Raw genomic sequence first — 57,671 nt, 5'->3', positions numbered from 1 at the left:
CGACGCTGCCACAGGCTACACGGTTCGCGGATGATACCGGCCCGGAGAGAGGTGGATAGCGCATAGACTACTCCAGAGTAGACTTTCTAGGCGAGTTCAAGCATTGACTCGGTGTATAGTCGGCGCGTTCCGTCTGCTGTTTCAACCGTCTCGATGTAGATCTCGGCGCACACTCGCCGGTTCAGCGGGAGTGGCATATCGAGTGTAAGGGTCGTCAGTGGACCTGTCTTCATGAAAGCCACTGATGAGCGGAAGGGTCAATAATTCACCGGGGTACACACCTGTGTACCCTCGTGAAACAGCGAGCCGTCGTGCGATTTCTATATTTTTATAAATGACTATTATATGGTAATTTTGTAACGCTGACTTTCCAACCTTGTACGCAATATACGTAACTCAGAAGCGGTGTGTGCGGTTTTCGTCGGCGTGATCTGCGGCTGTGAGAAGTGACCGGCCGAGAGTCCGCGCGCGCTCTGGTGGAACATTCACGATGAATTCTTTGTCACCGCTTGTACTCGTCAGCACGACGCCCACGTGTTTTCCAGCCACGGTGACAGTATGACTTCGCCACTCTCCCATGGCGTGGAGAGCACCTGATGTGTAATGAAGGGTCAACTCACCGGTCTCATACTGTGTTGTATAACTACCAGATGTACGTCTCTCAGGTTATGCCAGTGAATGCCCCAGCGTGTCGGTGATCGTAGCTGAGTCGAGGCCACAGCGGTCACATGTGAGAATGGCCCCTGGTTTCCAGCTGAGTTCGTGCTCGCCCTCGGCACACGCGTCCTTTGCGATGACGTCGCGGCTCGTCTCAAGTATTCCACTGTCCATAGTACCCTATTCGCCGCTGTCGTCGTGAGTCCGTCGGCGGGTATTGGCTACTCCGCCTGTACACCATCGTGTCCGCTGTCTCTCCTTGAATTTGCATGTCAGTATATGGAGATGTATCCGGTGGACAGTCAGATGCGTGTGGTGGGGTGTGAGAAGGTGGTTAGAACGTATAGTATTCGGGGCGCATGTTCTACAGTCCTATAGGGCAGTAATACTTTTGCTGTCATTGCCCGTTATGACTGGTGGAGAATACTTATGACGACATATACAACGGACGAGAAACTGAGTTTCGACGAGATCGCGGAGAACTTAGGCCCGCATCGCAAGCGGCTCCTCGAGGTGTTCGACGGCGCCGACACTGACGAGACAATCGATTCATCGGAACTACGCAAGCAGAGTGGCGTCCCGAAGGGGAGCGTCAAACATCACCTGGAGACGCTCGCTCGCTGGGGGCTAATTCGCGAGACAGGAGAGCGCGTCCACATTCCGCACGGCGGGTCGAAGGCCCGCGTCTGGGTACTCACTGATCGCGGGTTGACGTTCGTCGACGAGTGTCTCGACTATGTCGGTCGCCCTGGTATCGCGGGTGAACTCGATGAGTTGAGCGCTCGCGTCGAGGACCTCGAAGCTGAGAACGAGGAACTAAAATCGTTCTTAGCGAAGTTGGCGGTCCACGTCGGCCTCCTTGATGCCGACGAGACAGACCACTGCTTCAACTGATCAGTTGATCAGACGGTCCAGGTCGTCCGTCAGTTCGGCCTCGGTGATGTCGACCTCGCTGCCGTGGTCGCCCAGCCTGGATGTCTCGTCAGCCGCGCCCAGATCATGATACAGTTCGAGTGGGCCACCGTCTTCGGGGACGATGACAATGTTCCAGTCGTCCCCGGGCGTCGGCATGCTGTCGCCGAATTCGTGTTCTGGAATCACCGGTTTTCGGATCGTTCGCAAGTTAGCACCATCCTCGCCGTGAGAAGCATACGCCGATGCGTCAGTGAAGATGCTCTCAGCGTCCGCAAAGCGTGCGTGCTCGTCGCCGTTCCCTTCGCGGAGGACGTACTCGCCCGTGTCGTCCTCGCGCACCCACACGCTCTCTCGGCTCCCTCGGCGGAGTACACGCTCACCACCGACGCAGAGGTAGCGCGAAGAGTGATAATAGCGCGTCTCTCCCGTCTCGGGATGATCAGCGCGCGCGAAAGGCGGGTCGGCCGCAAGTGCGTCCCAGATATCGGCGGCGAGATCGCGCCGGCAGAGGAAGATGCATTTCTTTTCCGCGCGGTAGGCGTCCGCGAGGTTCAGGATCGTCTGGCCTTTCTTCGTACTCCCGGTCGATTTCTCCGCCTCGACGGACGCCTCACGACCTCCTGTTAGGTGGGCGGCGACTGGGTGCGATTCGCTGAACTCGTCGAGCGCTGTCCGAATGTCGACCGCATCTGCGTCCTCGGAAATGTCGAGGAGCGGTGTCGGGTCGACAATCCCGTCGGGCTGTGCTCCCGCATCGTCGTCCTGAGCGACGACTCGGACGTCGAGGCCTCTGCGCGTGAGTTCGGGGTAGGCGTCTCGCATCAGTTGGGCGTGCAGTGCGTCGCCAGACGAACGTCCCCGCCCGACGTCGAAGATATCAACCTGGGCGTCGGATGTCGCTCTCACTTCAAACTCACCGTGTCGCTCGCGTCGTTCAATCTGGTCAGCGGGAAGGCGCTGGATGATCTGCCGATAGAGTTCGCCAGGCGTCTCCAGGTCGACTGTCTCGCGGCCAGTCTCGGCGATTGCGGCGCGAATCTCATCCTCGCACGCAGAAAGGGCGACGAACTCCCCGGGGTCACCATCGTCGATACTGGCGTCGTATACAGCCTTCACGACAGCGGGAGCGACGTCATCGTCGAAGTCGACCGTCTCGCCCTGGTCGCTGTGGCCGTATCTAATACCGCTTAGGATCTCATCCGCCGTCGGAGGAACCGCACCATAGCGCTCTCGGAGATTCTTCTCGACGCGGTCGAACGCTTCGTTCTCGGAGCGCAGGGGCGGGTAGGGAGCGAACGTGAACAGCTTCATCGGGTCCGAGAACTCTGTGCCGCCGTTGATCGGGAGTGCTGCCCACGCACGATAGAAGCCCATCTCCGTGACGTCGGTCGCGTCGAGGTTCCGGTACCGATCCATGAACGGACGGACCTGGTCGGCACTCAGCGACTTGAGCAACAGCGCTGTGTTACAGAGGTTTTTGATGTCGTCGAGAACGCCTACTTCGTCGAGTTGGTCCGGGAACTGGCACCCGAGCGTGACGGAGAGATTCATCGACCGGGCGCGCCGGAGCATGTCCTCGACGTTCAAATTCTCCGAGAGCACCTTCTCTGACTCGTCGAAGAACGCGAAGTAGGGGACTTTCTCCTCGCCGTCGAACGACCGGTTCTGCACGCCCGTCCAGAGTGGGTTCATCGTGCCGAGCGTCACCATCTTCTTGATGTCGTCGTTGGCGACTGGCGTCCGGACGATGATGATTTTATTCTGGGCGGTCAGCTCGGCGAAGTCGACGGTTGACTCGCGAGCGGTGATGATCTGCCGGACGATGCCGTTCTCGACCCACGACTTCATCCGCGAGATGAGTGGGCGGATCTCCTTTTCTTCCATCTGGGCGAGTTCCTCAAGCCACTCTTTCAAAAACGGGTCGTCGACCTGCTCGGCGAAGTTTTCCCGGCGCTCCTGGTTCAAGAGCACGAAGTACATGTCGATGATGGTGTACTTCTCCGCGGGGTCGTCGCACTCGTAGTTGTGCCAGAGCATCGCCCGGCCTAACGACTCAAGATTCGCGCGCATCGTCGGGCCGAAGCCGTATTTCTCGTCGTTGTCGAAAATGGCGTGTAGCGTCTGAATGCGGTCGTCGATGGCGCGCTCTGCTTGCATTTCAGAGTCGCATTCGGGGACGTCGAGATAGTTGATCCCGATTGAGTGGTCGAAGCGGTCGCTCCCGGGCTCGATCCAGACGACGTCGTCCAGCCGGTGCTCTGGGAAGAGCCGAATCAGGTCCTTCGAATCGTCGCCCTTGGGGTCGAAGAAGACGAAGCCATAGCCACGCCAGGCAAGTTGGAGCATCATCGAGAGCATCAAGACGGACTTCCCCGCGCCGGTCGTCCCCGACACGAACAGATGCTGAAACATCCGGACGAAGTCGAGCGTCACGTCGCGGAAGCGTCCTGAGCGCGTAACGACGTATCCTAACTCGACCGGTGCCTTCGCCCGTGTGTCCTCGAGGAGCCCTCGGATCTTTGGACCGGCATAGTACGCTTCTGAGCCGTCGGCTGTCCGCTCGATGACTTTGGTGACGATGTCGCCTTCGATGACTTCGTCGTCGGGATTGATGCGGTAGGGCTCGCCCTGTGGCGTGCTCTCTTCGGGTAGTTCATCGTCGTCTGGCTGGGTATCCGCCTCGCCGAAAAACGTTCCAAACATGGCGTTAGTCGAACTGTATCTTCGATTCGATGGCCGACGGGACATCGCTCCCGGGCTTCGAGAGTTTCCAGTCGATCCATTCCCCGCCGACGGCTTCAGTCGGTAGGTGGCAGAGCGCCCCGAGTTCGTCGTCGGTGAGGACTTGGCGATCGCCACGGAGTGCACGGAGTGCGCGATGCTGCCGGGCGACACTTCGCCAGGCGGCCGCTTCAAGCGCCAGTTTCAGACGCCGTTTCCCGACCGGATCCGGATCGAACGATTGGTAGGTGTCCATGTTCCGGTACTCGCCGAAACTGTCGACGATCTTCTCGGCGCGCTCTGCCGCTTGGCGCTTCGAGGGGGCGGCCGAGAAGACGCGGATGCGTGTTTCGAACGCGGCCTTCCCCGCCTGGCTTTCGATGTCCTTCGCTGCCCTCCGGCCTCTATCAGTCTTGACGACGCGGGGTTCGACCTCACCGACGAGTTCGCCCTGGCGGAAGGAGTGCGCCAAGTCGTCGCCTGTCGAACTCATGAGCTTGCCCATCAGCCCACGTCGGTACCAACGCTTCCCGACGGGCTTGAACGCGATTTGGACGAACGACCGGTCGGACTCTTCCCCGCCGATTGCTCGGAGGAGTTGGCGATATGGGTCCTTCGAGAGGGCGTTCTTCGTCTCTAAGTGCTTCAACGGGAGGGCACAGTCTTCTTCGAGGCCGAGCGTCGCTCCAGCGAGGTAGTCGCCAGGTTCGAAGGCAGGAAGCGGTCCCCCCTCAAAGAGTTCAACGGACGAGCCGGGGTAAATTTGTGCGACGTGGTTTCGCAGTTCTTGAGGATCCTCGACCATCATGATGAGATCGATCTGGTCGGGGCCGGACCACAGTTCGAGCGAGGACGTCGTCGGCGTCTGCATCGACCACAGTCCACGGACAAACTCGGCACCGTCGAGAATGCCGTCAGTCTCCTTGTAGGGGCGTATCCTGACGAGTTGACCCTGGGGGTCAGGCGTGTCAAGATGGTCGTCAGTGAGTTCGACCGTCGGGTATTGGCGGCTAATCAGTCCCATCGTCATTTCCTCCCGTCGTTGTCGCGCAGCGTGTTGGTCACCGTTCGAATCGTCATCGCCGCGAGTGGGAGTGCGACGATGCTGCGCGTCAGTCGGTCCCAGATGCGCATCTGCAACCTCGTGTCGTGTTGAATGTGATGCTGCACGAACGTCAGCGCGAGCAGTGGCGAGGGCAGCAGTAAGAGCACGCCCCCCGTGTCGGGCATCCACGACGGGACGCCTGCGACGAGTGCCACCAGTCCGAACAGCGTCGCGACGCGTAGCCCGCCTGTCCAGAGTACTCGATCGGGATACCAGATCGTTCGCGAGTCATCAGATTTTCGCGCACGTTCGATTCCGAACGCTGCTGTCGCGCTCCCTGACGCCCAGAGCGCCGCTCCGATGAACCAGAGCGTGTCAGTGTCCGTTGCGGTGAGGGATGCGCCCACGAGCGCGAGAGCGCCCGCTGCACCGACGTGAATCCACGAGCGTTTCCACCCGTCGCGCGCACCCGACGGGTCGACGTCGTCTTGCTTGCGCAGGAACTCGACGTACAGCACTGCGACACCGGATGCTGCGACCCACGAGAGCATCGACAGCGTCTCGGCGTCTGTGAAGCCTGCGACAAGCCCGTTCACTATCGCCTGTGCGAGACTCGGGGCGATGAGCGACAGACTGCCGAGTGCGACGAGTGATAACGCGAGTACGACGGCCGTCGCGAGTGCGATGCGCATCGTGAACAGCGGAAGTACGGGGTCGTTCAGTGCGTCCGTGATGATGTCTCGACGCGATGGTTCGTCTCGGTCGTTGCGTCGCTTTGCGTACACGCGTCGGCGACAGTCAGCAGACCCGTACTTGCGGGCGCATTCGGTGCAGCGCGCGAAGTGGTGCTCTCGCGACCAGTCGTTCGGCCAGAGTCGGTCAGATGTTAGAAAACGGTCGCCGAGGCCGAAATCCGCTTGTCTGTCGCAGACTTCGCAGAACGAGTTGTTCACCGCGACGGTCGTGTGAATCCCGTCGACATAGTCATATTTCGACGGTGGTTGGCCTGCCATCTCTCGTTCGTGTTCCCAGTACTCGACGTCACGCGCGATGTCGAGTCCGCGTAGTTTGTGATACGCGTCTCGATGCGTGTACTCGGACGTCGCTTCGATCTGTTCGTAGAGTAGCGTCATCGGTCGGCACCTCCGTCGGCGACTGCTTCGTGTGTCTCGCCCACGTCTGCGTCTGCATCTGAATTCATGTTCGCGTCAGCATGCAGCTGCTCGTGCATCTCGTCGGGGCGCATGTCGTCGTCGATGAGCGCTGCTTCTTCAGGGAGGGCTGTGACCTTCGCGGGGAATTTACCGACGTCTTCGACCTCGAGGAGTGCGTGTGAGAACCCGCGATCTTTCGTGCCGGGGAGTGCATTTCTGACGAAGTCCGCCTCCCGCGATGTCAACCTGAGTTTGTCGGCGTCCGCTGGCGAGAGATTCGGCAATCGGAAGATCACTTTGAGTGCGCAGAGATTCGCGATTGTTTCTGCCATCGGGTGGATGAAGAAGTCCTGCGCCTCTTGCGTAATAAAGTGTATCGAGAGATTGTAGTGCCGCGAGTGGCGAACGCGCGTTTCGAGCCAGTCGAGTTGTCCGACTTTCTCGCTGTCGGCGCTCTCCTTCGACGAGCCGAACATGTAATGGCATTCGTCGATCGCGACGATGACGTTCCCGTCGTACTCTTTCGAGCGCTCGTACACCTCGTTGAGCACGAGTTGTAGCATCAGAGACGTTCCCTGTCGGCCTTCGCCCTGCTGCATGTCGATGTAAATGATGTCGCTGTCGAAGTCGACGCCGTCGCCTTCACCCGAGAGATTCGCGAACTCCCCGCCCAAGAACGAGTGCATCGACGAGCGCATCTCTGCGGCGGCGTTCTCCCAGAGTTCGAGTTCGCGGTCTGTCGGCGGGGCTGTCGACGACGAGTGTCGCATGAACGGCCCCGCATCGTCCGCGACTTCGCCCAGGATCGAGTGCACGTCGATCGGCGTCGGACTCGGGTTCCCGTGCGTCGACGGGTCGTCAGGCATGATACCGTTCCGTCGATACGCTTCGCGAATGGCCCGGTCCATGACGTTACGCTCGATCTTGCTCATCCCCGCATTCCCGCCGCCGATCGTTCGGAAGAACGCGTCGAAGAAGCCCATCACCGACTCGAATCGGTTTTCGAACGGGTCGAAGTCGTCGGGGGTGTTCGCGAGCACGTCCGGTGGCGTTGCATTGATTTTGAGCGGGTTCAGCCCGCGCTTGCCGCCGATGACGACCCGTTCTGCCCCGAGTGTCGTCGCGAGTTCGTCGAACCCGTTGAGTGGGTCGATGAGCACCATTTTCGTGTCGGGGGCTTTCGCCGCGTGACGAAGCATGAAGAGCTTCGACCCGAATGACTTCCCCGCGCCGATTTCGCCCGCTGTGAGCACGTTGTACCCGTTCGGGCAGTCGAATCGATCGACGATGAGCGGCGCATCAGTCGTCGCGTGATACCCGATGAGAATGCCCTGTTTCTCGATTATCGTCCCCGCGCTGAACGGGAAGAGCGCTCCCACTGCACCCGAGAGCATCGGTTCTTTCGCGTTCACGGCGTCTTTCGCGATAGGCGAAACGCTCACCATCGCGTCGCCCTGTCGATAGTCGACCGTCTTCGCGGTCATCTGGCGCTTCTGCAGTTCGTTCTTCAACTCGCGAGTAAGCGAATCGACGGCGCGTTTCGTGTCGCCCCGAACGAGCAGATAGCACGAGACGTTGAGCACGCTCGTCTTTCCTTCCCGAAGGTCGCTCAGCACGTGCCGGTGCTCTTTGAGTCGTCGGAGTGTGTCGTCGATCGACGGGTCGTTGTTCTTCTGCTTTTGGCGCTTCGTCGTCTGCAGCTCGCGTACCGCTTCGTCGAACTTTGAAACCGCACGTTCGGCGCAAATCGGCGCAGCGTGCAGTGCGAAGTCGACGTCAGCACTCGGGTGTGTCGTGACGAGTTCGAGTAGGCCGGGCTTTGCCGCTTCGGGCCAGTTCGCGATGAACAGCACTTTCGCCCACCGTTCGCCCGAGCGTATCGCGTCCGATTCGAACTTGATACTCGATGGCGCAAGCGTCCGCGCGTGGTGCGTGACTGACTCGTACTCTTCGCTGACGGGTTCGTCGTCGGTGTCGCTCGACGAGACGAACGGCGTTTTCTCTTTGATAGTGTCGACCGCGTTCGTGATTGTGTCTCGATTGATGCTCATGTCGCTCACACCTCTCCTGCTGCCTCTTGCTGCGCTGCGTAGCACTGGTCTCTGTCGCCGCGATGCAGTGTGACGACGGGCGTATACGAGATGCGCCCCGTGTCGTCGCCTTTCGTGTACGCCGTGCGTTCGCCCGACCAGCACTCTTCAATCGCGTCAGCGAGTTCTTCGGCGTCGAGCACTTCGGCCCGACACCCGTCGAGTGACGAGATGAGTTGGATGATGTCGTTGATGCGGTTCGTGAGAATGCGCAGCTGCTCTGCTTCGATTTCCTCATTGCTCATATCGTAGTTCGCAAGCCCGATGATTTCGAGCGCACGACCGACGAACGGGATGTCGACGTTCGCAAGCTTCGACCGAGTACCCGTATCGCCGAGGCGTGCTTCGGTCGTCCCGACGGGGACGAGCACGTAATACTCGCGCAGACTCGTGCCCCGGCGAGCGAACTCGCCGGGGAGACGGCTTTTGTAGACCTTGATGATGCGCTTCAGTCGCGGGTTGCGCTTCACGTCTGGGTCATCGAGCCGCGAGCGATACGGCGCGGTTATCTCGTCGGGATCGATCGGCCGCCCCGACGAGTGGATTTGAAACGGGAACTCGATACCGTTGAGCCCGCGTTCGAAGTCGCGGGCCATATCGTCCCAGTCAGCATCGCTCGCGAGTGCCATGTTCGCGGGGTCGACTTTGACCCCCGCAACGAGGTGCCAGTCGCGCCGCTTCATCGCCCCGTCGTCGGGGTACAGTTTCGTCACGTTCACCAGTTCTGCCGGACTGTTGTCGTCGTCAGCGAGTGTCATGTGTTTGTCTCCAAATTTGAACTTCAGAATCGAGAGTGTCCACTTCAAGGGCGTACTGTGCGACGGCGCGAGAAACATGAACAGCAGCGTCGCCCCGACCAGCACCAGCGTGATGGCTGCCCAGATGATGACGCCCCGCGTCGAGTTCGCGAAGCGGATGACGACCGCCGAGAGCAGCGCTGCTGGCAGAAAGAGCGCGAAGTCAGAGAGGCCGTAGTTCGGCACGAACTCCGCGCCGATGTACTCGTCTTCGGGGCCGATCGATTTTAAGATCATTCGGCGAAGCTTCGTGTAGTTGTGAGCCGCCTGTTGCTGCGAGTGGGTCTGCTCACGCCCGCGCTCGGTCGATGTAGATGCTGAGTCGTTGCTCATCGTTATCTGGTTCCTCCGACGACGTCACGGCTCTCGCGGTGACTCGCCTGATGTTGCTGCGTTACTGCTTGTTCTCGACGCGCCGCGTCTTCGACGTCGTAAAACTGTCCGTCGTCGCCCCCGCGCGCGATGATTTCTTGGTCTTCGTACTCACGCGCGTCAGAGACACGCGTGTAGATCGATTTCTCACAGAAGAGCGAGTCGTAATCCGTGCCGTGTTTTCCCGCGATTGTGTCGAACTCACCAGCGCTGTTCACACGCCCGAGTTGGTAATTCTGCTCGGGGAGTGACGACATCGAGTCAACGTGCGTGACGTCGTCGATCGGCGACCCCGTGGCCGACCCAAAGGTCGTACCGGTGTTCGTGTTCGAACTCGTACTCGTATTCGAACTCGCATCTGCACTTGCACCTGTACTCGTCTCACCCGCGAGTCCGATCGGACTCGACGCAGTCGCCGTCGAAGCAGTACCCGCCCCGAGTGCTCCCGGCGACGATGCACTGGCCGAACCCGCTCCGACAGCCCCGCCGTACCCGCCGTACCCGTTCCCGCGTGAGAACGGCGAACCGTCGACGGGATCGACACTCCCAGACCCTGCTGTGACGTCACCCATCGACGAGCGGTCACCCGTCGTGCTCGCAGCAGTACTCGACGCGCCCGCAGCGCCGCGAGACGCGAGTCGAGAGCCGACAGCGCCGAGCGTGAGTGCGCTCATACCGATCGACATCGGCGAGAACGGCGCGAACAGCGCGAGCGGGAGAAGGATCGCGACGTACCACATGACGAGCACGAGTACGATGTATAGATCGAAGCCAAACATCGAGTACTGGCCCATCGATCCCCGTATCGCGTTGAGCATCGGATAGCCGAAGCCCAGTACGATCGCAGTCGGGACGGGCATCATCGCGCTCGCGGGGAGATACCCCTGCAGGGTCTGTCCGAGCTTCGCAAAGGGCTTGAAGGCCCAGAAGTCGGGGATGCTGAGCGCGAGAAACATCGGGTACGCTGGTAGGAACACGAACGGCGCGAGATACGACAGCCCCCACCAGATGATGATGAGCACCGCGAGGATCGCGACGCCGCAGTACAGCAGTAGCGCAGTGATACCAATCCCGACCGCTTGTGCAGCAATCGCTTCGAAACTCGGAAGGATTTCTTCACCCGAGGGCGCTGCCCACGCTGCGACGCCGTTCATGAGCACGAGCATGACTGCGCCGTAGCTCCACGAGAGCAGGATCTCGACGAACGCGAAGGCCGACTCGTGCAACTTCTCGCGTGCACGAGCGCCCGTCATAATCCACGGCGGCATGACGTAGCCGAACGTGAGGAACATCGCGAACAAACCGGCGATTACGAGTGCAATCGCTGTCGCGCTGAGCCACAACTGATAGCCCGTTCGAAACGGTTCGTTCGTGGGCGCGTTGATGACTTCGGGCGACCCGTTCGCCATCGGGATGGGGCGACTGACCATGACCGTGATGACTTCTTCAGCCGCGTTCTGCATGCCGTCGAGCAGCTGCCCCGCGGTCGCGTTGAGCACGCCGCCCGTTGCGTCGATCCCACCGTGACAAATCGCGCCGTCCATCGAGTACGGCGACCCGCAAACCTCCCGCTTCATCTGGTCGGTCGACGAGTTCCCGTCGTCGTAATTCCCCGGCCCCGACGGCCCCGCGCCCGTCCCGTTCGGGCTCTGATTTTGATTGCCGGGCATGACGATGACCGTGCCGTTCTCGGGTGCACGTATCGTTCCCGACCTGTTCGTCGTGTTCGAGTCCGACACGTTAGACGTGGGGACAGCGTCTGTCGTCTCGTTCGAGTCACCGTCGTCTCCCGGCTCGTCTGTCGTCTCATCGTCGTCATCATCGCCAGCACTCTGGGCGACGACGTCTGTCGCGATGAGCGCGGGCGCGAGCGCGCCGAACGTGACGAGCACGACAGCGAGGATAACGGCACATGTGTGTACGCGCCCCCTCGAAACCTGCTTAGTTGTCGTCGTGTGGCTCATGAGAAGATGAAGAAGTAGTGTCGTCTCGACCCTGTCAGAACGGGAAGAGATTAACGCACGATGCCAGATCCCAGCCAATTGCCCCAACGACTTCTTCGACGAGGTACGCAACGATGGGCGCGCCAGCGAGCGCTGCGAGTGCACCGTTGCGCCAGTCTTTCATCCGGCCACGCTTTTCGGGATTCTTGTAGATGCCACTCGCAGCGTGGGCGACAACTCCAGCGAGGAACCCGCCGATCATGACTGTCTCGACGATGAGCGGGCCGCTTGCGTTGAGTGCGTCGCCGATCGGTGTGCCGCACACACCACCCGTCTGCATGACGACCGGCCCGGACTGTTGGGCGAGCGCGTTCCCCACAACAACACTGTAAAACAGTGCTTGCGCGACAAACACATTGAATATCGCGCGCACGCGAGTGTTACCCGGCCGTAACCGGCCAACTGTCCCTTTCACTCGTGTCGACGCCGTTTCTTCCATGGCGCTTGGTGGTTGAGCCATATCTATCTCGTCTGACCGCATTAACAAATACGTTATGGATATTTATATAAGCCAATATTGTTAAAGGCGCGCCAGAAAACCCTGACAAATATGATAGACGATGTTAAGTGGACAAATGTGCCACGAGCGCTCCTCACCGACCGCGAAAAAGACGTCATTCGCGACGACGAAAGCGTCGATCCCGCGACGAGGTCGACGCTACTCGGCAGAATCGAACAGAAAATCTACGCCATGAAAGAAGATACCCAGCTGCTCCGGACGCATCGCCCCGACCTCGCCACCCAACTCGAAGAACACGTCTGTTCTGAGGTCCCCCGCGATCAACTTGCACGCCACGACCAACAGATCCAAGACCTCCAAGAGACCGTCGAGGACCTCAAAGAGCGTCTGGACGATCAGTCCGATTAACACCTGATTCGTTTCTTCGGCACTTGTGACGGTCGATCCCCGCACGATGTCGTGCGTTGGCCGTCTACCTCAACGAAGGCGCGCCGATCCTCCGGTATTCACGTATCGTGCTAAACCAACCGAACGGCTACGACGCGACCGTGCTCACGCCGACGGACGGCGCTCGAATCGAAAACGTCGATATCGACCTGCACGCCGAGACGGGCGGGCTCGTCGTGAGCGGATCGAACACCACCGTCGACGGCCTGCACGTCCGCACGCACGGCTTCGACGGCTCAAATCGTGGTTTTTCCGTCTGTGACGGGGAGAAGCGGCTGCGCAAGGAGACCTATCTGTATATTTTAGATAACGATACGTGGTTCATTGGGGCAAGCGCGACGTCCACTGTCGAGGAACAGTGGTGAGTCCGAGCGTTTCGAAGTCACTATCGAATGAGAAGATATCGTTGATGTCGTACTCGGACGCAAGGCACGCGGTCAGGTGGTCGACGAGAGAGATTCGTTGGTCGTCATAGCTGTGGAACTGCCGGCACGCGACCGAGAAGATGTGCTCGCCTACAGGGAGGATCGTGAATGAGCGCGAGCCACGAATCGCTGAGAGTGCTTCAGAGATCTCCGCGTGCGAAAGGCCTTGCCGCAACATCAACCCCACCAGTTCCGTGAGGATGTAGCGGCTTGTGAAGAGCCGGCCGAACGGTGCGTCCCCCGTTTGGATCTCGCGGAATACTCGCCGTGCACTCTCGTGATAGTGGTCGTTCTCGACGAACCGCGCATAGAACGCACTTGTATCGATGAACAGCGGGCGGTGAGAAGTGGACCCCATCGCGCCACACCGCCGGATTAGCGCTCATACAGTAACTCATCGACCCGCTCGGAGGCGTCGGTCGGCCCGTCGGTTGTATAGGTATCAGCGGAGAAAAACGGGTCCGAGGGATCAACGTCGTGGGCGACCGTCTCCTCGACGAGCCACCACACGACCGCACGCCCCCCAACCTTTCGCCGGTCGATCGCGCCCTCGTCGTGCAGCTGCATGAGTTTCTGCCGCGCCGCTTCCGTCGTACAATCGAGTGCCTCCGCGATATCTCTCGTTGTCACGAACGGGGCGTCATGCTCGCGGATTACGTCCAAGACACGGTCAGGGGTGATTTTCTCGACCCACTGTCCGTGCTCGTTCCGTTCTCGGCTCATATTTGGATGTACGAGATAGGGGAAGTTAAGCGTATGGCTACGAGACAAGAGGGATACCTTTATTACTGATTGCCTCGTAGCAATAGGTGAGAAGGACCAGTCACTCAGGGCGTAAGAACGCCCGGGTGCGGACACACCCGGACTGGCCTTCTCAAGGGAACCTGGAAGACCATGAGTGAAAATACAGCCCAGAAGCATGAAAGTACTGAACCGCGCGCTGACCGACTCACCGGCCCCCGCGTTGGCACCGACCGCGTCGGCACGCCGGACCACGAATACTACCGCTGTGAGCGCTGCAGCATGGAAGCGATCGACCGCGCGTTTCTCACCGACGACTGCACTGTAAGGAGTACTGAAACGGCGCACCCGATCGACGCCGATTCACGGGACAACTACTTGGGATGCGGGTTACTTGTCCGAAATAGATAATTCTTCAGAAGACGATAGTCTAGGTGGCAGAGGAGATAACACACCACCTCGTATCCTATGCTCCAGCCTCCTCTGTCGCCACTAGAAGTCATCCGACGACCTCGGCGAGACACTCATCACGAGTGGAACGCTGACAGCGTCAGCGTCGTCCGCTCCGCTAAGTACTCTGCAATTTCGTCACGACGCCAGCCAAGCGGCGAACAGACACTTTCTGCCGCTCGAAGCAACTGCTCAACATAAAACTCCACATCATACCCCTCTGGTAATTCATGCGCAAGCGCAACGCGGTCGCGGGAGCGCTTCGAATCATCAATGACAACGTAGGAGACGTCTTGGCCAGGCTGCGGATCTAATCCCACGTCGTCGGCCCGTTCAAGCGCTGCAACCGTCCGCGTGTACTGCTGATACTCTTCCACGTGCTTCGACGCTCGATTGTCGATCGCAAGCTTCTGCGGATCAACCTGACCATCACGAAGTTCAGCTAAACGCCGATCCAATCGATCACATACCGCTTCTGGCGACCGATACTGATCCAACGTCTCGATCAACTCCCGCTGGACATCTGCAATCCATGCCGGTGTCGAACGTTGTCGGCACTCGATCCCCCGATATTTATACTCCGAATCTTCGCTGCCTGTCCCTGCAACCTTTCCGAAGTACTTGGTGAGCGCGCCTTGCTCGCTATCGCGCAGCGGGACGAACGCTACCCACTCGAACGCTGTCTCATACTCAAGCCGAATACCCACACGGTCAGTAATCGCACTAGCTAGCTCCTCCAATGGCGTTTGCTCTTCATCGTTGATTGCGGTCACCCATAGACTATCGACGATCCCGTGAACCAAACGCCATCCATTCGCCTCGAATACCTCCTTTGCGTCGAGAAGGATCTCCCTGGCGTAGGCGTTGATCGCTTCGTGGCACTCAATCCGACCGAACTTCGCGTTCGAAAAGCCTTGATACCCAAAGCAGCTCACCAAGATCCACTTGATTGCATCTGACCGGGCTTGCAGGGTTGTGGCCCACTCAGAATCATCTGTCTCACGGATCTCTTGCTTGAACGCGTCGCGGGCATCGATCAGCGGCTGGAGCACGTCAACGAGATACCCCCGCTCATCGCAAATTGAGTAGCCGAGCCCGGGGACATCCTCACGGTCTGCATGGCACTCACAGCGGATCGTTTCGGAGCTGATGTTGAACTCGCAGATGATGTTCGGATACAAGCTTGAAAAGTCGAGCTCGTGAACGTCTTCGTGAAAGCCCACCTCCGGCGAGAAGGTGAATCCGCCCCGATCGGCGTCATCGAGCGTTGTGAGTGGTTTGAAGAACTCGTGACGCCAGGAGTTCCATGGGACGAGTACATCCCGCTCACGAGCTTCGCGGATCTGGATTGCCGTGAGCACGTTGCCGATCGACGCCCACGCGACTTCTTGCACTGGTTTGCCTGAGCGTCGGACCATGTCAAGACAGCCGTCCAACCCCGACTGAGCGAAGAAGAACGTATTCGATTTGTCGACGATCGCCCGACCGGGGATGTTGTATCGCGCGGGCGAGTGGCCGACGTTCCCGTAGCTTTCGTAGGTCGATTTCGAGGCTAACTGTTGCCAGCCGGGTAGGCGTCCGAATTGGAGATCCATCTCATGTGCATCGGCGGTCTCGTACAGAGTCGGAATGAGTTCACTCGACGAGAGGACCAGCACGTCCGGATCTGCTCGTTCAATTCGATGCTGAACAGCGTGCAGGATGGCTGTCGGTGAGCCGCTTACTGTCTCATCGTCGATCGTGAGTTCCGTGATCGGAGGGTTCGCTAATTCAACGGACTCGACCTCGATCGAGAGTGTCGATGGAGTCTGTGCTGGAGTCGGATCGAGATCGTTCTCAAGGCAATAGCGGAATTCGCGCGAGAAGTCGACATTGAAGCACTTGTACTCGCCCGGTCGTCCGAGCTTGCGAATCTGGTGTGCAATCGGAAGTACTGCATCTAGGTCGGCGACTTCGATTGTGAGTACATCTTCGTGGTCGTGGCGGAATCCCCGTCGCCACTGTTCGATGCAGAGCGAATTAACTCGTGGAGAAGATGTGAGTCGAGCACGGAGAGCAGCGAGTCCATCCTCACCCTGGCCATCGTATACTGCGTACAGCGTCGGCGTGTAGTCGGTTACATGTCTGTATTCAGGACCGTCTGAGGTAAGCGACCACTCGTACACATCGTCGAGGTAGTCGATTTTGTAGACCATCGCTCACTCCTCCTCGCAACTGTCTGTTGCTTCGAGCTGTTCGAGTCGTCTTTCAAGGGTATCGAGTCGACGTTCGTGAGCGAGCGCGATCGACATCATCGCTGGATAGAACGGATTCGTGTGGTTCAGATAGCCACTGGCGTCTGCGTGTGCTCGGATGTACTCGAATAGCTGGTCGAATCGCTGTTGGTCTTCGCGACGAAGCCCGCGTCGGTAAGCTGCCCACTCGTGTTCAAGGGAGCGAATGGTGTCTCGGTACGTCGGGTTAGTTCGACCCATTCGCGATCACCCCCGGCGTCTGCGGTCCAGTCTGGGCCGTTTCGTACAACGGTTGTCTCGCTTGGAGGATACGCTCCCAGAATGCAAGCGTTGTCTGGAGGTGACCGCCGCTAACCGGATAGACGAGCGTTTCGAACGAGTCCGCGACGAACCGTGGGCCAAATTGCGTTTGTTCGCATTCGATGATCTCGGTGGCTGCTGTCTCAATCGGTTCCGAGAACTCGTCTTTTTGACTCCGCGTGACGAGCACCGGCAGGTTATACTTGCGAGCGACTCCTGCGAGACTAGCGAGCACCCGCACGAGCATGTCGGTCCCCTCGGTGGCTCGCAGTGAGTCATCTCTGTACATGCCATCCAGTGCTGGCAGGACGAGCAGTGATGTATCAGTATTGACCGTCTCGGCGAGAGCCTCCGCTAAGGCGGTGTGTTGGAACGGTGTAAAGGCGCGCGCGACCTGAATCCGCTCACACACGCGGCGATCTGGAGCGAGTTGGGCGAGAGGGTTGGTATGGGCATGGCTGTGGGTATCCACCCAGTAAGCTCGACCACTGTTGAGCGAGGCGTGATCGACTACAAGTGTGTGTAATGGCCCAAGTGAGTATGATTCGGCTTTGAGGAGTTGAAGACCAGGTTCGAGTGCCGGTAACTCGGGGATCGGTGGGTGATCAGTCGTCGATTCCATGGTCGGACCACAACGGAGTGTAGAATAAGCCTCAGCGTGTCAGTTCCAATACTTCCGAAATCCGTCTCAGCGATGGGACTTTGTCGCCCAGTCGGGCGATTTTTTGCTCTTTCACTCGGTTTCCGAAATGGGTTTCCGAAAGCCGCTACACGGAGTCGCGACGCAACGGATCTTTGGTAAGTTTGTCCTCTCGACTGTTTGGGAGCGCATTTCAGAAGCGACTACCGGGCGGGAACAAACAAAGAGGTTGTAGATGACTTTAGATCCTGTACAACTATTTTTGAGCCTCAAATCTCTTTTCACAGCTAGAACGAGAAGACACAAAGAGGTTGATCGAGAGAATCCCTCCTCTTTATCCCTTTTCCGAGACGTAGTTATGGGCCCCATCAGCGACGCGATACTCGTGAATGTGGGGATCACACCTCGAAAACGAAGGACAAGTATCCTGACAATCTACCTTGTCCAGATGTCGCAAAAGAGATTACGGTGCATTCCCAGTTAACACCCGTAAACAGGCATGTGAGAATAATTGGCCATGAATCCGACGGTAGAATCGTCCACCTTGGCGGTTTTCGACCATCGTCCCTACCGCCGCTTTCCTACATGGAGAAGCACCTGACGTCCAAGTCGACCAAACGTTTGTACTTGGATTGCTATCGCCTCATGCCATCACCGAAAGGGATTCTTCGACTTCAGTAACACATTTCGAGCCGCTCGACGTATTGGTTAGTTCATCCGATGAGTACGATCGACGGGAAGTAGATTTAGCTCAACAGAGTGTATTAGTTATCAAATTTACTAGTAGGTGAAGTGTCAGACGAGGGAGACTGTGTGGCAAATGGATTCCGACTTTGGAAGACATACAAGACAAGTATTCCTATAAGAGCCCCAATTCGGACTGAGAGACTGGGGAAAACAATCCCGAGTGTGCCTAGGGCTAAGAAGAGAGCCCGAATCAGGAGCGTGAACGGCAGATTCATTCCTATGGATCCTGTGTTCAACCCGTGTACGACACCGAGAGCACCCATGAGGGCAATGGCAGCCGAAACAAGGGTTTCAAAGGTGAATCCGCCGACGACGAGCTCTGGATTATAGATAAATGCAATCGGAAGTATGAATAATACTGCCGATATTTTCAATGCCTCAACACACGTCTTCCAAAAGTTTGACTCCGCTATTCCTGTGGCAACCACTACCGCAATGGCGATTGGGGGTGTAAGGCCAGAAAGAATCGCGGAGTAAAACACAAAATAGTGTGCAGCCATTTCGGGAACGAGGAATTGGCTAATGAGAGTAGGCGCGATGAGGAAGGCTACAACGATGTATGCAGCGACAGTCGGCATCCCAAGTCCGAGTAGAATACAGACACCCATCGCCAGAATAACGGTAAGCGTCATATTCCCGCCCGCAAGGTCAATCACTATGAGTGACAGTATCCCAGGCAGCCCAGTCTGGGTGAGAATATCGACAATTCCGTTTACTGAGGCAACAATGATAACGATTGGTGCGAGTGTGACTGCGCCATACTTTAATCCCGCTATCGTCTGGCTAACGATCTCTCGGCTCTGGCTAGGGATTTCATCGACGTCTTCGAAAGCCTGTTTAACGAGGGGAAAGCCGAACCCAGTAAGGATCATTGTTACGACTGTCCACAAACCTGCAGACATAGCCGACCACTGCAAAACGCCAAGTGTATACACCAGCACAATGAACGGAATGACGAATCGAACAGACTGAACTAAAAGCTCCTGTTTGGATTTCGTCTCGTCAAGATAGTCACCCATATTGATGTCTACGACCCCGTCAATCTGTTGCATTGTAGTGTAGTGGACAGCGATGACTACAGAAATATAGAAAATCATTGCAGGGATGATCCCTGCGATTGCGACTGTCAGATAAGTCGTTCCCAAGATTGACGCCATCACGAATGCTGCGGCACCCATCACAGGTGGCATGATCTGTCCGCCCGAGGAGGCGACCGATTCGATCCCCCCTGCGGTGTCAGATCTCATTCCATGCTCCTTCATCAGTGGAATAGTGAACGATCCGGTGATTGCAGTGTTAGCCGCTTGACTCCCGGTAATTGATCCAATGATGATACTTGCAGTGACGGCTGATTGCCCGACACCAGATTTGATGTACCTTACGGAACGCAGCGCGATACGCAAAATGAGATCGAAGGCACCGTAGCCACGCATCAGACCAGCATACAACAAAAACAAGGCCACTTCTGATGCCATAATACGGTGGATCGATCCAAAGAAGCCTTCAACATCAAGTACGAGGATTAAGAGGAGTCTGTTAAGACTGAACCCCCCGTGGCGCAGGATTCCAGGGAAATAGTTCCCGGCATATCCATATATGATTGCGAGTACAACAACACTGACAAAAATGGCGCCATACGATTTGTATGTTAAATATAATATTGAATAAACAAGTATGGCTGCAAGAACGTATTCATACTGAAACGCGAAGCCCACTCGAGTATAAATCAGCGCCTCATAATGTATCAACATGTATACCGTCGCAATAACACCACCGATCCCAGCAATGATTAATAATCCAAGAGAAATAAAATTGTTCTCTTCAAGAGCTTCTTCTGTCTCACTAAGAACAGCTATTAGGATCATAAATCCCATGAATAAAATTCCGTATCTCGCCTGGGGCATTCCTTGGGTATATGCGAACCAAAGAGTCACCCCCCAAGAAAGTGTAGCCAATATAACTAAACCGCTAGTTATATTATTTTTAACGATTTTATCGTTTTGTGTCATCATTAGATCATTACTGAAATACTGTGTTTCTTTAGTACTATCATCTATATTCTGATTTGTCTACGATTAGTTTAGCATTCATGTTCCCAGGCGCTCGAGAAGTCTCGATCGACTACTCTCCGCGTTTCCATGAATCATTCCAAGCGTTATTCTCCTTGAGGAAGTCTGCTGCGCCAGGGTGAACTGGAGTATTTGTGTGATAATACTCAGTTAAACTTTTAGGATCAGAGTGATCCATATAATTTGAGTCCGATTCTCGTGCTTCCTTCCAATGCTTATGGGTAGTTTGTAAGACTTCTTTAACCGCTTTGGCTGGAACGTCCGGTGAGAAATATGTATTATAGTCGTCTGTCCAAGCTTGATATTGATCCATTCCAATATCCTGCTTATACCCATAGGGTTCTACTTCAGCGAATCCTGCCTCTGAGTTTTTAATGGCAGTGACGTAATCATCACTCATTTTCAACGCGTGGACGCTTGCTCGGGAGTCGACCTCCACCATCCAACTGGGGAGACTCCGGCCATTAGTTCCGTACGCAAAGAACACATCAATGCGACCCTCGTCTATCTGGGAGGCCACGTCTTCGGCAGACACATCTACCGTATTTTTTATATCTCCTAAACCAGCTTCTTCCATTATGTTGACGCAGAGTGTTCTGAGACCCCAGCCAGGTGGGCCCACCCAAATGTTTAGATCCTTTTCCACCGCTTCTTCGATTGAGTTAACATTCACTCCCTCTACTGCTAACCAATGCATGTGAAGGGACAAGTATGAAAAACCAAGATATGGGAAGTTCTCAACAGCTTGTCCGCTGAATGGCTCTCCCTTGTCGACAGCCTGCTTGAAAATGAAATTCCCCGCAGTGTAGCCGTCTAATTCATCGTTATCGTATGCACGAATGCTTTCCGGATCACCACCAGGTGCCGTGACGCTGAAATTCACTGAGTCGCTATGATTCGATAAAGACCGCTGAAGCGCTTGCATGGAGGCGTACGACGCGGAGCCGTCCGAAGAAGCACCAATAGTGAGCATTGAAGTGCCTCCATTACCTCCGCTGCCCCCGAGGCAGCCACCTAATCCGGTGATTCCGAGACCGATACCTGCTTTCAGAATATGACGACGTGGTATCCCCTGTGTGGATGGATGGATGGAATTGTCTGTCATTCTCTCACATAGGTAGAACTAACGAATTGCATAATAAACTTACCGATTATTTTGATGAGGTGTATTATAAAATATTTGATGTGTATCTTTAACGATTGTTCTATTTCATACCACACCGGGAACGTATTTTATCTTGGTTCCTCATACAAGTGTGACTATTGCAATAGCATACGTGAACGTCAATTCAATTATCGGTAGTTGTGTGTCGGCCCAGAGGAACAGCAGCCCGGATCTCGATTTGTTCACATCACGGCGTTCGACGGTGTACGCATAACGTGGGATCGTCGCAATGAGCCAACCGCTGGCCTCGAATGCTAATGTAGCGGTGTTGCGAGACGGGTAGGGGTAATGGCCGCGCTGCACGGCCCGTATCACGATAGGATGCAAACCCGAGATTCTTAACGCACCAAAGACTGTCCGTGTGGGAAACCCCGGCCTAAACAGTAGGTGCCGAATCTCGAGACGGATGCGATCGGTTGCCCACCGTGAAGAATAAGAAGTCGCGATCACCGACGTTTTCTCACCAGCTAAACTCACTGTAGAAGCGGTGAGCCGTCCTCGAAACCAAGCGAACGGAACCTTGCCAGTAGACAGCGGCGTGCTGACCCAGGCCGAGTGGTCTGCGCAACCTTTGTATGGCTATTGGAAGCAGGATCAAACCACGACCATTGGAATCAATCGAATTTACGCTCTTTGGGATGTCATTCGCCCGAGCGAGTGTTCAAAGTTACGCTAACTACTCAGCCTGGGTCAGCCGTCGACCGCACTGCTATCCATATGGAAGCGACAGTATGAACAGCCGAAACAAGCCGTCGAGACCGCTGGTCGATCGGTCAACACTCGCTACTCAACGAATGTGAGACACACCAAAATCCACAGAGTGTACAACGCCACGGCAAAGAGAAACTCGAACAGCCGGACAGCGAACGTCGTCGCCGACGTTCGCGGCAGGAATTCACCGATCTTCCGATAGGACGTCTCTATTCCCCAGCGATGTCGATACGCTTCCGCAAGCGGCTCATCATCCTCGACAGAGACCAGAACAAGTCGTCGTCCCGCGTGTGGTGCGGGACGACGAGGGTCACCGGAACCGTCCCGGGCGGTGGATTCTAACTGAGTGGCGTCTAGTGGAAAAAGGAATAATATCACAGTAGGCAAATTTGTTGTCGACGTAACATAGTCACATGCTATGGAATGCCAGGGTCGAACCACGGAGCGACAAAACGGATACGCGGGGACAGGATACGTATTCCACTGACAGAACCCGATTGCCAGATCTGCCGAGATATAGTCCCTTCAACTCCGCCGTTGAAACAATTCTAGATCTACTGCTTCTTGCGATGTCGACGCACTCCGCGCGGTTTGATACACGTCAAGCAGATCGAGCAGCCGCTGATCCCGCTCTTCGATGAGTGTCTCGAGGTCAGCGTCATTCCAGTTGTAGACACCGCAACCGGATTTTACACCAAACCGGCCTTCTTCGACAAGGGCGGAAAGAATGTCTGGCGGTGAGGTACCACGATCGATGTCCGGGAGAAGTTCTTTCAGGACGGTATGGTGGATATCGAGGCCAGAATAATCGGCCTTCTCGAGCGCACCAAGCACTGGGAGTCGAAACCCGAAAGTGCCCTTGACTGCGCGATCGATATCTTCCGGGCTGGCAACCCCTTCTTCAAGTAGTGTCCACACCTCCCGGGCCATCGCTGACTGAATGCGGTTTGCGATAAACCCCGGTACGTCTCGTTTGACGATGACAGGGTCCTTCCCGATCTTCTGGAGGAATTGGCAGGAAATGTCGACGGTTTCGTCGGCGGTGTGGGTGCCGTAGACGACTTCAACAACAGGGACGATGTGAGCAGGATGAAACCAATGCATCCCGCAGAAGCGCTCGGGGGAACTGATCGATCCGACGAGGTCGTCAAGTGGAAGTGACGACGTGTTCGTCGCCAGCACGGCATCGTCAAGCGCATAACGATCGATCCGTTCGAACGCAGCAAGTTTCGTCTCTCTAATCTCAGGTACCGCCTCAATGATTAGTTCTGCATCCTCGACAGCCCCCTCGATCGAGGTGACGTATTCAATGCGAGCGATAATCTCGTTCGCGTCAGTCGCTTCATATACATTACTAGCTGCGATGGTCTCTGCTACCATCTTGATCTTTTCGCGCGCCGCTCGAAGCGATGTCTCGTCGACGTCGAACAGCGTCACTGAACAGCCTCCGGCGGCTGCGGCGACAGCAATGCTGTGTCCCATCGTGCCGGCACCGATCGTTGCAAGCTTGGAGGTGGGGTGGTTCCCACCAACGGAAGATCTTCGATCCATGTGCAAATGGTCGCCTACCGGTCCAATAATGTTTTGTGAGCGTACATCAGTATCACTCTAGATGAGTTACCAAAATTACCTTGAGGGCGGAAAGCTGATCCTGACGGTGCCGACGACAGGTGGGGTACATGGGAAAGAAGCAAATCCGAACCTACCGGAGTCGCCTGAAGAGATCGCCGAGACAGCCCGCGAGTGCGAACGAATTGGGGCATCGATTATTCACCTCCACGGCCGTGACGAGCGGGGTGAGCGCGACGCCAGTCGGCTTCAAGAGATTAACGACCTAGTCCGAGAACGCTGCGACGACATCATTATTCAGAATACGACGGGTGGGACGGGGTTGCCCCTTGAAGAACGGGCAAAAGGCATCCGAACCGACCCGTTACCAGAAATGGCGTCGCTCGACATGGGACCGATGAACCGATATCAGCATCTCACCTCCGAGAACACTCGCCATATGATTGATACGTTAGCGTCAGAAATGCAAAAAAAAGGAATTAAACCGGAGATGGAGGTATTCAATAATGGCCACCTTAACGAGGTCTACCGCCTGATCGACAAGGGATTGCTCGACAAACCCTATTACATCAACATCATCTTCGGCCCCGGAACGCTGACGCCGGCGACGCCGGAGAATATGATAAATATGATCAACAATCTCCCAGAGAACTCAATTTTCAACGTTCTATCAATCGGACCCCATCAGCTGCCACTGACGACGATGGGTATTATCATGGGCGGACACATCCGTGTAGGTATGGAAGACAATCTGTACTACCGTCGCAGCGAACCCGCCAAAAGTAACGCGCAGTTGGTCGCGCGAGCTGTTCGGATCGCGGACGAACTTGAGCGGGATCTTGCGACACCTGCAGAGACACGTGAAGTCCTTGGTTTATCGGGAGTGTAAGCCGCTCACGTCGATCGCGACGATGTCTTCAAATGACAGTAATCCCTCCGGGACTTTCTGGGACAACGAAACAGACGTTATTACTCGAGACCAATTTTGTCACGGTAAAACTCACAATCACGAGTATGAGAGAGCTCGTGACGGTCGTTGCAGACATCTGCACGCATCGGAGAGACGAACTCATCAATGACTTCACAGTACGCGCGCTCGGTGTCGAATTCTAAGCTACCGTCTGAGTTACGGTACGAAAGGTACGGGCAAGTCACACACTTCACATAGAAATATGACCATGAATAAGTTTGGGATGTGAGCGCCGACGGAAGCACCAACCCACTAACGCGATTGGCCGAATTACTGATCTTTTTCCACTCGATTGTGATACGTAGAGTATGGCTGAGATACTGTTTCTCAATGACGAGGAGAGTGCTGGTCTCCTAACGCCAGCGGAGTACCATAGCTTAATTTTGAGGAACCGTCGACTGACAGCAACTACACTCCCCGAGTCGAGGTTGTATTTTGAATTTCGTGGCAGAGCACGCCTACTTAGCCATAGAACTGGTGGGTCAATATTTCTATGCGATTGCTCACGGCGACGGAGGTCGAGTCTCCGGTTGATTCCCTAGAACGGTGGTGATCTCACCGCCCTTTCGGACGCGACGATTGTTACCGTGAGATACCGATTCGATCAGTTGAGGCCTCGCGGATTTTCGGTCCGAGGTCATCTCGCGGTCTAGCCACAAATAAACTATGAGTCTGAAAAAACCGCACCCGTCTTGTAGAGGCGATCAATCTCGTTCTCAGAGTACGAAAGCGACTTGAGGATTTCGGCGGTGTGTTCACCGATTTTCGGCGGTCGCAAAGAGAATTCACCATTGTGGATCCCTGAACTGAACCGGAACGGTAGCGCCGGGGCCTTCACTGGTTCTTCCAGTTCGGGGTTATATGAGTCGATGAGTAGCGACCGCTCTTCGACGTGGGGATCGTCCTCAACAAGATTCTGGACGGTCTGGACCGCGCCTGCGGGGATCCGTGCGTCGAGTAGGTGTTGTTCCAGTTCCTTTGGACCAAACTGTGCAAATTCCGCGGTGAGCTCGTCACGAAGCGTTTTTCGATGTTCGATGCGGTCTTCGATCGTTTCAAACCGTTCGTCCTCAAGCAGATCCTGTCGACCTAGGAAAGTGCAGAGGCGCTCGTACATTTCCTCCGACAGAGTTGCGACATACGTGAAACCAGTATCCACTTGGAAGACGCCGTTTGGTGCGCTTCCAATGCCCTGTTCCCCGGCGCGTACCGGCAGGTTCCCTGTTCGGTCGTAGTTCGTAATCCAGTACGACATCCAGGCGACCGCCACATCGAAAAGCGAGATGTCGATGTGTGTACCCTCCCCTGTTCGATCCCGCTGACGAACGGCAGCCATGATTGCGAAGGCTGCGTTTGCGCCGGTTCCGCAGTCGATGAGGCTCGCGCGGATACGGACTGGTGGACGATCCCGGTAGCCGGTGATCGACATTAAGCCCGAGACTGCCTGAATACAGGGATCGTATCCCGGGTGTGTTCGATACGGCCCGCTTCGGCCGAAACCCGACAATGAACAGTAGACGGCGTTCCTGTTCTGTATTGAGACTGCGTCGTAGTCAAGATCGTACTTCGCGAGGACTCCGGGGCGAAAACTCTCAACGATCACGTCCGCCTCGTCCATGAGCTCAGTGACGATCGACAGCCCCCCGTCGGTTTTGATGTCGACACAGAGGCTGAGCTTTCCATGATTGAAGGGTACAGACATGTCTCCGCCCATCAAGTTCCGAAAATTGTCGCCTTCCGGAGGCTCGACCTTGATTACGGTAGCTCCCATCTCCGCGAGTAGTTGTGTGCAGACTGGGCCGGCGACCGATTGAGTGAGATCGACGACGGTGAGATCATCTAACGGCTTCATACGGAGGTAGATCAAGGGGATTGGAAAAATAGTTTCGGGAGCAGATGTCATGACACAGAAGCTGTCTCTCCCACTCGCACTGAGGATGTCGGGACGGAAAGTAGATACGATTTCGCTTTTACAGAGATTCGAGGAGAAAGCCCACGACTGTAGTCGTGGGAGACTATCACTTCCGTTACTCGTTCATTAGGACGCTCGACTGAGGTTCATATGGATCAGTCGGGACCTCAACGAGTGTTGGTCCATCGCGTCCGATGGCTTCGGCGACTGTCTCGGTGATTTCGGTGGGGTTTTCTGCGCGCATAGAACCCATGCCAACTCCTTCGGCGATAGTTGTGTACGATACTGGTGCGTCATCCCACCCGTACTCGCCTTTGTCCATTTGGTAATCCCGACCTGCTTCTTCGCTGATGATGGCGTAGTCGCTATTGTTAAGAACGACGACAGTTACGTCAATCGTCTCGCTGACCAGCGTGTGGAGTTCGTGGAGACACATTAGTAACCCACCGTCGCCAGTGATCGTCACGACGTCTTGATCTGGGTTGGCTAGTTTTGCGCCGATTGCTGACGGGAGACCTGATCCCATTGTTGCCCACGACCCTGGAGCGACATAATCGAGAGGTTTGTACGTCGGAAACGTGAGAAGCGCCCACAGTCGGAACCCGCCTACGTCAATGGAGACGATTGAGTCGCGTGGTATCCCTTCACGAAGAGCGTCGAGTGCAACAACGGAAGTCACTGGCGTTTCGGTGACCTCCCGTACGCGGGCAAGGCGATCGTTAATCGCCTCGCGAGTCTCTCTAGCGCGCTCCACACCGTCTCCGGCAGCGATTGTACGACTTGCCAATGCGTCGTTGAGTTCATTGAGCGTACGGGCTGCGTCAGCGACGATTCCTATTTTGGGTTCATAGCCCATCCCGATATCGTTGACGCCAAGCGTGATGTGAACGAGGTTGTCGGGGACGTCGACTGACCAATTCTGCATAGTGAGCGCATCGAAGTCAGTGCCGGCCCCGAGTGCAGCATCGGCATCGGCGATGAGTTCGTTTAGGGCCGTCCCTGTTCCACCACAAAGTACGCCAGCCGCGAGGTCGTGATCGTCAGGGAAAACGGCCTTCCCTTTGTACGTGAGTACGACTGGCGCCTCTAGGCGCTCAGCGACAGTTTTCAATTCGTCGCTAGCGTCGGACGCACGGATGCCACCGCCGGCGATAATAATCGGTGCAGACGCTTCTGCGAGAAGGTCTGCAGCATGCTCAACTAGCTCCTCCGGAACATCACCGAACGACTGGAGTTTGACCTCGCCCTGTTTGGCAATCGAAACATCCATAGTAAGGAAGTTCTTTGGAATGCCGATTCGAACGGGGCCTTTCGGAGGTGTCATAGCGATATCGATTGCCTGCTGAAGTGCCACGACAGTGCTCTGTGGGGTTTCGACGGTGATGTTCTTCTTAACAACATTATTGTATGTGTCTGGTGGTGTCTCATGGATACCGTCCCCACCGCGGATCTCAGGCTCAGTTTCGATGGCGATGTGCAGCAGTGGTGTACAGTCGTTCAGCGAATTTTTCAATCCGTTCATCGCATTCATGTCTCCCGGCCCGGGAATAACCACCGTAGCAGAGAGCCGACCACTCGTCTCCGCGTAACCCCATGCTTGGTGCGAGACCGCTGTTTCGTGGCGAGCCATGACGAACTCTATATCATCACGTACGCTGATACTCTCGTTTAGCGGGAGTGATTGTTTGCCGGGAATACCGAATAGGGTGTCGATTCCGTTTTCTGTGAGACAATCAATAATGGCCTCATTGACTTTCATAGACATGGTGCGAGTGTAGAGAGCGTAAATCTTTAGAATAAGGAAGATACGAAGCTATCGTAGTTCTTGTCAATGGGAATCCTTATCTTGAGGATACACGGCACATCACATACTCCTGATCAGCTATGGCGATAGTTAGCACTATGATTGAGGCAGTCAGAGGAGGAATCTCCAATGGTGATAAGCTCTACCTTGCGGGCTTTACCCATCTTATTCCGTTTGCTGCAGGCCATGAGATCATCAGACAGGAGCTGCGTGGCCTGGATTTAGTCAGATCGACGCCCGACCTGATTTACGATCAGTTGATCGCTGCGGGGTGCGCTAGCAAAGTAACGTTTTCATGAGCCGGAAATCCCGGAATCGGAAGCCTCCCAGCGTTTCGTCGTGCCACCGAGGAGGGGATCCCTACCGACATCGAACTTGAAGAATACACGCACTTTGGAATGATCGCCGCACTCCACGCTGGTGCAGCAAATCTCCCGTTCGCTCCACTACGGGGATTCTTTGGTTCGGATCTTCCCAAGCACAACGAGAACATTGCACAGATTAAGATCCCATTCGGTGATGACTATGTGTACGGCGTTGCGCCAATCAAACCGGACGTGGCAGTCGTCCGTGCACAGCGTGCCGACGAAGATGGGAACGCTCATCTCTGCGGGATCTAAGGAGAACAGAAAATTGCGGCCCTCGCTGCCGACACGGTAATCCTCACTGTCGAAGAACTGTGTTCGGAAAAGACGATCCGGAGTGGTCCCAACCGAACAATGATCACGAGCGATGATGTCGACTACGTGGTCAAAGACCCGTATGGTTCACACCCATCTTATGCGCAGGGGTACTATGATCGGGATAATTAACATTTTTAATTACTATCTGCAGGCCAACCGACTTGACGTAGGTTTTCTGGGTGGTGCATAAATAGACAAACACGGGAATATCAACTCGATGGTCATTGACGATTACGGTGATCTGATCATCCGCTCTCCCGGTAGCGGCGGTGCATGTGAAATCGCGTGTCACGTGGATCAGACGCTGGTCATTACACCTCACTCGGCGCGTCGGTTTCGAAGAGGTTGACTTCGTTACCAGCCCCGGGCTTATCAACGGCCGTAAGGGGCGTCAGGAGCTTGGACTGGACGGTGGCCCCGAAGCGATTATCACCGACAATGCCATCTGCAGGCTCAACAAACCGGCGAGATGTATGTTGACTCATTGCACCCGGATGTAACACGCGAAAAAACACGTGAGAAAACTGGCTGGGATATTGCGTTCGCAGACAACCTGAAGATGACCCCATCCCCCACTGAGGCGGAACTCCGACTCATCCGAAAAGAGCTTGATTCTGATGGGAGGCACACCGGAAGGAGCCAATAAACGATACGCAGATCGAACGCTGGGACACTATCGTGGGTCTGTTGACAACGCTGTAGTTGTTGGCTCTAGATCGTGTTCTCTCAGACGGATCTATTTAGTAACTCCTGAGAAAGCACTAGTATGCCTGCAGCACTCGTTACAGGAGCATCCCGTGGCATCGGCAGAGCGATTGCGCTTCAATTCGCCCGAGATGGCTACGATATTGCGGTGAACTACCGCAGTCGCAGGACGGCAGCCACCGACGTGGTCGAAACAATTGAAGCTGAAACCAGCCAATTTGGCCACGCGGTACAAGGAGACATTGGTGATTTGGCATCTATCAGAGCGTGTATCGAAGAAATAGCCGACACGTTCGGCGGCATTGATCACATTGTGAATAACGCTGGGATCAACCAACACTGCTACACACCTGATCTCTCGCCTGAGGAATTCATCCATCTGCTGAACGTCAACGTCAACGGGGCGTTCACGGTGACAAAAATTGCTCTCCCCTACCTTGAACAGTCGTGCGTCCCGGAAGGGCCGTCGGTCATTAACCTCTCTTCGCGGCTCGCCCATACTGGTGCGGATTACGAACCACACTACGCAGCCTCGAAAGCTGGAATCATCGGGCTCACAAAGAGTCACGCACTTGAGTTCAGTCCAGACATACGAGTAAACGCGATCGCGCCAGGGTTCATTGAGACAGACATGACCGATAAAACGGCCTCAGAGGACGAAAAGCAAGCACGACGTGAGACGATTCCGGTCAGCCGTCTGGGGAAACCAGAAGACATTGGTCAGGCAGCAGCGTATCTGCGCGATGCATCCTTCGTCACTGGTGAGACACTGAATGTAAATGGCGGACAGACGATGTGGTGAAGCGCCTCGGAGTCAAGTGGTTCGAGACGCGAAGCGTCTCGTCATCACAAGAGAGCTCGCTCTCTCGAACGACCCCGAAGCTTCCTGCTTTTGCGACGGAACGTGCACCGTGAGGCACAGTGGTTCTCGTCTCCACAGGCGTGGATTCGGCGTCTCCCTTACCTACTTGGGAGCGACGGTGGATACGGTTGTGACCCGGCTTGTTTTCGCCGGTCAAACCACGTCCGATGGGTGAGACCGTCACACCACTTCGTTCAGTGTGTTGTGACCTACCAGGTCGGTTAGTGTCGACTTCATCCCCGAGATCAAACCTCGGGGTACTCGCCTTGATTTTCTGTAAATCGACGGTTCACGATTCTGAGATAGACTCATATAGCGCTCGTCGGTCGATCTTGTCGCTATTGGTTTTTGGAAGTTCCTCTCTGAAGACGTACCGTCGCGGTCGTTTGAACGACTCAAGAGCATCGGACTCGATGAAGAATCGGTCCAGGTCGACTTCTGAGGGCTCTTTGGTGGCGGAAACGACGAACGCGGTGACAATCTCGCCCCACTCATCGTCCGGAACACCGACTACCGCTCCGGTTATCACGTCAGGGTGGGTGTGGAGCACATCCTCTACCTCTGCTGGATAAATATTCTCACCACCGCTAACAATCATGTCGTCTTTTCGGTCGACGAAGTAGAGGAAGCCGTCCTCATCACGCCGTCCCAAGTCTCCAGTTCGGAACCAACCGTCGACGGTCGCATCGGCGGTCGCCTTCGAATCACGCCAGTACCTGAGCATGCAAGTGGGCGTCTTCACAAGAAGCTCGCCTATCTCGCCGGTCTCAACGACGGCATTTGGAACGGAGTTCTCCGGGTCGACGACACGGACGACTGCGTTCGGGGCAGCATGTCCAATACTGCCAAGCTTCTCGTCGTGAAACTCTGGGAAGATGAGCGTCCCAAAGACGATTTCCGTCGAACCGTACGCGTTCACGAACTCACAGTCGGGGATATACTCACGGGAGTGTTTTGCGACTGAAGCAGGCATCGCCGATCCAGAGTACTGGATCATCCGAACATGTGAAATGTCACGTTCACCGATGGATGAATCGTCAACCAGAGCCCGCACATGGGTCGGTACCCCCCACATAGTTGTAATCTCCTCAGACTCTATGCGTTCAAGCGTTGTCGCTGGATCGAATCCGTGCTGAATGACGTTGCACGCACCCACGTTTATCGCCGGGAGGGCGTTACAGAGCAGCGGGCCGACGTGGTAAAGCGGACCCAGCGCGATGTTAACGTCCGTCGGGCGAAGTCGGTTATAGGGAATCGAGACGAGTGATGAGGTTACGACAGTACGGTGCGAGTGCAGGACACCTTTCGGCATGCCGGTCGTCCCCGAGGTGTACAGGAGCATCGCCGAATCCGACTCGTCAACAGTAACTTGGGGCAAATCGCCGCCTGTGGCCGCGAGTTCCTCATATGTGTGGGTCAGTAATTCGTCATCAAATCCGATGCCGATGAGGCGATCAGGAAGGACGTCTGTCGCAAGTGAACGTACTGCCTGCAGACAATCCTCGTCAAAGACGAGGCCTACCGATTCAGCGTGCTGAAGGATATACGCGAGTCGCTTCGGTGGAATGCGATAACTGAGTGGGTTGAAAACCACACCAGCGTGAGCCGAGGCGAACAGCAGTTCGAGAAATTCTATCGAATCCGTCAGTAGAACCGAGAGGTGGTCGCCAGGTTCAAAACCGAGACTGGCCAATCCCGTTGCGATTCGTCTCGCACGCTCATCCAACGTCGCGAACGTGACTGTCTCGTCGACTATCGGATCTCGGAGTGCAGGGCGGCCTGGAAATCGTGCCGCCGTCTGTGTCAGCACGTCGTCGGCGGTTAGGTGTGTCACATACGGGTATTGTAGCATACGATTATAACGCTGCTGACCCATCCGGGTGGGGTCGCAGGAAATATCCGAGAGATATACGAGATCCACGTTCACGAGGAAGTCGTCCCTCGAAGTTATATAGAGCGGTACCAACAGACGAATACTGATTAGAAATACCATGTCAGTAACTTTTGAACTCCCGGAGTCCCACCGGACGCACCAAGAAGCGGTGCGACAGTTTTGTGAGGAAGAGGTTGAACCCCATGTCGACGCTTACGAGAAGGAAGGAACGTTCCCAATAGAGGTAGTCAATCGCGTCGCTGAAGCAGGGTTCCACGGTGTCCAGTACAGTACTGACTACGACGGCCTCGGACTGGACTACCTATCCTATGCAATCACGATCGAGGAGATCTCGCGCAGTTGGAAGCTGCTTGCCGGTACGGCCTCTATTGCCGGGAGCCTCGTTGGCTATCCGATCAACGAATTCGGTGCCGAGTGGCAACGCGAGGAGTGGCTGAAGAAGATATGCTCGGGGACGTGGATCCCTGCACTCGCGCTGACCGAACCAAATGCTGGGAGCGATGCTGCCTCGCTCGAGACGACGGCGAATCGAGATGGCGATGAATACGTACTTGACGGGCAGAAGGTCTGGACAACGAATGGGAGTATCGCCGATTTCCTGGTCGTTGCCGCTAGAACAGGTGAAGGAGAAGATCATAACGGCGTCAGTCTCCTTGGTATTCCGAACCCACAGTCGCGAGATGGGATCACATTTGTACGTGAGATCCCCTGTATGGAAGGCGATACCGCGATCGAGACCGAACTCCGCTTCGATCGGGTTCACATCCCAGCCGAGAACGTCATCGGGGATAGAGGACGGGGATTCCGGTACGTGATGGAGGGGCTCGACATCGGGCGGATCGGCACAGCTGCGCAAGGCGTCGGGGTGGCACAGGCGGCGTTTGACGCGAGTAGACAGTTCGCCGATACACGCGAACAGTTCGGACAGCCAATTCGTGAGTTCCAAGGGATCTCGTTCAAGCTCGCCGATATGGCAACCGAAATCGAGGCATCGCGATTACTCACCTACTCGGCAGCGGCCAAGCGCGACCGAGGGGCTCGCGTAACCACGGAGGCAGCAATGGCGAAGACAAAGGCGACGGACGTCGCAATGGACGTTGCGACCGAAGCTGTTCAGATCCACGGTTCGCGTGGCTACTCGAAGGAGTATCCTGTCGAGAGACACATGCGCGTTGCAAAGGGAATGCAGATCTATGAGGGAACAAACGAGATAAACCGTCTCGTGATCGCAAACCGGCTATATGAATGAGTAGCCGCATAAACAGTTATTAGCTAACCAAGTAGACGTCCGCTTGTGTCCCACCTGATCGACCTGACAGCGAAAATCACCGAAGAGATGGCGAACCACCCTAACCACGGACGTAGTCCGTTGTTTCTTTCGGGGACCCGAATGAACCATGAACAAGCTGAGGACACATGGCGTGGAAAGGGAGTTGACGACCTCTCTCTTGTCAACGGATTCGTCTACATTGCAGAGCACAACGGAACTCATATTGATGCCCCCTTCCACCTGCATCCAGACGGAAAGTCGATCGACGATATCGCCCTTGAGGAGTGCTTCGGGCCCGCAGTCTGGCTCGATGTCTCAACTGCCGGTCCGTGCGGCGGAATTGGTCCTGACCTACTCGAGCGTGCCGCGGCAAATGCAGACGTAAAGGTTCAGCCTGGTGATGCTGTCCTGCTGTACACAGGGTGGGACGACTACCTTCCAGACGATGAAGTAACGTACCTGGAGAATCATCCAGGTCTCTCGGCAATGGGAGCGCAGTGGATCCACGAACGTGACGTAAGCGTCGTTGGAATCGATTGCGGAAATGTCGATATAGCTGGCGACGTCTCGATGCCTGCTCACCGCGTATTGCTTAGAGATGGTGCACCTGACTCGTACACCCTCATTGTCGAAAATCTCAGAAACATTAACTCGATTCCGTCTCATCGCTTCATATTCAACGCGGCACCGCTTCCGCTCAGCGGGGCGACCGCGAGCCCGATTCGTGCATTTGCTATAATTAATTGAGAATTCTCCAACCTCAGTACCGTAGCTATGTTCGTGACAACCGTCGGCGAGTTCTGATCGTTTACGAGTAGTAAGAACAGGGTTTCTTCAGGACAGACGCCTCCAGTCGGTTCAAATTCCAGTTCACTAGAGGCACGTTGTATCGCTGATAGTGACGCTTCACTTCTCTGGGATCCGAATCGCTAAAAGGACCATCGTACCTGCGACTGCGGCCAGCACCACAAATGCCTCGTCGAAAAAGCCGCGATCGGCGGCGCCTCCAAAGAAGACCGGACTCAGTGCACCAATCATGAAGGCAATGGTCCGCAAGATGCCAAATCCTGTTCCCCGCACGTCGTCTGGGAGTGTTTCCAACAGGTATGGTTCTGTGATCGTCGCGAAGCCGAGTAAGGTACTTACAAACACTGTGATTATGACCAGAGCCCAGAAGCCGTCGAATAGTGGAAGACTGATAAACGCTATCACTGGCCCGCTCGCGACAATCATAAGTGAGTGTCGGATTCCAATCCGGTCATACGCACCTCCGGATAAGGGTTTGATGAGGATTCCCAGCGCGAAGAACAGACCGAACATGATGCCCGCAACGGTCGTTGAGAGCCCCTTTACCTCGACAAGATACGTCGGATAGAAGCTCGTGAATGCCTGCCAGATACAGAGTCCGAGAATCAATACGCTGGTCGGGTAAACTACTGCTGGCTGACGCAATACTAAACTCATATAGCGAGCACCCTCGAATGAGAGGGTATCTGCGCTATCTTTAGACATCGATGGCTGATGTGGAACGATCCGCCAGAGTACGACCGCCATCAACAGAAATAGCGGGATCGTGAAGGCAAATCCAAGTTGCCAGATGAAACTCGCTGCGATCAACCCGGCAAGCGGAGGGAGAACCGACTGACCGGCATCCTGAGATGCTGCCGTCACCCCGTTTGCGGTACCAATATTATCCGGATACAGTTGCGGGATGATGGTATATCGGGCGACCGCGTAGAGCGCCGCTCCGAAGCCGAATAACGCGGTTGCGGCGAAAAGAACTCCCGGAGAACTAGCGCTAACGACGAGCGTCAGTGTTACCGCGGACATCAGCATACTCAGCGTCAGGATAAGCTGTTCGCCAATCCGATCAGCGAGCATGCCGCTAGGAAGCTGACCGATTGCATATGCGAGAAATAGCACGGTTAACAGAAACCCGGAGGTCGTCAGATCGAGGTCATAGGTGGTTCGTAGGTGTGGGAGCAGCACCGGATAGATCATCCGGACACCCATCGAAAGGAACCACCCTCCAGCGAGCGTAACGAGGACCTTTCCGCGTCCGTCACTCATGAGGTTGCGTATCCTATTACTGCGAACGGACTCAACTCGTAGGCCACTTCGAGGCACAATTGTTCTGCCTCGAAGAGCGATCGGCTGACAATCTCATTGTAACAGTTTCAGTGAACATCAGAAAGACCCCAGGGACAGATAGCCTTGATTCCGTACCTGCCGTTAGGCGGGCTTGAGAGACAAAGCGATCCGAATATACCTTTGTCAAGGCTCGTGTGGTGAATTTTCAAGTGAGTAAGTCGTCTCATTTGCACGCTCAGTAAATGATCTTCCCGCCGGAGACGTTGAGTGCCTGTCCTGTAATTCGGTCTGTCGCGTCGGAGCAGAGGTACGAGACGGTTTTAGCGATATCATCCGGTTCGACGAACGAACAGACGAGCGACTCCTGTTGTTTTTCATCGACGATTTCATCGCGTGACTGCTCAGAGTTAGCTGCTCGCCTGTCGATAACGTCGTCAATTCGTGGTCCGTTCACGGGACCTGGGCAGATCGCGTTCGCGGTGACACCGTGTGGCCCACCCTCGGCTGCTATCGTCCGAGTGAGTCCCAACATCCCAGCTTTCGAGCTTGCATACGGGCTCCGCATCGGGACCGCACGCTTCCCCGAGGATGAGGAAATGTTGATCACACGACCGTAGCCGCGCGATTTCATCTCACCAATTACCTCACGAACACAGAGGAAGGCCCCACTAAGGTTGATTGAGAGGGTAGTATCCCACTCATCAAGGGAAACGTCTTCGATCGGTGCCGTTGGACCTGCGATACCAGCATTGTTTATGAAGATGTCAATTGGGCCAACAGTGGCTCTCGCATCTGCAATCGCACCGGTAACGCTCTCTGAATCAGTAAGGTCGAGGTAGGTTTCGATTGCCGCTCCGCCGGCGTCTTCGATCTCCTTGACGGTCCTTTCCCGTTTAGAGGCGTCAAGGTCGCCGACAACTACAGTGATGTCATGGCTTGCCAGTTCGATGCTGATCAATCGCCCGATACCACGGCTGCCGCCTGTCACGAACGCGGTTTCACCCTGAATCTTCATGTACATCTGCTCAGAGATGGGCCCTCCCTATCTTTCTTGTGAGAGCAATAAGACGGTTTCTCAATGTTTCACCTATACCGTGGTTATTGTTAACTCCCCGTATTAAACTATGGAAAGGGGAGTAGCAGACAGAGTATTCGCCATGGGCGTTCGAACATTCCATCCACGGCTGTGACGTGGACTATGGTAGTCAACGCGTTCTACCCGTGTGAGCTTGACGAGTACTCTCATTCGATCAGCCGTCGATTCTGTTCGCGACGAAAAAAGGATAGTCCTCAAGTCGGCCTCGATCGAATCCACTCACGTACTCGAATGACTCAATTCTGAATCGGTTACCAATTCTGAGATCCTGGTAGGGTTCGTCAATCGGCGTGAGTAACCGCGGCTCATCGTCTAATTCAATAACACCTACAATGAGTCCGTCGTCAAACTCAGGGGCAGTTACGTGCTGTCGAGTGAACGAAAACAAGGTTCCCTTTCCGGTCGACTCCTGCCACTCGACAGCTAGTGATTGGCAGTAGGGGCAGACAGGTCCCGGAGGAAAGAATCGGGAGGTGCACTCCTCACAGCGGTGAATCAATACCTTTCCGTCAACTAGCGCTTCCCAAAACGGATCGGTATATGCCGTTTCCCGCATGAGTCAGGCCTCCGTACTGAAGATAGTCGCGGTCGCGCCGTTAACGTGTCCGTGCTCTGCAGTCGTCATGACGTTTTGAGCGTTCAAAATTTGCGTTGAAGCGATTCCGCGAAGCTGGCGTACAGCTTCAACATGGTTAATGAGCGGTGTGACCAAAGGTGGATGGCCTCGACCTAAGCATCCCCCAGACGGACTAATTGGGAACTTACCATCGGGGGCAGTTTCTCCCTCAAGACACGCTTGAACACCCTGCCCTTCCTCGGCGAGTCCGAGTTCTTCCGTAATGATTGCCTCAATGTGAGGAAACGGAGCGTACGGCTCGTAGACGTCGAATTCGTCGAGTTCGAGCTCGGCTTCTCCACTGGCTTGTTGCGCGGCGGCTCTGACAGCTGGCAGTTCGGTCACGGAAATATCACGACTCATGAGTAGGTGGCTCGGAGCGTGGTGAGAACCAATTCCACTGATTTCCACGGCCCCGTGCGCGGTCTCTGCGATAGAGTCGTTCGTCAATACTAACGCAGCAGCACCGTCACAGGGTGCTGGACACTCAAGGAGTCTGATCGGGTCGGCGATCAGCCGAGAACCGAGAACATCGCCACGTGTAACTTGCGTGTCGAACACGGCGTATGGATTTTCGCGAGCATTATTGCGGTTTTTGACGGCAATCTCGGCAATGTCTTCTCTATTAAGGCCATACTCGTAAACGTAGCGTTAGAGACTTTGTGCGTAGACTCCTGGGATCGACATTCCGATCGGTGATTGAAATTCCACGTCAAAGACACGGAGAATATACTGGAAGTATGATCCACTCGTCTCAATCAGTGAGTTTCGTTCTGTGGCGAGGACGACAGCCGTGTTGACGGCGCCTGTACGGATATCGGTTACCGCGGAGTGGAGCGCGCGTGCCCCACTCGTCCCACCAGTCGAAATCTCCATCGATTGATGTAAGTCAAGCCCAAGATGGTGTATCAGATACGTCGAAAAGAACTTCTGTGGCATCCATGCCCGAGGCGTTGGCATATAAATTCCATCAAGGTCAGAGGGTGATAACGATGCGTCTGCTAGTGCCTCAAGAAGGACATTGACTGCTAAATCCCGTGCTGGAATGTCGTATGTACCGTTTGGTATTTGGCCGATCCCTATGACATGCGGAGTATGTGTCTCAGTCATGATGGTGGTTACCTTGCTGCATCCGAAGAGATACATCTACGGATCCCGGAAATGCCGGAGAAAGAACTATGGTGGTTTTTATACTAGGAGAGTAATATGAAAAATAACCAATGGCATCCTGGTTATGGGCTCGTGATGTGAGATTTACGGCCGTGATACCGATGCGGGTATGATAGATATTCAATAAGTCAATATATTTAAAATTTGGGTAGTTGCTTAGTAAATCACGCGAATTCGAGCCAGTCATTTCTCATTAGTGAATTATAAATATGAGAACACACCACAATACCCTATGATAGATCAAGAGAATTCAGATGTGCCTGCACGGATAAAGAGCCTCAGCACGACGTTCAAGCTTATCGAAACACTAGAAGACCTTGGAGAGGCACAGCTGACTGAAATCGCTGACCACAGCGACATCGCGAAAAGTACAGCTCATAAACATCTAAATACAATGGTTGATCATGATTACATTGTCAAAGAAGAGTCCAAATATCGACTCGGATTTCGGTTTCTCGACATTGGAGGGCACGTTCGCTCTCAATTTCCTGGTGTGAACATCATAAAACCGAAGCTCCAAGAATTGGCTGAAAAGACGAACGAAGTTACTCAGTTTATGACCGAAGAAAGCGGGTTAGCGGTCGTCCTTTACCGTGAATCAGGCCGACATGGTGTCCCCTCGCGAACGCGTACTGGAACCCGGATGTATCTCCATCAAACAGCTTCTGGAAAGGCTATTCTCTCCCAACTCCCACCTAAGCGAGTAAATGAAATCATTGATCGTCACGGCCTACCAGCGGCGAACGATATGACGATCACAGATCGTGATACCCTGTTCGAAGAGCTGGAGGAAATTCGTGATCGTGGATATAGCTTCAGTTTAGGGGAGAGTACAAAGGGGCTGTTTGCAGTGAGTGCTCCAATGAAAGCTCCCGATGACACTGTGATAGGTGCCTGCACGGTGTCGGGACCGAGCCACCGGATGCGTGGTAAGCCAATAAAGGAGGAAATGCCTCACCTTATACTCAGCGTAGTTAACGAAATCGAGCTAACTATTGCCCATTCGTAAAATTTCTCCATAGTGAACGCTCGTGTGAATTTCCCTCAGCGCACATTTGTATCAGGGAATAGTATTATTACATTACTACGTTTGTAATCAAAGACTTCATGCTCGGTTAACCCTTTCTATAATCAAAGCTGGCGTTGAGCATTGTCTGCACTCGGTCCCTCAATCTTATACGCTGTATCGTTATCGTCGTCTGTCCCATCATCTTCCTAAAGTAATCGATGCGGGCGACGACGTTGTACTCGTGCATCGATACGGACGTGATACAATCGAATCTCGGTACGTGTTCAAGTTGAATCTGATGAATCGGTATTTATCTTCCTTGTCATAGACAATTTCCATTTCAAATAAACTGCGGTATTTGTAACGATCAGTGACGTAGATGGTGAAGAAAGAAAGCGCCTCAATAGAGAGAATTTCGTGCTCACTCCCGTTCCATATTGGAATGAAATGTGGATTGCACAAGTTGAAGGGCCGTGTTTAGTTACTTGACTTCGCACGTTATGTAGCCTGAGCCCGTAGAGAGAGGGTGAAACGCGATGCTTCCGATCACGTCGTTCTTATCGTGTATTGAGCCAATCGACCAGTGGAGTGTTTCCCAACGAGGCAGAAACACCACGCCAAGACCTCCGTGACAGGTCTTGTTGCCGCCACCAACAAGACCGTTCAGGGCATCTCGAACCACGTTCTTCCGGTCAACAGCGAACGCGCACTCAACAAGTTCTTCACCGAGTACGACTGGGACGAAGACCGACTCAACAGAGAACGACTCGAACTCCTCCAGCAGGCCGACGATACCAGATGGACCAGTGACGGTGTCGTCGATAATGACGACACCTTCACGCACAAAGTCGGCGAACACATCCCTAACGCCGGGAAATTCTACGATTACACCGTCCCAGGATACATCTGGGGCCAGAACATTATCTACGCGCTCTACGCCGACGACAAAACCACCTACTCACTCACCTTCCGTCTCTACGGAAAAGACGCACATCGACGCGTTGGGCTAGCTATCGAACTCGTCGACGAGCTCATCGAGATAGATGTCCGCGCGGACACCTATCTCTTCGACACGAGCTATTGTTCCGAGGAATTCGTCACGCATCTCGAAACCTACGGGAAAGAGTGGGTTTCAGCGGTCAAAAGCCACGCACTCGTGAGCTACGGCGGTGACCGGCTCCGTGTCAATGCGCTCGGCAAGCGTATCGACACAGTCCCGCGGTCGACGGCGAAACCTACCACATCTGGACGCAGAAGCGCGATGTTAGCCGTCTCGGCGTGGTGACGTTGCTGATCACCGAGGAGGAATCGAGCGAGAAAGACGAAGCGAGCGTGAAGTACATCGTCTCGAACAAGATCGCTGCGCCAGCGAGCCATCTCATCACGTTGTCCGCGATGAGATGGCGAGTGGAGACGTTCTTCAGGGACACAAAGCAGGATCTTGGTTTGGGAGACTGCGAGCTCCGGCACGCCGCAGGTACCAGTCGGCACTGGCACCTGCTGATGTTGGCCTACAGCCTCCTGAAGCTCGGTGCTGCAGAGAGAGCTGTTGGAACGATTCTCGTACGTGCGAGTTCACTTCGCAACGATGTCAAGCGTTCGTTCCGCGAAAGCGTTCAAAACCTTCTCTCTTGGGCACTCAACAGCCCCGACCGCAGCACCGACGAGTTAATGCGCAAGATCAAGGGAATGTTCGTCTAACGTGCGAAGTCAAGTAACTAGACAGTGCCTGAGAGGGCATCTTCCCTGATTCGCTAGATAGTATATTGGTGACAGCCGACAGGGTAGTTCGACAAAATCGAAGTTGTAGGGACGTACGACCGTTCTCTTACTTTTCTCTCAGTTCGTGGGTCAGTCACGGCAATCGGCTCTCATCCTCAACAGTTGGTCGGACGATGACGAATTACGCGTCGGAGACCGGCATACTGAACAAATCACCGAACAGTTCGGTATCCTCGAAACGTCTTCTTGTCGGTACAGAATTTCGGGAATGGCATGGTTTATTACCACGCTGGATAGAAAACCATACATGCGATTCGTGTGTTTCGACCAGGACCGCCTGGGACTGCTCACAGAAGACGGCATCGTAGACGTGACTGACCGCCTCGGTATTGACGCTGAGGACCCTCTCGTGGAGTACATCCAAGGCGACTACGACGCCAATGAATATGCCGACGCCGACCCGGACTTCCGGCGTGAGGACGTCACTGTCGAGTCGCCGGTGAAGCGCCCTGTCAAGGTCGTCGCCGCGCCCCTGAACTATGAGAAGCACATTGAGGAGGCCATCGCTGACAAAGACATCACCACCGACGAGTGGTTCTCCATCAAGGACAAGGGCTACTTCCTGAAGGCACCGTCGAGCGTCGTCGGACCGGACCACGGTATCGAACTCCCCTTCGACGACCGTCGAGTCGACCACGAAGTCGAACTTGCGTTCGTAATTGGCGAGGACGTGAAGGACGTCAGCGTCGACGAAGCGTGGGACAGTATCTTCGGGTACACTATCCTGCTGGATATCTCTGTCCGCGGCGACCAAGACCGCTCGAACCGCAAGTCGTACGATACCTTCACTGTCATTGGCCCCTCGGTCGTCACACCCGACGAGATAGACAATCCGCAAAACCTCGACATGCGACTTGACCTCAACGGCGAGGTGCGGCAAGACGCGAACACCAGCGATATGGTGTACACCTGCGCCGACGTGGTGCAGTACGCCTCCATCGGGGCGACTCTTGAAGCCGGTGACGTCGTTACCACGGGGACGCCCGAGGGTGTCAGCGAACTGAACGACGGTGACATCGTGGACGCCGAAATCGAGTCCGTCGGTTCGATGACTGTCGACGTCACCCAGCGCGATGTCTCCTTCGCTGATGTGAACGTCGAAAAGGGCGGCCAGTAGCGGTCGCGTCGGGACGTTTCCTCGACTTAACACGATCCGGAGTGGGGCGGGAGACTGTGGAAGTACGCTCTCCAACGACGGATGATCTGCGAGGATTGTCGCGAACTCGTCTCGTCCGACGAACTCTTCGAGGTATCGTCGGTCTGTTCCGTGAACGGGCAGCGGCAAGACGTGACAAGGCATATGATGGTCACCAGCGTCGTATCCATGGGAACTGAACAGGGCAGCGATGTGTTCTCCTTCAGGACCCGTCACAGACCATGATGACGATACCACTCGCGATCGACACGGATGTCGAACAGGCGGAGGGACAGGCCGAGTCGATACTCGAACTGCCACTCGTGAGAGACGACATGCGACTCGTTCTCTTTCACGTCTTCCGGGCCGACGACGAGGGGGCCGACGCGCGGAAGCTCAACTCGGTTGCAGCGGCCCTCGAACGCCTCGAAGCAGCGGGGTTCGATGTCGAAGTTGAACAGTCGAGTGGTGACGCGGTTCAGGAGATACTCGATGAGGCAGCGCGAGTCGACGCCGACGTCGTTAGCCTCGCCGGGCGGAAGCGGTCGCCGACGGGCAAAGCACTGTTCGGAAGTGTCTCACAGGATGTCGTTCTGAAGTCGGACCAACCGGTTCTGTACGAAACGACCGACGACTGAAAGCTGCCGGCGGTTCTTTCGGATGAGAGTCCGGGTCTCTGGATCCCACTAACGGCGGGTCGTATCGGATTAGATAAGTCCGACTGCCGCCGCCCCGTGAGTCAGGATCGCGGCGACAGGCACCAGGAGGACGGTGCGCATGACCAGGAGGAGGAAGAGGTCGCGGAACCGCATCGGGATGTCGTCGAACATGTCGACCATCATCGGCGCTGGCGCGGAGAAGAAAATCGCCTGTGCACTCGTTACGACGAGGACGAACACCTGCGTGACCAGATCGGCTTCGACGACGAACGTGCCACCGATGAAGAACTCCGCCCCGCCGAGAATGATGCCGATGGTAGCCATATGTGGATCTGGGATACCGAGCAAGGACATGACGGGGACGAACGGTTCGGCGATGTACTGGAAGAGGGGCGTGTACGCTTCAAGGAGGAGGACGACCATCGACATCGTCAGTACGGACCCGACCACCGTCCCGGCGAGCTTCAACCCGTCAACGAATCCGGTGAACGAGGCTCCGAGTATCGATTCTCCCTCCTCAGCCGCGGCCACACCCTCGTTGAAGGCGAACCGGAGGTAGTCGCCGACGGTCCCGGTGAACTGCGGTTCCGGATCGGGGTCCGCGATGTACTCCTCGGGCACCGTCGAGAGCGGCGGAATCCGAACGAGGACCGCCGCGACGACGAGCGTCGAGACGATGTATAGGAGGACGATGACGGGGAAGACGTGGAGAAGGCCGAGAATCGCCGCGACCGCCCCGACAGTCCCGAGGTTTGCGGTCGCGAAACAGGTACAGATTACGAACACCTCGCGCTTGTTGTATCCTCCGCGGTCGAAGACGTTTCGGGTGAGATAGTAACCGATGCTGAACGACCCGAGCCATGATGCCGCGCTGTCGAGGGCCGACCGGCCGGGGAGATTGAACACGGGCCGCATGAGCGGTTGCGCCAACGTCCCAATGAACTGAAGACCACCGAGTTCGGCGAGCAGATTGACGAAGATGGCACCGATGGGAATCACGAGTGCGACTGTAATGACGAGCGCACCCCAAGCGATGTTGACGATAGAGTCGGCCAGCATCCACGCCGGACCGATGTCGAGCAAAATCGCGAACGCGAAGAAGACGGCGGCGAGTCGGAACACCACGAATACCGTCGCCGTTCGCCAGTACTCTAATTCGAGCAATGCTTCCGTCCGATCGCTGAGGACCGGTGCTCCGCGGTAGTGAACTTCCGCGACAGTTGTGAGAACACCGCCACTGATGATGGTACCCAGAGCAAACAGTTCGACGGCGGCCGTCGACGCGTTTTGGATGAGCGTCATGATGACGTCGAGGGGAATTGTCGTCTGCCCCTCCCATTGGATGGGAAACAGAAAGACGAACCCTCCAGTTAGAAACGCGACAACAAACCGAATTTTCGGTCTCCACCCGTTCTGCCTGAAGTCCACGTCAGAGATGGATTTCTCCTCGGCTGTCACCGAAGAGTCGGATATGTGCTCTTCGTTCTCCCACGTCTGGCTACCGAACATAGATCGTGAGAGATCGTGATCCTACATAAAACTTCTCAATATAATAATTATAACCTATGTCGATTAGACACTACGCCGGTGACGGGACCCGAAAGCACCAATTCACACCCCGTCGAGGAGACTTCCCGCCCCATTGACCTGGGTGCTGAGACCGAGTTGGTCGAGGATCTCGTAGGTCGTCGCCGTCGCCGCCGAAAACACCGGGAGTCCGAACCTATCCTCGGCGGCCTGGATTGAGGCCAACGACGGCATCTGGACACACGACGAGAGGACCAACGCGTCCGAGTTGTTGGTCTCGAGGCCGTCAGCGATGTCGAGGAGGTTTCGCTGGTCGAGTCGAGCGACTTCAAGGTTGTCGGGGCATTCGAGCGTCTCGTAGTCGACGACGTCGACACCGCTGCTCTCGAAGTAATCGATCACCGTTTGCGTGAGTTCCTCGATGTATGGAGCGATGAGCGTAACTCTCTCCGCATCTAGACGGTCCATCGCTCGGACGAGGGCTCCGGCACTCGTCACGATTGGTGCCTCGGCGTCGTTCTCGACGGTCCGTTCATGAAGTTTCGCCTCGCTCTCCTCGTGGTAGCCGGCCCCCTGTGCCATGATCCCAATGAGACACGCGTACGCCAAAACGTCGCAGTGAGCGTCCGACAGTAAGGTAGCGCTCCGCTCGGACTGGTCGTCCATGTTTTCGAGTTCCTCCTGTGTGACGCTCTGCATGCGCATGCGACTTGAGTGGAACGTGAACTGCTCGCCGAAATGGTCGGGTCGGTCGTTCAACATCGTGGGAATCTCCGTCTCCATGGTCACGTTCGAGCTAGGTACTATCAGTCCTACGCGGAAGGTGTCGGTCATTGCCTCTGTCAGAGAAGGGTCTATCACCCACTTAGGCGTTTCTCAGCATCGCTGATACGACCGATAAGCGAGCAGTCGCTCGAACCGGTTCGTGATCCGTTCGTTCTAGAATCCTGGAGATAGACTATTCGCAAAGTAAATTATTTATAGCAGAGGATCACATGTGGGTTCATGGGTTCGCCTATTAGCCGCATAAATTCGCAAGCGGAGGTTCCGGATCAAGCGTACGAAGACAGAATCATTGACCTCGACTTCCACGTCAATCCGATGGAGGACGAACTTCTGTCGTACGTAGAAGACGACGTTGTCCGAGACAAGTTGTCGACTGAGTTCGGTCCGACGCCCGTCATGGGCAAGTGGGACGCGGCGTACGCGATCAAAGAGGGCAACGAAGGCCTGTTCACACAGGGGCGTGCAGAGTACGCCGAGGACGTCCGTGAAGCCTGCGAGAAGTTCGCCATCGACGATCCCATCGTCAACGCAGGGATTAACAACCTGCCGCTTCAGCACCATCCACTTTTGAAAAACGGTGTCGTGCAGGCGGCGAACGACTACATGCTCGACAACTTCGCCGACGAAGGGATATACACGGCGATGCTCGTCCCGAAATGGGACCCAGAGTACGCCGTCGAGGAGATCGAACGGGTCGCGGCGGAAGACAACGTTGTTGCGGCCTATTCGTGGTTTGGGCCAAAGACTCCGTGGGGGAGCGAGCAGTTTGATCCGGTATTCGAAGCGCTGGTCGAGAACGACTTTCCCCTTTTCCTGCATGGGTCGCTTGCCTACTGGCCGCAGCACTCGTACATCGGTGACGAGATGCTGACGTGGACTGAGGTTCTTGGCTTCGACTGGCCGATCCACGCGATGGTGAACGTCGTCAATATGATCATGCGGGGTGTGTTCGATCGGTTCCCGGAACTGAACGTGGTGGTCCAAGAAGGCGGGCACTGGTGGGTCCCGTTTGTTCGGTACCGGATGGACGAGTTCTACGAGATGCACCCCGACGACGTGAAGATCACGCCCCGGAAGCACGCGACTGGCGATAAGTACCTCAAGCGCCGTCCCAGCGAGTACCTTCGCGACAACGTTTATCTGACGACGCAACCGCTTGCACTCCCACGCGGGTCCGGTCAGGCGAGAGACCTTCTCGACCTGAGCATGGCGGACGACATGTTCACCTACTCGAGCGACTGGCCGCACCAGACGTTGGACCCGCCGACGTGGTTCTACACGTCGCGAGCGTTTGACGATGAACTTCGTCAGTCCATCCTGCACGAGAACGCCGAGGAGATACTCAGGCTCTGATCACCGATGAGCGTAGACCCAGAAATCGAAGACGAGTACACAAGAGTTGTATCGGTCGAAGACGTCCCTCGAGGACGAGGCATCGCGGTCGACGTCAACGGCATCGAGATCGCTGTGTTCAACGTGGAGGGCGAGTTCCACGCCCTGTCGAACCGCTGTCCGCACCAAGGCGCGCCGTTGTATAAGGCTGGCGAAGAGAAGATTAACGCAGAGCACACGTGGACGGAGACGCGCGGCGGCGTTAATGAGGGCGATCTGACCGTGAGTTGTCCTTGGCATCTCTGGGAACTCGACATCAAGTCGGGTGAACACGAGGTGTCCGGGAAGTGTATCGGCACGTTCGACGTCGAAGTGACAGACGGCGACGTGTTCGTCCGAGTCTGATCGCACGGTTACTGACCGACGGAGTCGAAGCGGCTGTTCACCCTTTTTTGCAACGACAACTCCCTGCGAACTGCGTCTCGATGTGCCGCATCTTCAAGAATCATATCTCGATCAGTTCTACATTGGCTCAAATCGATTCACCACTCTCTCTGGATTTCGATATTCCCGGAATATCTCCTAACCGTCGGGAAGGTCAAGATGGCACTTTTTCCCGAGGACGCCGTGTAAGACGGTCCCTGAAACGCTTCGATGATATCGAAGTTCGATTCGATGAATTCAGACCCTCAGACGGACCGTCTCACATTTTTCGATGACGGTCGGTGTTCGGTTGGCGGACGCTTCGTCTATTAACAACTAACCCATGCGTGACAACTATAATATCGTAAAGCCTAGGACGAGGCGGAGACTTGGATCCGACCCGGACCACTGGTTCGTGGGCGTGGCACACTGTAACACAACACTTATACGAGAAATCCTCATCAATTACCGCATGATCAACGAAAAATTGCCGAATCGACCCATCAAAACGGCGGTCAAAGTGTTCGAGCTGATCGACGTAATTCAAGGGTTAGATGAGGCGACGTTCACGAATGTATCGAAAGAGGTCGACATGGCCGAGAGCACGCTCCATGACTATCTGACGACGCTTGTCCACATCGGCTATCTCTCGCGGAAGGACCGAAAGTACACCCTCTCGCTTCAGTTTCTCGACCACGGTATCGCCGCCAGGGAGTGTATTTCGGTATACTCGAAATCACGGTCGACACTCAAAGGGATGGCCAAGGAGAGTGGCGCCGCAGTGTGGTTAATGGTCGAAGAAAAAGGAAAGGCGGTCTATTTGGCACAGGAGTTGGGCGAGAACTCCATCGAGACGCATGAACGGATCGGAAAACACGAATACATGCATTGTCTCGCGTCAGGAAAGGTGATGTTGGCCTTCTCGTCGGAGGAGCACGTCGATGAAGTCGTCGATGAGCACGGTCTCCCACCAAAGACTCCCGAGTCGATTTCGACCGTCGAAGAACTCAAAGCAGAGCTCTCGGAGATCCAAGAAAAGGGATACGCAGTAAACCACAACGAGGCAGCGGAAGGAACGTCGGCAGTGGCAGCACCCATCATCGTCGAAGACCACGTCGCCGGCGCAGTTGCGATCTCTGCCCCCGTCACGCGCGTCGAGAACGAGACGTTCCGGAAACGGCTGATCGAACTGGTCTCGACCGGGTCGAACGAGATCGAACTCAAGATGACGTACGAGTAACACACCCCTATTGAGAAATTAATTCTTCCGATCCTGTCTAGCTAAGCTAGTTTGAGGAGTGAGTAGGTCGTGAAGTTGAGTTGGGCTCATGCTCGCAGACCTGTCCAGCGAAAGCTACGAGGCGGATTTAGAAGAATCTTGGGAGAACGAGCGGAGGGCGGACACCCTGTAATGGTCAAGACAACCTCTGAAAGTCAAGAAACTTTCCGGCCCACTTTTTTGCATATCTGACGCGCCGTGTCCCTTATTCAAACTGCTCTGCTCTATAGGATCGCTAGACTGTGGTGTGGCGACTCCGTAACCTCGGTAGAAAGCGAAGCAACAGATTGGTTTGTGTTCGGAAATCCGCCGCTCCACACGTGTTACGGTTACCACTGGTAAAATAGTTGTCAAGAATCCAGGCAAACCCGCCGACCCCGTCGGGGGAGCCGGGTTCGCCGAGTGGCGATGCTCACACTTAATGCACTGAGAATCGAGCTTGGGGAAGTCCTACCGCCAGACAATCGACCTGCTCAGCGAAATGCCGGGCGGTCTCAAAGATTGGTCTCACGCGGCTACCTCACTACACGGTGCTCCGCGATTGTTTCGAGAAAATTTCGACGAAGACGTGGTGTGCGTTTCCCCGCGCATCGGCGGAGAAACGCACTGGCCACGCCGCTATCGATTCAACTGGTTTCGACCGCGACCACCCGTCGCGGTACTACGCCTACAGAGCGCACTCCCTCGTCCGGTCATTGAAAGCCACCGCTCTCGTGGACGTTGAAACGCTGTACGTCACCGACGTCCACTGCACGACGACAAAGAAACATGACGCGAAGATTGGCCCACAAGTCGCCCGCCGAAATGCAGGCGACCTGCTCTCACTGGCTGCTGACCGGGGCTACGACGGGAACCCGGTTCGCGACGAACTCCACGGCTGCGGAGTTCGTCCGCCCACCAAGCATCGTATCTACTCCTCGCTTGATCTCGCGCACACCGTACGGATGAGTTCGACGCAATACAACCGTCGCTGGATGGTCGAAACCGTCTTCTCAAGGCTCAAGCGCGCGCTCGGCGCCACCGTGTGTGCGCGAAGCTGGCACGGAACTCCGCGAAATGGTTCTCAAATGCACCGTCTACAACCTCCGTCGGAGCGTGAGATAACGGTGAACTCAAGCGCCGTCTACCGATCCTACAGAGCACTAAAAACATCACCGACGAATTTAGTCCTACTGAGAGAGCATTGGAGGTCACAAAAGCCGATCTTTCATTACATTACTATGATTGTAATGGTTTGGCAGTCAACGACACAATCGCCTACGAATACAGTTGGTTGAGCCTGATCTCGTTCGCTGCGCTCATAACCAGATTCGGCAACTCCTCATCAAATCGTTCACCACGGAGTCGGTGTGCAGGACCTCCAACGCTGATTGCTCCAAGAACTTCGCCATCGATTACGATTGCGGAACTAACCGCTCTTGTCTGCTCTAACTGCTCACTATAGTTTTGTGCATAGTTCTGTTCGCGGATCCGCTCCAGTTCTTCAAAGAGTGCGTCCCGAGTGGTAATTGTATTTTCCGTTATTTCCGGAAGCCCGTGTTTATCGATGATCTCGTTAACACGATCTTCAGGAAACTGTGCGAGAATCGCTTTCCCACCTGCGTGACAATGCAGGTACGAACGACCACCAATGAAGTGTTCTGTCTTGATCCCCTGTCCCCCTTCTGCATGTGCGAGGTACACTGCGAGGCCACATTCTTCAACCAGGAACCACACTGTTTCCCCAGTCTCATCGGCTAACCGCTCTAAATACGGCGTGATGACATTCGATAGCGGAACAGTCTCTCTGGCGTTCGTTCCAAGTCTCGTGAACTTCAGCCCAAGTTGATACGCTCCATCGTTCTTGACAAGGTATTCAAGATTAAGGAGGGTTGTGAGATAGTCATGCACAGTGCTTCTTGCGACTCCCATTCTGTTGGCTACTTCAGTGAGGGTCGCGGATTCCTCCTCTTCAATGATTTCGATTATCTGGAAACCCCTTTCTAACGTCCCGATCGTGCCTGAACCTCTATTTTCGCTCGCCATACTCCCCGATAAGTCCCAAACCATTTATAATGGAACGTTCCGGCAACCCCGGAAATATATGAAAATTTCCGTTATAATCGGAACAAGCCACAAATAATGTTAATTTGAAAGTTTTAAATAGCCCAACGTGGTTTTCAGGATATGGAAATAGGACTGATAAGCGATGTACATGGAAATCAACCAGCACTTGAGGCGGTCCTCGGCGAGATGCCGGACGTAGACCGAATCTATCATTGCGGAGACGCAGTAGGTTACAATCCGTTTCCGCACCACGTTTTGGAAACCTTCGCCAACGAAGGGATCATTAGTATCCAAGGGAACCACGACCGCAAAATCAGTTCAAACATCGACGCGATGGGAACAGCTGCGGAACCCGGAAACAAAGACGATGCAGAGTTTCGGCCGAGCGAACTCGCACGTACAGCGGGCATCTGGACTCATGAACAACTCGATACCGAGGAGATGGAGTATCTAGCTAACCTTCCAGCGGAACTAACTATCGAGGGTGGAATTGTCAAACTGGTTCACGGAAAGCCAGGGGACCAAGACGGACGACTCTATCCCGAGGACTACGAGCTTGATCTGTTCGGTGATGAATCAATTCTCGTTCATGGACACACGCACGTTCAACACGCAGAACGCTTCGACGGGCGTCTGCTCGTAAATCCAGGTAGTGTGGGACAGCCACGCGACGGAGACCCCCGGGCAGCCTATGCTGTCATTGATCTCGAAACGAACACAGCCACCCTCCAACGTGTATCGTATCCGATCGAAGAGGTTGCCAGAAAAATCCGGCAAACGCCGCTTCCGGACTTGCTCAGTCTGTGGCTGGAGAAAGGCGAGGTCGTCGCTGGAGAGTGAGGGGTTCGCAGACGCAGTATGACCGGAGTTGAGCGGACAGAGACTGCAAATAATCGACGATAACCCCACACTTTAGTCATCACCAGTACAAGGAATAGATGGGGAGAAGCGCTACATATGACACGCATCACTGCAGCAGTTTTGGAAGAGCCACGAAACCTGTCAATCGAATCGCTCGAACTCGCCGAACCGAAGGCGGGCGAAATTCGTGTCGACGTCCGGGCGACCGGCGTCTGTCACACTGACCACCATCGGTACGTCGGTGCTTCAGAGGTACTGTATCCTGTTGTCTTGGGACACGAGGGAGCCGGTGTCGTTGACGCTGTCGGCAACGGCGTCTCGTCACTCGAAGAGGGGGACCGTGTCGTACTGTGGGTCCTTCCGTTCTGCCGGGAGTGCGAGTTCTGCGAGCGCGGGAATCCTCACCTCTGTTCGCGACGATCTGTAGCCAAGCGGGGGACGCTGTTAGATGGTACTCGACGACTCTCCCGAAACGGTGAGGACGTGAACCACTTCTACGGACAATCGTCGTTCGCCACCCACTGTGTCGTCGCCGAACAGACTGCCGTCAAAATCCCCGATGAACTGCCGTTTGCCGAGGCTTCGCTACTCGGATGTGGTGCGACGACTGGTCTAGGAGCAGTGACGAACACTGCTAAGGTTTCAGCAGGTGAGCCTATCGCTGTATTCGGCTGTGGCGGAGTTGGATCGAGCGCGATTCTCGGTGCTACACTGGTTGGGGCCAATCCCATCATTGCAGTCGACGTCGTCGACGAGAAACTATCATTTATAGAGGCGCTTGGGACCACACACACTGTCAACTCTCGCGATACTGATCCTGTAGAGGCGATTCAGAACATCACCGGTAATGGGGTCAAGTACGCTTTCGAGTGTACCAGCCATCCAGACGTGGTCAAGCAGGCGATCGATGCTATTCGTCCCGGAGGGGCGGTCGTCTCGACAGCGACGAGTTCTGCCGACAACTTCGAAATTCCCCCCGCAGCGCTAACCCACGGAAAACGAATCGTCGGGAACGTTGGTGGCTCGCTTCGCCCCTCGACCGACATCCCTCGTTTCGCGAGGCTCGCGGAATCCGGGCAGCTCCCCCTGGAGAAACTTGTCAGTGACACGTATTCACTTGACCAACTGGACAGGGCGTTTGAGGCGATAGACGAAGGGACCGGTATCCGGAGCGTTATCACCCAGGAGTGAGGCACCGACCACGCTATTAGTCGCGTATCTCAGCCATCATACGACAGCTGAAGTTTTATATCCGAAGCCCTCAAAAGCCTACAAACCGATGAGAGAGTACGAGTTACTCATCGATGGGGAGACCCTATCACGTACAGAGAGGGAAACCGTGAACGACCCATCGTCGAATCAGCCGGTATCCAGTATCGCACTCGCAAACGAATCAGACGTCACCTCTGCAGTCGAAGCGGCCGAGTCGGCCTTCGAGCGCTGGCGAACAGTCGATACTGTCTCTCGGGGACACTACCTTCGAGATATCGCCGCCGAACTTCGTACCCGCAAGACGGAGATCGCGCAGCGACACACCGAAGAAACTGGGCGGTCTCTGTTGGATTCGAAACGGAGTGTCGAATATGCGGCAGAGTACTTTGAGTACTACGCGGGATTGACCCACCGTATCAACGGAGAAACCATCCCGCTTTCACACGAGGAGTTCGACTACACGCGACGAGAACCGCTAGGCGTGACTGGGCACATCATCCCGTGGAACTCACCGCTACTATTGGGTTCGCGAAGCATCGCTCCCGCACTAGCCTGTGGGAATACCGTTGTGGCGAAACCCGCTCAGCTGGCGCCGATGTCGATTCTCGAATTAGGACGAGCAGCCAGAGATGCGGGACTGCCTGACGGAGTTTTGAACGTCGTTTCTGGGTCAGGGTCAACGGCCGGCGAAGCGCTGGTCACGAATGAAAAGGTGCAAGAACTGACGTTCACTGGATCGAAAACAGTTGGCCTACACATTCGGAACTTGGTATCGGACCGATTGATCCCACTGAATCTCGAACTTGGGGGGAAGAGTCCAAACATCGTCTTCGCCGACGCAGACTTAGAAGCGGCCGCGGACGGGGCGGTTAAACTGTTCAGCAACGCCGGCCAGAGCTGTTATGCCGGCACTCGACTGTTCATCGAAGACGACATCTACGACGAGTTTATCGACCACGTGGTGTCAAGAATCGAAGCGATGGACGTGAAGAAAGACCCGAACGAGACCGAAATATCGGCGCTCATCTCACCCTCGGCACAGTCAGAGGTTTCGTCGTACGTTGAATCGGCCATTGAAGCGGGAGGGTCTATCACCACGGGTGGTCGTATTCCCTTCGGAGAGGGGAACTTCTACGAACCGACGCTTATCGAGAACGTACCCGACGACGCGGCCGTCTCCTGCGAAGAGATATTCGGTCCCGTCCTAACGGCCTTTCGATTCGATTCCGAGCAGGAAGTCGTCGAACGCGCGAACGACACAGAGTACGGCCTATATGCTAGCGTCTGGACAACTGACCTCAACAGAGCGAATCGCATCACAGAGCATCTTGAAGCTGGAACAGTTACGGTGAATAACTACGCTTCGCCGATTCCACAGGTTCCGTTCCCCGCGTACAAACAAAGCGGAATCGGGTCAGAATATGCGACAGCTGCCCTCAACCATTATACCAAAATCAAGAACGTCCGGATGACAGTCGACAGGACGCTCCGCTGAGGGAATTATATCAATATTTTTACATACCGGAATGAATAAATAGGGGGAGATTGATGTGTGAGTGTATGCCAACAACCGAGCGGAAAGTGTCATCTGATGGTCACAATTCAGAGGATCACGCGGATCTCCTTGCAGAGATCGAAGCATCACTTGGGGAAGGCAAGCTCCCGCTCAAGTCGTTCAATAGCGAGACGATTCATAAACTCGAACTCGATCGACTGTTCGGCCGTGAGTGGATATTTGTCGGTCACGAATCTGAGATACCTGAGGAGGGTGATTATGCACGCCGCTACATTGCGGGCAATCCATTCATCTTCGTCCGAGACATGAGCGGTGAAATCCAGGTGCTGTTCGATAGCTGTCGTCATCGCGGTACGAAACTGTGCCGCGCTGAACAAGGTAACACCTCCCACTTCCGGTGCCCGTACCACGGGTGGACGTACAAGAATACCGGTGAACTCGTAGGAGTGCCACAGAAGGACGTAGCGTTCAAGAACTTGGACCTGTCTGAACACGGACTACACAGTGCGCCTCGAGTGGACATGTACGCCGGGCTCGTGTTCGCTTCGCTTTCAGAGTCTGGTGAGAGCCTAGAGGAGCACTTGGGAGAGTTCACCTGGTATCTCGACATCCAATTCAAACTCCCCGATGGTGGAATGGAAGTTATCGGCGAACCACACCGCTGGGTGGTAGAAACGAACTGGAAGACAGGTGCCGACAACTTTGCTGGTGACAGCTACCACACTGGCTTTGCGCACCACTCGATCAAGCAACTCGGACTCGGCGGTGACGACACCGTTGGTGTCGCTGGTGCAGGGGACACGAAAGATCGGCACATCCACTGTGACGGCCACACGACCAGTACACGAATGGTTGAGGGTGAAGACGTGTTCATGACGTATCCCGACGAAATCGTGGAGCTGTTCAATCCTGATAACGTGACGCCTGATCAGTACGAGGCCGCCAAGGAAGCGCTCTCGTTCACCGGGAGTATTTTCCCCAATCTGGCATTTCTCAACTTCGGAGACATTACTGATGATCCGGATAAGGACGTCACTGGCTTCCTCGGCCTCCGAAAGTGGCGGCCACTTGGCCCGAACAAAACCGAGATATGGAGTTGGGCTTTCGCACCGAAGCGAGCATCAGAGGAGGTTAAAGAGCGCATCTACAAAGTGTATATGTCCAACTTCGGCCCATCAGGGAACTTCGAACAGGATGACGTCTCCATCTGGAACGGTATCACTGACGTCGCTGACTCGACATTCGCTAAACAGCACGGGTTGGAATTGAACTACCAGATGGGCACTAAAGAGATGAGCGAAGTAGCCTTCGACGAGCAGTGGCCTGGACCAGGCACCGTCTATGCGATCAACCTGGAAGAGGTTGGTATGCAGAAGTTCCATGATCAATGGTTCGACCACCTCTCAACACCATGTGATGGAGATGAGATGTCGAGAGACTGTGAGCAGGCAAGCGGATGCGAATTAACAAGTGAGTGTGAACGGGCAGAGGGTGGTGAATAGTATGGCTACGAACAGTGATCGGAAGTCAGAACTGGATCAGTTGCTCTTGGAACGACGTGTCAAACAGTTCCTCTACGAAGAGGCTGCCCTGCTGGACCAGCGTGAGCAGAAAGCATGGCTCTCGCTGCTGGATAAAGATATTGTGTATAAGGCACCGCTACGAATCACACGCGAACACGTGAACAATAATTTCAGTGATTTATCATATTACTTTGATGAGGACTATGGATCCTTGGAAGCACGGGTCCAACGGTTCGAGTCGGAGTATGCTTGGTCTGAACGACCGCCATCCCGGACACGGCGATTCGTGACCAACGTACGCGCCAGCGAGAGAGATGATGGCACTGTCGAAGCGAAGAGTCACCTGCTCTTGTACTATGGGCAGGGAGACTCAGAGTCGTACACGTTCCTCGCGGGCCGCCGAGAAGACGTTCTCCACCCGGACGGCAATACCTTCACCATAGCGAAGCGCCACGTATTCCTTGACCATGCAGTTCCGAAAATCGATAAAATCTCGATCTTCTTATGAGCTCACAAACCTCTACTGTGGAAGAATTCGACATAGTCGCAGGGTCTCACTCGGCTACCGTCCGGAAGCTACTGACGCCCCGAGGTCAACTCGTCGAGATTGCATCAGACAGCGGCACACCGGAGTCATCGACTCGAATTCGAGTTGATGCACTCGGCCTCGAAAGCCTCTCTTGGCAAACGGAGGTGGACTTAGTGGATCGGCTCGGCTGTAGTCCGCCTCCTGAGTGGGATGATGGAAGTGAATCTCAATCTACCATTGGATCGTTCGAGATCAACAACGAATACGCTGACGTCGTGGTCTCGAAGATAACGACGTCGAACGGCGACGCACTCGTCGTACGTGCACCTGTGAAAAGAACCGAGCTTCGATTGTATCCAGCGATGCTCCGCGAGCTCACAACGTGTAAGACCGACCTCTTTTCTGAGTTTTTGGAAACACCTCATGGACCGCACGATCACTAAATAGAACATCTCCTACTCTATAATGAACTGGATGATATCCTTCGAGAACGTCTTTTCGTTGGCATCGTAGATTGCACGCGATACGTATGGTGAGCGCAGCTCTAATTCGTTGAGACGTTGCTGGTTAACCCACTCTACAGCTTCAACAGTGTCGGTTGAAATCGCCCGTGGTTTTCCGGATAACTGTCCCAGGTACGTTATCGATAGAAACGGCCCATCGACGAACGCATCCTGTCCAAGATATATGCCAACAACTCCGACCAGATCTACGCTGACGCCCACCTCTTCTTTGACCTCTCGTACTGCTGTTTCGGACGGGTCTTCATCTTCTTCCACCCGTCCGCCCGGTAGGTTCCAAGTACCCTGTACTTCTTCTTTCCCTTCCTTGACGAGGAGGACATCGTTAGTGGTACGTGCCACGACCGAGGCAACCAAAGTGTACATACTGACGATTCGGATATCTCGTACAAAATAGTGACGCGAACTGTCAGCTATTGTACTACGAAAACCCAAAGATATAATATGATATAGTGAGGGTTACCGTGTAAGGTGTTAGAGCCAACCATGATAGAGGAAAGCAATTCAGAACCAGTAGATAGGTTTCCATTGCCAGACGAAGTCGAGGTACCCGAGGAATGTGAGGGCTGGGAGGAAATGTACCCCCGCTACTTTCGATTTGGAGAGTCACCAGGTCGAACGGAGTTAGAAAAGGACCGATTCTGGTTCTGGGATCAGAAGGATAGTCCGACGCCACTCCGTCCCTGGGATATCACGCTTTGTGTCGAATCTATCGTGATGCAACTCTCCCAAGCACAGAGTCGTGT

General features: G+C 55.2%; 48 protein-coding genes and 3 pseudogenes (1 of these 51 running past the window's edge). 24 read left to right on the top strand and 27 right to left on the bottom strand.

Annotated features, from left to right (window positions below):
- Positions 1 to 1,086: 1,086 nt before the first annotated feature.
- The gene (locus tag C3L37_RS18690; protein WP_129116082.1) at positions 1,087 to 1,551 is read left to right on the top strand and encodes a helix-turn-helix domain-containing protein; all 465 of its coding nucleotides are present in this window, start codon (positions 1,087 to 1,089) and stop codon (positions 1,549 to 1,551) included.
- Here the strand turns inward: C3L37_RS18690 and C3L37_RS18685 are convergent, their stop codons facing one another.
- From C3L37_RS18685 to C3L37_RS18655, 7 genes are all read right to left on the bottom strand, one after another.
- Positions 1,552 to 4,275, bottom strand: a complete 2,724-nt coding sequence (locus tag C3L37_RS18685) for a helicase HerA domain-containing protein (RefSeq protein ID WP_164974809.1) — start codon at positions 4,273 to 4,275, stop codon at positions 1,552 to 1,554.
- Positions 4,276 to 4,279: 4 nt separating this feature from the next.
- Positions 4,280 to 5,317 (bottom strand): hypothetical protein, encoded by a 1,038-nt coding sequence (locus C3L37_RS18680; RefSeq protein WP_129116080.1) that lies wholly within the window; start codon positions 5,315 to 5,317, stop codon positions 4,280 to 4,282.
- Positions 5,318 to 5,319: 2 nt separating this feature from the next.
- Positions 5,320 to 6,471: a hypothetical protein gene (locus tag C3L37_RS18675; protein ID WP_129116079.1), complete on the bottom strand. Its 1,152-nt coding sequence runs from the start codon at positions 6,469 to 6,471 to the stop codon at positions 5,320 to 5,322.
- Positions 6,468 to 8,543, bottom strand: a complete 2,076-nt coding sequence (locus C3L37_RS18670; protein WP_228546346.1) for a VirB4 family type IV secretion system protein — start codon at positions 8,541 to 8,543, stop codon at positions 6,468 to 6,470. The genes C3L37_RS18675 and C3L37_RS18670 overlap by 4 nt, the downstream gene beginning before the upstream one ends.
- Positions 8,544 to 8,548: 5 nt before the next feature.
- Positions 8,549 to 9,712: a hypothetical protein gene (locus tag C3L37_RS18665; protein WP_129116078.1), complete on the bottom strand. Its 1,164-nt coding sequence runs from the start codon at positions 9,710 to 9,712 to the stop codon at positions 8,549 to 8,551.
- A 2-nt stretch (positions 9,713 to 9,714) separates the two neighbouring features.
- Complete coding sequence (locus C3L37_RS18660; RefSeq protein ID WP_129116077.1) at positions 9,715 to 11,643, bottom strand: hypothetical protein; 1,929 nt, start codon at positions 11,641 to 11,643, stop codon at positions 9,715 to 9,717.
- A 106-nt stretch (positions 11,644 to 11,749) separates the two neighbouring features.
- Positions 11,750 to 12,214, bottom strand: coding sequence for a hypothetical protein (locus C3L37_RS18655; RefSeq protein ID WP_129116076.1), 465 nt, complete (start codon positions 12,212 to 12,214; stop codon positions 11,750 to 11,752).
- Between the two features lie 117 nt (positions 12,215 to 12,331).
- Here C3L37_RS18655 and C3L37_RS18650 point away from each other — a divergent pair, with 117 nt between their 5' ends.
- Together C3L37_RS18650 and C3L37_RS18645 are read left to right on the top strand one after the other, a co-directional pair.
- Positions 12,332 to 12,622: a hypothetical protein gene (locus C3L37_RS18650; RefSeq protein WP_129116075.1), complete on the top strand. Its 291-nt coding sequence runs from the start codon at positions 12,332 to 12,334 to the stop codon at positions 12,620 to 12,622.
- A 56-nt stretch (positions 12,623 to 12,678) separates the two neighbouring features.
- The gene (locus tag C3L37_RS18645) at positions 12,679 to 13,026 is read left to right on the top strand and encodes a hypothetical protein (protein ID WP_129116074.1); all 348 of its coding nucleotides are present in this window, start codon (positions 12,679 to 12,681) and stop codon (positions 13,024 to 13,026) included.
- Here the strand turns inward: C3L37_RS18645 and C3L37_RS18640 are convergent.
- The 8 genes from C3L37_RS18640 to C3L37_RS18600 form a co-directional block, all read right to left on the bottom strand.
- On the bottom strand, positions 12,983 to 13,444 hold the full coding sequence (locus tag C3L37_RS18640) for a type II toxin-antitoxin system VapC family toxin (protein WP_129116073.1): 462 nt from the start codon (positions 13,442 to 13,444) through the stop codon (positions 12,983 to 12,985). The genes C3L37_RS18645 and C3L37_RS18640 overlap by 44 nt on opposite strands.
- Before the next feature lie 17 nt (positions 13,445 to 13,461).
- Positions 13,462 to 13,809, bottom strand: a complete 348-nt coding sequence (locus C3L37_RS18635) for a FaeA/PapI family transcriptional regulator (protein WP_129116072.1) — start codon at positions 13,807 to 13,809, stop codon at positions 13,462 to 13,464.
- A gap of 545 nt (positions 13,810 to 14,354) precedes the next feature.
- Entirely contained in the window at positions 14,355 to 16,472 is a 2,118-nt protein-coding gene (locus tag C3L37_RS18630) for a type B DNA-directed DNA polymerase (protein WP_129116071.1), read from the bottom strand.
- A gap of 3 nt (positions 16,473 to 16,475) precedes the next feature.
- The gene (locus tag C3L37_RS18625; RefSeq protein ID WP_129116070.1) at positions 16,476 to 16,751 is read right to left on the bottom strand and encodes a hypothetical protein; all 276 of its coding nucleotides are present in this window, start codon (positions 16,749 to 16,751) and stop codon (positions 16,476 to 16,478) included.
- Entirely contained in the window at positions 16,738 to 17,433 is a 696-nt protein-coding gene (locus C3L37_RS18620; RefSeq protein WP_129116069.1) for a hypothetical protein, read from the bottom strand. The genes C3L37_RS18625 and C3L37_RS18620 overlap by 14 nt, the downstream gene beginning before the upstream one ends.
- Positions 17,434 to 18,215: 782 nt before the next feature.
- Complete coding sequence (locus C3L37_RS18615) at positions 18,216 to 20,207, bottom strand: TRAP transporter permease (RefSeq protein ID WP_129116068.1); 1,992 nt, start codon at positions 20,205 to 20,207, stop codon at positions 18,216 to 18,218.
- Between the two features lie 112 nt (positions 20,208 to 20,319).
- The gene (locus tag C3L37_RS18610) at positions 20,320 to 21,372 is read right to left on the bottom strand and encodes a TAXI family TRAP transporter solute-binding subunit (RefSeq protein WP_129116067.1); all 1,053 of its coding nucleotides are present in this window, start codon (positions 21,370 to 21,372) and stop codon (positions 20,320 to 20,322) included.
- Positions 21,373 to 22,668: 1,296 nt separating this feature from the next.
- Positions 22,669 to 23,694, bottom strand: coding sequence for a 3-hydroxyacyl-CoA dehydrogenase family protein (locus C3L37_RS18600; protein WP_129116066.1), 1,026 nt, complete (start codon positions 23,692 to 23,694; stop codon positions 22,669 to 22,671).
- A gap of 61 nt (positions 23,695 to 23,755) precedes the next feature.
- Between C3L37_RS18600 and C3L37_RS18595 the strand changes: the two genes are divergently transcribed.
- Positions 23,756 to 24,601, top strand: a complete 846-nt coding sequence (locus C3L37_RS18595) for a BKACE family enzyme (RefSeq protein ID WP_129116065.1) — start codon at positions 23,756 to 23,758, stop codon at positions 24,599 to 24,601.
- A 745-nt stretch (positions 24,602 to 25,346) separates the two neighbouring features.
- Here C3L37_RS18595 and C3L37_RS18585 read toward each other — a convergent pair.
- Positions 25,347 to 26,534: a CaiB/BaiF CoA transferase family protein gene (locus C3L37_RS18585; protein ID WP_129116063.1), complete on the bottom strand. Its 1,188-nt coding sequence runs from the start codon at positions 26,532 to 26,534 to the stop codon at positions 25,347 to 25,349.
- A gap of 175 nt (positions 26,535 to 26,709) precedes the next feature.
- A complete protein-coding gene (locus C3L37_RS18580) occupies positions 26,710 to 28,353 on the bottom strand; it encodes a thiamine pyrophosphate-binding protein (protein ID WP_129116062.1) in 1,644 nt (547 codons plus the stop codon).
- 359 nt (positions 28,354 to 28,712) lie between these two features.
- On the opposite strand from C3L37_RS18580, the gene C3L37_RS25070 reads away from it, so the two are divergent.
- Positions 28,713 to 29,018: a CoA-transferase gene (locus C3L37_RS25070; protein ID WP_323740471.1), complete on the top strand. Its 306-nt coding sequence runs from the start codon at positions 28,713 to 28,715 to the stop codon at positions 29,016 to 29,018.
- 829 nt (positions 29,019 to 29,847) lie between these two features.
- The gene (locus C3L37_RS18570) at positions 29,848 to 30,588 is read left to right on the top strand and encodes an SDR family NAD(P)-dependent oxidoreductase (protein ID WP_129116061.1); all 741 of its coding nucleotides are present in this window, start codon (positions 29,848 to 29,850) and stop codon (positions 30,586 to 30,588) included.
- Between the two features lie 349 nt (positions 30,589 to 30,937).
- Here C3L37_RS18570 and C3L37_RS18565 read toward each other — a convergent pair whose 3' ends face one another.
- The gene (locus C3L37_RS18565) at positions 30,938 to 32,575 is read right to left on the bottom strand and encodes a class I adenylate-forming enzyme family protein (protein WP_228546345.1); all 1,638 of its coding nucleotides are present in this window, start codon (positions 32,573 to 32,575) and stop codon (positions 30,938 to 30,940) included.
- Positions 32,576 to 32,639: 64 nt separating this feature from the next.
- Between C3L37_RS18565 and C3L37_RS18560 the strand changes: the two genes are divergently transcribed.
- Together C3L37_RS18560 and C3L37_RS18555 are read left to right on the top strand one after the other, a co-directional pair.
- The gene (locus C3L37_RS18560; protein ID WP_129116060.1) at positions 32,640 to 33,791 is read left to right on the top strand and encodes an acyl-CoA dehydrogenase family protein; all 1,152 of its coding nucleotides are present in this window, start codon (positions 32,640 to 32,642) and stop codon (positions 33,789 to 33,791) included.
- A 45-nt stretch (positions 33,792 to 33,836) separates the two neighbouring features.
- The gene (locus C3L37_RS18555) at positions 33,837 to 34,559 is read left to right on the top strand and encodes a cyclase family protein (RefSeq protein ID WP_129116059.1); all 723 of its coding nucleotides are present in this window, start codon (positions 33,837 to 33,839) and stop codon (positions 34,557 to 34,559) included.
- A 159-nt stretch (positions 34,560 to 34,718) separates the two neighbouring features.
- Here C3L37_RS18555 and C3L37_RS18550 read toward each other — a convergent pair whose 3' ends face one another.
- From C3L37_RS18550 to C3L37_RS25060, 5 genes are all read right to left on the bottom strand, one after another.
- Positions 34,719 to 35,825 carry an MFS transporter gene (locus C3L37_RS18550; protein ID WP_164974808.1) on the bottom strand — a complete coding sequence of 369 codons (1,107 nt, stop codon included), beginning with the start codon at positions 35,823 to 35,825 and terminating at the stop codon, positions 34,719 to 34,721.
- Positions 35,826 to 36,138: 313 nt separating this feature from the next.
- Positions 36,139 to 36,918, bottom strand: coding sequence for an SDR family NAD(P)-dependent oxidoreductase (locus tag C3L37_RS18545; protein ID WP_129116058.1), 780 nt, complete (start codon positions 36,916 to 36,918; stop codon positions 36,139 to 36,141).
- Positions 36,919 to 37,153: 235 nt separating this feature from the next.
- Positions 37,154 to 37,555: a Zn-ribbon domain-containing OB-fold protein gene (locus tag C3L37_RS25860; RefSeq protein WP_129116057.1), complete on the bottom strand. Its 402-nt coding sequence runs from the start codon at positions 37,553 to 37,555 to the stop codon at positions 37,154 to 37,156.
- Between the two features lie 3 nt (positions 37,556 to 37,558).
- Positions 37,559 to 38,026, bottom strand: a complete 468-nt coding sequence (locus C3L37_RS25065) for a thiolase C-terminal domain-containing protein (protein WP_228546344.1) — start codon at positions 38,024 to 38,026, stop codon at positions 37,559 to 37,561.
- Between the two features lie 240 nt (positions 38,027 to 38,266).
- The gene (locus tag C3L37_RS25060) at positions 38,267 to 38,761 is read right to left on the bottom strand and encodes a thiolase family protein (protein WP_228546343.1); all 495 of its coding nucleotides are present in this window, start codon (positions 38,759 to 38,761) and stop codon (positions 38,267 to 38,269) included.
- Between the two features lie 256 nt (positions 38,762 to 39,017).
- Here C3L37_RS25060 and C3L37_RS18530 point away from each other — a divergent pair, with 256 nt between their 5' ends.
- The 4 genes and pseudogenes from C3L37_RS18530 to C3L37_RS18515 all read left to right on the top strand — a co-directional run bounded on the left by C3L37_RS18530 (position 39,018) and on the right by C3L37_RS18515 (position 43,349).
- Positions 39,018 to 39,794 (top strand): IclR family transcriptional regulator, encoded by a 777-nt coding sequence (locus tag C3L37_RS18530; RefSeq protein WP_129116056.1) that lies wholly within the window; start codon positions 39,018 to 39,020, stop codon positions 39,792 to 39,794.
- Between the two features lie 536 nt (positions 39,795 to 40,330).
- Positions 40,331 to 41,495: pseudogene (locus C3L37_RS18525) on the top strand (IS701 family transposase).
- A gap of 328 nt (positions 41,496 to 41,823) precedes the next feature.
- A complete protein-coding gene (locus tag C3L37_RS18520; protein WP_129116055.1) occupies positions 41,824 to 42,693 on the top strand; it encodes a fumarylacetoacetate hydrolase family protein in 870 nt (289 codons plus the stop codon).
- A gap of 260 nt (positions 42,694 to 42,953) precedes the next feature.
- Complete coding sequence (locus C3L37_RS18515) at positions 42,954 to 43,349, top strand: universal stress protein (protein WP_129116054.1); 396 nt, start codon at positions 42,954 to 42,956, stop codon at positions 43,347 to 43,349.
- 69 nt (positions 43,350 to 43,418) lie between these two features.
- On the opposite strand, the gene C3L37_RS18510 is transcribed toward C3L37_RS18515, so the two are convergent.
- Together C3L37_RS18510 and C3L37_RS18505 are read right to left on the bottom strand one after the other, a co-directional pair.
- Positions 43,419 to 44,879 (bottom strand): YjiH family protein, encoded by a 1,461-nt coding sequence (locus tag C3L37_RS18510; RefSeq protein ID WP_129116053.1) that lies wholly within the window; start codon positions 44,877 to 44,879, stop codon positions 43,419 to 43,421.
- Between the two features lie 102 nt (positions 44,880 to 44,981).
- Entirely contained in the window at positions 44,982 to 45,731 is a 750-nt protein-coding gene (locus C3L37_RS18505; protein ID WP_129116052.1) for a maleate cis-trans isomerase family protein, read from the bottom strand.
- A gap of 267 nt (positions 45,732 to 45,998) precedes the next feature.
- On the opposite strand from C3L37_RS18505, the gene C3L37_RS18500 reads away from it, so the two are divergent.
- The 5 genes and pseudogenes from C3L37_RS18500 (at position 45,999) to C3L37_RS18480 (ending at position 49,821) form a co-directional block, all read left to right on the top strand.
- Positions 45,999 to 47,036, top strand: coding sequence for an amidohydrolase family protein (locus C3L37_RS18500; protein WP_228546341.1), 1,038 nt, complete (start codon positions 45,999 to 46,001; stop codon positions 47,034 to 47,036).
- Between the two features lie 6 nt (positions 47,037 to 47,042).
- The gene (locus tag C3L37_RS18495; RefSeq protein WP_129116050.1) at positions 47,043 to 47,420 is read left to right on the top strand and encodes a Rieske (2Fe-2S) protein; all 378 of its coding nucleotides are present in this window, start codon (positions 47,043 to 47,045) and stop codon (positions 47,418 to 47,420) included.
- A 490-nt stretch (positions 47,421 to 47,910) separates the two neighbouring features.
- The gene (locus C3L37_RS18490) at positions 47,911 to 48,678 is read left to right on the top strand and encodes an IclR family transcriptional regulator (RefSeq protein WP_164974807.1); all 768 of its coding nucleotides are present in this window, start codon (positions 47,911 to 47,913) and stop codon (positions 48,676 to 48,678) included.
- 88 nt (positions 48,679 to 48,766) lie between these two features.
- Positions 48,767 to 48,838 (top strand): annotated as a pseudogene (locus tag C3L37_RS25855) (IS6 family transposase); the annotation flags it as partial.
- A 171-nt stretch (positions 48,839 to 49,009) separates the two neighbouring features.
- A pseudogene (locus C3L37_RS18480) lies at positions 49,010 to 49,821 on the top strand (IS5 family transposase).
- Positions 49,822 to 49,974: 153 nt separating this feature from the next.
- Here C3L37_RS18480 and C3L37_RS18475 read toward each other — a convergent pair.
- The gene (locus C3L37_RS18475; protein ID WP_164974806.1) at positions 49,975 to 50,742 is read right to left on the bottom strand and encodes an IclR family transcriptional regulator; all 768 of its coding nucleotides are present in this window, start codon (positions 50,740 to 50,742) and stop codon (positions 49,975 to 49,977) included.
- A 141-nt stretch (positions 50,743 to 50,883) separates the two neighbouring features.
- Here C3L37_RS18475 and C3L37_RS18470 point away from each other — a divergent pair, with 141 nt between their 5' ends.
- The 6 genes from C3L37_RS18470 to C3L37_RS18445 all read left to right on the top strand — a co-directional run bounded on the left by C3L37_RS18470 (position 50,884) and on the right by C3L37_RS18445 (position 56,847).
- The gene (locus C3L37_RS18470; RefSeq protein ID WP_129116048.1) at positions 50,884 to 51,603 is read left to right on the top strand and encodes a metallophosphoesterase family protein; all 720 of its coding nucleotides are present in this window, start codon (positions 50,884 to 50,886) and stop codon (positions 51,601 to 51,603) included.
- A 117-nt stretch (positions 51,604 to 51,720) separates the two neighbouring features.
- Positions 51,721 to 52,815, top strand: coding sequence for a zinc-binding dehydrogenase (locus tag C3L37_RS18465; RefSeq protein WP_129116047.1), 1,095 nt, complete (start codon positions 51,721 to 51,723; stop codon positions 52,813 to 52,815).
- An 88-nt stretch (positions 52,816 to 52,903) separates the two neighbouring features.
- Positions 52,904 to 54,331: an aldehyde dehydrogenase family protein gene (locus tag C3L37_RS18460; protein ID WP_129116046.1), complete on the top strand. Its 1,428-nt coding sequence runs from the start codon at positions 52,904 to 52,906 to the stop codon at positions 54,329 to 54,331.
- Positions 54,332 to 54,396: 65 nt separating this feature from the next.
- The gene (locus C3L37_RS18455) at positions 54,397 to 55,854 is read left to right on the top strand and encodes an aromatic ring-hydroxylating oxygenase subunit alpha (protein ID WP_228546340.1); all 1,458 of its coding nucleotides are present in this window, start codon (positions 54,397 to 54,399) and stop codon (positions 55,852 to 55,854) included.
- Position 55,855: 1 nt separating this feature from the next.
- Positions 55,856 to 56,383: an aromatic-ring-hydroxylating dioxygenase subunit beta gene (locus tag C3L37_RS18450; protein WP_228546339.1), complete on the top strand. Its 528-nt coding sequence runs from the start codon at positions 55,856 to 55,858 to the stop codon at positions 56,381 to 56,383.
- 17 nt (positions 56,384 to 56,400) lie between these two features.
- Positions 56,401 to 56,847, top strand: coding sequence for a hypothetical protein (locus C3L37_RS18445; protein WP_129116044.1), 447 nt, complete (start codon positions 56,401 to 56,403; stop codon positions 56,845 to 56,847).
- Between the two features lie 12 nt (positions 56,848 to 56,859).
- Here C3L37_RS18445 and C3L37_RS18440 read toward each other — a convergent pair whose 3' ends face one another.
- Positions 56,860 to 57,291, bottom strand: a complete 432-nt coding sequence (locus C3L37_RS18440) for an NUDIX hydrolase (protein WP_129116043.1) — start codon at positions 57,289 to 57,291, stop codon at positions 56,860 to 56,862.
- Positions 57,292 to 57,411: 120 nt separating this feature from the next.
- On the opposite strand from C3L37_RS18440, the gene C3L37_RS18435 reads away from it, so the two are divergent.
- Positions 57,412 to 57,671 carry the start of a PEP-utilizing enzyme gene (locus tag C3L37_RS18435; protein ID WP_129116042.1) on the top strand. The gene runs 1,612 nt beyond the window's last position, so only the first 260 of its 1,872 coding nucleotides appear in the window; the start codon lies at positions 57,412 to 57,414; its stop codon lies beyond the right edge, outside the window.

Source organism: Halegenticoccus tardaugens (assembly GCF_004116405.1).
GTDB classification, from domain to species: Archaea; Halobacteriota; Halobacteria; order Halobacteriales; family Haloferacaceae; genus Halegenticoccus; species Halegenticoccus tardaugens.
The sequence above is the reverse complement of the archived record's forward strand: the minus strand, read 5'-3'. Positions and strand labels throughout refer to the sequence as shown.

What these genes read in the sequence shown, in the direction of transcription:
- C3L37_RS18620 (WP_129116069.1), bottom strand. Translation starts at nt 17,433, where the DNA reads ATGGAATCGACGACTGATCACCCACCGATCCCCGAGTTACCGGCACTC.
- C3L37_RS18625 (WP_129116070.1), bottom strand. Translation starts at nt 16,751, where the DNA reads ATGGGTCGAACTAACCCGACGTACCGAGACACCATTCGCTCCCTTGAA.
- C3L37_RS25060 (WP_228546343.1), bottom strand. Translation starts at nt 38,761, where the DNA reads ATGTATCTCTTCGGATGCAGCAAGGTAACCACCATCATGACTGAGACA.
- C3L37_RS18505 (WP_129116052.1), bottom strand. Translation starts at nt 45,731, where the DNA reads ATGACCGACACCTTCCGCGTAGGACTGATAGTACCTAGCTCGAACGTG.
- C3L37_RS18495 (WP_129116050.1), top strand. Translation starts at nt 47,043, where the DNA reads ATGAGCGTAGACCCAGAAATCGAAGACGAGTACACAAGAGTTGTATCG.
- C3L37_RS18515 (WP_129116054.1), top strand. Translation starts at nt 42,954, where the DNA reads ATGATGACGATACCACTCGCGATCGACACGGATGTCGAACAGGCGGAG.
- C3L37_RS18475 (WP_164974806.1), bottom strand. Translation starts at nt 50,742, where the DNA reads ATGGCGAGCGAAAATAGAGGTTCAGGCACGATCGGGACGTTAGAAAGG.
- C3L37_RS18655 (WP_129116076.1), bottom strand. Translation starts at nt 12,214, where the DNA reads ATGGCTCAACCACCAAGCGCCATGGAAGAAACGGCGTCGACACGAGTG.
- C3L37_RS18635 (WP_129116072.1), bottom strand. Translation starts at nt 13,809, where the DNA reads ATGAGCCGAGAACGGAACGAGCACGGACAGTGGGTCGAGAAAATCACC.
- C3L37_RS18460 (WP_129116046.1), top strand. Translation starts at nt 52,904, where the DNA reads ATGAGAGAGTACGAGTTACTCATCGATGGGGAGACCCTATCACGTACA.
- C3L37_RS18550 (WP_164974808.1), bottom strand. Translation starts at nt 35,825, where the DNA reads ATGGGTGTCCGGATGATCTATCCGGTGCTGCTCCCACACCTACGAACC.
- C3L37_RS25860 (WP_129116057.1), bottom strand. Translation starts at nt 37,555, where the DNA reads ATGCGGGAAACGGCATATACCGATCCGTTTTGGGAAGCGCTAGTTGAC.
- C3L37_RS18690 (WP_129116082.1), top strand. Translation starts at nt 1,087, where the DNA reads ATGACGACATATACAACGGACGAGAAACTGAGTTTCGACGAGATCGCG.
- C3L37_RS18530 (WP_129116056.1), top strand. Translation starts at nt 39,018, where the DNA reads ATGATAGATCAAGAGAATTCAGATGTGCCTGCACGGATAAAGAGCCTC.
- C3L37_RS18675 (WP_129116079.1), bottom strand. Translation starts at nt 6,471, where the DNA reads ATGACGCTACTCTACGAACAGATCGAAGCGACGTCCGAGTACACGCAT.
- C3L37_RS18545 (WP_129116058.1), bottom strand. Translation starts at nt 36,918, where the DNA reads ATGAAGATTCAGGGTGAAACCGCGTTCGTGACAGGCGGCAGCCGTGGT.
- C3L37_RS18570 (WP_129116061.1), top strand. Translation starts at nt 29,848, where the DNA reads ATGCCTGCAGCACTCGTTACAGGAGCATCCCGTGGCATCGGCAGAGCG.
- C3L37_RS18470 (WP_129116048.1), top strand. Translation starts at nt 50,884, where the DNA reads ATGGAAATAGGACTGATAAGCGATGTACATGGAAATCAACCAGCACTT.
- C3L37_RS18585 (WP_129116063.1), bottom strand. Translation starts at nt 26,534, where the DNA reads ATGAAGCCGTTAGATGATCTCACCGTCGTCGATCTCACTCAATCGGTC.
- C3L37_RS18580 (WP_129116062.1), bottom strand. Translation starts at nt 28,353, where the DNA reads ATGAAAGTCAATGAGGCCATTATTGATTGTCTCACAGAAAACGGAATC.
- C3L37_RS18615 (WP_129116068.1), bottom strand. Translation starts at nt 20,207, where the DNA reads ATGACACAAAACGATAAAATCGTTAAAAATAATATAACTAGCGGTTTA.
- C3L37_RS18560 (WP_129116060.1), top strand. Translation starts at nt 32,640, where the DNA reads ATGTCAGTAACTTTTGAACTCCCGGAGTCCCACCGGACGCACCAAGAA.
- C3L37_RS18520 (WP_129116055.1), top strand. Translation starts at nt 41,824, where the DNA reads ATGCGATTCGTGTGTTTCGACCAGGACCGCCTGGGACTGCTCACAGAA.
- C3L37_RS18640 (WP_129116073.1), bottom strand. Translation starts at nt 13,444, where the DNA reads ATGGGGTCCACTTCTCACCGCCCGCTGTTCATCGATACAAGTGCGTTC.
- C3L37_RS18670 (WP_228546346.1), bottom strand. Translation starts at nt 8,543, where the DNA reads ATGAGCATCAATCGAGACACAATCACGAACGCGGTCGACACTATCAAA.
- C3L37_RS18500 (WP_228546341.1), top strand. Translation starts at nt 45,999, where the DNA reads ATGGAGGACGAACTTCTGTCGTACGTAGAAGACGACGTTGTCCGAGAC.
- C3L37_RS18680 (WP_129116080.1), bottom strand. Translation starts at nt 5,317, where the DNA reads ATGGGACTGATTAGCCGCCAATACCCGACGGTCGAACTCACTGACGAC.
- C3L37_RS18510 (WP_129116053.1), bottom strand. Translation starts at nt 44,879, where the DNA reads ATGTTCGGTAGCCAGACGTGGGAGAACGAAGAGCACATATCCGACTCT.
- C3L37_RS18600 (WP_129116066.1), bottom strand. Translation starts at nt 23,694, where the DNA reads ATGGATCGAAGATCTTCCGTTGGTGGGAACCACCCCACCTCCAAGCTT.
- C3L37_RS18665 (WP_129116078.1), bottom strand. Translation starts at nt 9,712, where the DNA reads ATGAGCAACGACTCAGCATCTACATCGACCGAGCGCGGGCGTGAGCAG.
- C3L37_RS18455 (WP_228546340.1), top strand. Translation starts at nt 54,397, where the DNA reads ATGCCAACAACCGAGCGGAAAGTGTCATCTGATGGTCACAATTCAGAG.
- C3L37_RS18630 (WP_129116071.1), bottom strand. Translation starts at nt 16,472, where the DNA reads ATGGTCTACAAAATCGACTACCTCGACGATGTGTACGAGTGGTCGCTT.
- C3L37_RS18595 (WP_129116065.1), top strand. Translation starts at nt 23,756, where the DNA reads ATGAGTTACCAAAATTACCTTGAGGGCGGAAAGCTGATCCTGACGGTG.
- C3L37_RS18450 (WP_228546339.1), top strand. Translation starts at nt 55,856, where the DNA reads ATGGCTACGAACAGTGATCGGAAGTCAGAACTGGATCAGTTGCTCTTG.
- C3L37_RS18610 (WP_129116067.1), bottom strand. Translation starts at nt 21,372, where the DNA reads ATGACAGACAATTCCATCCATCCATCCACACAGGGGATACCACGTCGT.
- C3L37_RS18685 (WP_164974809.1), bottom strand. Translation starts at nt 4,275, where the DNA reads ATGTTTGGAACGTTTTTCGGCGAGGCGGATACCCAGCCAGACGACGAT.
- C3L37_RS18490 (WP_164974807.1), top strand. Translation starts at nt 47,911, where the DNA reads ATGATCAACGAAAAATTGCCGAATCGACCCATCAAAACGGCGGTCAAA.
- C3L37_RS18465 (WP_129116047.1), top strand. Translation starts at nt 51,721, where the DNA reads ATGACACGCATCACTGCAGCAGTTTTGGAAGAGCCACGAAACCTGTCA.
- C3L37_RS18440 (WP_129116043.1), bottom strand. Translation starts at nt 57,291, where the DNA reads ATGTACACTTTGGTTGCCTCGGTCGTGGCACGTACCACTAACGATGTC.